Annotated in this window: 38 protein-coding genes (2 of these 38 only partly in view); 10 read left to right on the forward strand and 28 right to left on the reverse strand. The window is 67.5% G+C overall.

The features are described 5' to 3' along the window. The 3 genes from gatA to ABIB49_RS04785 all read right to left on the reverse strand — a co-directional run. Positions 1-9 carry the 5' end (the start) of an Asp-tRNA(Asn)/Glu-tRNA(Gln) amidotransferase subunit GatA gene (gatA, locus tag ABIB49_RS04775; protein ID WP_226774632.1) on the reverse strand. It extends 1,557 nt beyond the left edge of the window, so 9 of the gene's 1,566 nt are visible here — the first part of the coding sequence; it begins with the start codon at positions 7-9; its stop codon lies beyond the left edge, outside the window. 4 nt (positions 10-13) lie between these two features. Continuing rightward, entirely contained in the window at positions 14-310 is a 297-nt protein-coding gene (gene gatC / locus ABIB49_RS04780) for an Asp-tRNA(Asn)/Glu-tRNA(Gln) amidotransferase subunit GatC (protein ID WP_226774633.1), read from the reverse strand. A 222-nt stretch (positions 311-532) separates the two neighbouring features. Continuing rightward, positions 533-1,993 (reverse strand): CitMHS family transporter, encoded by a 1,461-nt coding sequence (locus ABIB49_RS04785; protein WP_354156769.1) that lies wholly within the window; start codon positions 1,991-1,993, stop codon positions 533-535. Between the two features lie 159 nt (positions 1,994-2,152). Between ABIB49_RS04785 and ABIB49_RS04790 the strand changes: the two genes are divergently transcribed. Further along, complete coding sequence (locus ABIB49_RS04790) at positions 2,153-3,874, forward strand: sensor histidine kinase (protein ID WP_354156770.1); 1,722 nt, start codon at positions 2,153-2,155, stop codon at positions 3,872-3,874. Beyond that, positions 3,867-4,538, forward strand: a complete 672-nt coding sequence (locus ABIB49_RS04795; protein ID WP_354156771.1) for a response regulator — start codon at positions 3,867-3,869, stop codon at positions 4,536-4,538. The genes ABIB49_RS04790 and ABIB49_RS04795 overlap by 8 nt, the downstream gene beginning before the upstream one ends. Here the strand turns inward: ABIB49_RS04795 and ABIB49_RS04800 are convergent. The 7 genes from ABIB49_RS04800 to ABIB49_RS04830 all read right to left on the reverse strand — a co-directional run bounded on the left by ABIB49_RS04800 (position 4,535) and on the right by ABIB49_RS04830 (position 11,293). Further along, on the reverse strand, positions 4,535-5,053 hold the full coding sequence (locus tag ABIB49_RS04800; RefSeq protein ID WP_283479881.1) for a hypothetical protein: 519 nt from the start codon (positions 5,051-5,053) through the stop codon (positions 4,535-4,537). The two genes, ABIB49_RS04795 and ABIB49_RS04800, sit on opposite strands and share 4 nt — an antisense overlap. Before the next feature lie 89 nt (positions 5,054-5,142). Then, positions 5,143-5,646, reverse strand: coding sequence for a GNAT family N-acetyltransferase (locus ABIB49_RS04805; protein WP_354156772.1), 504 nt, complete (start codon positions 5,644-5,646; stop codon positions 5,143-5,145). A gap of 107 nt (positions 5,647-5,753) precedes the next feature. Further along, complete coding sequence (locus ABIB49_RS04810; protein ID WP_283479877.1) at positions 5,754-6,590, reverse strand: inositol monophosphatase family protein; 837 nt, start codon at positions 6,588-6,590, stop codon at positions 5,754-5,756. Then, complete coding sequence (gene ligA, locus ABIB49_RS04815) at positions 6,587-8,920, reverse strand: NAD-dependent DNA ligase LigA (RefSeq protein ID WP_354156773.1); 2,334 nt, start codon at positions 8,918-8,920, stop codon at positions 6,587-6,589. The genes ABIB49_RS04810 and ligA overlap by 4 nt, the downstream gene beginning before the upstream one ends. Before the next feature lie 108 nt (positions 8,921-9,028). Next, a complete protein-coding gene (gene trxB, locus ABIB49_RS04820; RefSeq protein ID WP_354156774.1) occupies positions 9,029-10,003 on the reverse strand; it encodes a thioredoxin-disulfide reductase in 975 nt (324 codons plus the stop codon). 9 nt (positions 10,004-10,012) lie between these two features. Beyond that, positions 10,013-10,435: an arsenate reductase ArsC gene (locus tag ABIB49_RS04825; protein WP_282359254.1), complete on the reverse strand. Its 423-nt coding sequence runs from the start codon at positions 10,433-10,435 to the stop codon at positions 10,013-10,015. Between the two features lie 186 nt (positions 10,436-10,621). Continuing rightward, positions 10,622-11,293: a metalloregulator ArsR/SmtB family transcription factor gene (locus tag ABIB49_RS04830; RefSeq protein ID WP_226774643.1), complete on the reverse strand. Its 672-nt coding sequence runs from the start codon at positions 11,291-11,293 to the stop codon at positions 10,622-10,624. 45 nt (positions 11,294-11,338) lie between these two features. Here ABIB49_RS04830 and ABIB49_RS04835 point away from each other — a divergent pair, with 45 nt between their 5' ends. Next, positions 11,339-12,079, forward strand: a complete 741-nt coding sequence (locus ABIB49_RS04835) for an aquaporin (protein WP_226774644.1) — start codon at positions 11,339-11,341, stop codon at positions 12,077-12,079. A gap of 33 nt (positions 12,080-12,112) precedes the next feature. On the opposite strand, the gene arsA is transcribed toward ABIB49_RS04835, so the two are convergent. The 16 genes from arsA to ABIB49_RS04915 form a co-directional block, all read right to left on the reverse strand. Further along, positions 12,113-13,879: an arsenical pump-driving ATPase gene (gene arsA / locus ABIB49_RS04840; protein ID WP_354156775.1), complete on the reverse strand. Its 1,767-nt coding sequence runs from the start codon at positions 13,877-13,879 to the stop codon at positions 12,113-12,115. A 223-nt stretch (positions 13,880-14,102) separates the two neighbouring features. Further along, positions 14,103-18,548, reverse strand: a complete 4,446-nt coding sequence (locus ABIB49_RS04845; RefSeq protein ID WP_354156776.1) for a type VII secretion EssC family protein — start codon at positions 18,546-18,548, stop codon at positions 14,103-14,105. Then, on the reverse strand, positions 18,545-19,276 hold the full coding sequence (locus ABIB49_RS04850) for a hypothetical protein (protein ID WP_226774649.1): 732 nt from the start codon (positions 19,274-19,276) through the stop codon (positions 18,545-18,547). The genes ABIB49_RS04845 and ABIB49_RS04850 overlap by 4 nt, the downstream gene beginning before the upstream one ends. A 29-nt stretch (positions 19,277-19,305) precedes the next feature. Continuing rightward, a complete protein-coding gene (locus ABIB49_RS04855; protein ID WP_226774647.1) occupies positions 19,306-20,937 on the reverse strand; it encodes a serine/threonine-protein kinase in 1,632 nt (543 codons plus the stop codon). Next, positions 20,934-22,649 (reverse strand): FHA domain-containing protein, encoded by a 1,716-nt coding sequence (locus ABIB49_RS04860; RefSeq protein ID WP_354156777.1) that lies wholly within the window; start codon positions 22,647-22,649, stop codon positions 20,934-20,936. The genes ABIB49_RS04855 and ABIB49_RS04860 overlap by 4 nt, the downstream gene beginning before the upstream one ends. Next, complete coding sequence (locus tag ABIB49_RS04865) at positions 22,636-23,616, reverse strand: PP2C family protein-serine/threonine phosphatase (RefSeq protein WP_354156778.1); 981 nt, start codon at positions 23,614-23,616, stop codon at positions 22,636-22,638. Before ABIB49_RS04865 ends, ABIB49_RS04860 begins: the two co-directional genes overlap by 14 nt. Then, entirely contained in the window at positions 23,613-25,061 is a 1,449-nt protein-coding gene (locus tag ABIB49_RS04870; RefSeq protein WP_354156779.1) for an RDD family protein, read from the reverse strand. Before ABIB49_RS04870 ends, ABIB49_RS04865 begins: the two co-directional genes overlap by 4 nt. Next, a complete protein-coding gene (locus ABIB49_RS04875) occupies positions 25,058-27,616 on the reverse strand; it encodes a transglutaminase-like domain-containing protein (RefSeq protein WP_226773095.1) in 2,559 nt (852 codons plus the stop codon). Before ABIB49_RS04875 ends, ABIB49_RS04870 begins: the two co-directional genes overlap by 4 nt. Then, entirely contained in the window at positions 27,613-28,944 is a 1,332-nt protein-coding gene (locus ABIB49_RS04880) for a DUF58 domain-containing protein (RefSeq protein WP_226773094.1), read from the reverse strand. The genes ABIB49_RS04875 and ABIB49_RS04880 overlap by 4 nt, the downstream gene beginning before the upstream one ends. Positions 28,945-28,993: 49 nt before the next feature. Then, positions 28,994-29,968 (reverse strand): AAA family ATPase, encoded by a 975-nt coding sequence (locus ABIB49_RS04885; protein WP_226773093.1) that lies wholly within the window; start codon positions 29,966-29,968, stop codon positions 28,994-28,996. A gap of 91 nt (positions 29,969-30,059) precedes the next feature. Beyond that, positions 30,060-36,173, reverse strand: a complete 6,114-nt coding sequence (locus tag ABIB49_RS04890; RefSeq protein WP_502913758.1) for an Ig-like domain-containing protein — start codon at positions 36,171-36,173, stop codon at positions 30,060-30,062. 178 nt (positions 36,174-36,351) lie between these two features. Beyond that, the gene (locus tag ABIB49_RS04895) at positions 36,352-42,453 is read right to left on the reverse strand and encodes an Ig-like domain-containing protein (RefSeq protein ID WP_282468161.1); all 6,102 of its coding nucleotides are present in this window, start codon (positions 42,451-42,453) and stop codon (positions 36,352-36,354) included. A gap of 255 nt (positions 42,454-42,708) precedes the next feature. After that, positions 42,709-43,833, reverse strand: coding sequence for an adenylate/guanylate cyclase domain-containing protein (locus ABIB49_RS04900; protein ID WP_226773625.1), 1,125 nt, complete (start codon positions 43,831-43,833; stop codon positions 42,709-42,711). Next, entirely contained in the window at positions 43,823-44,428 is a 606-nt protein-coding gene (locus ABIB49_RS04905; RefSeq protein ID WP_226773626.1) for a PH domain-containing protein, read from the reverse strand. Before ABIB49_RS04905 ends, ABIB49_RS04900 begins: the two co-directional genes overlap by 11 nt. Next, entirely contained in the window at positions 44,421-45,350 is a 930-nt protein-coding gene (locus ABIB49_RS04910; protein ID WP_226773627.1) for a biotin--[acetyl-CoA-carboxylase] ligase, read from the reverse strand. Before ABIB49_RS04910 ends, ABIB49_RS04905 begins: the two co-directional genes overlap by 8 nt. 73 nt (positions 45,351-45,423) lie before the next feature. Next, positions 45,424-46,314, reverse strand: coding sequence for an SDR family oxidoreductase (locus ABIB49_RS04915; protein WP_226773628.1), 891 nt, complete (start codon positions 46,312-46,314; stop codon positions 45,424-45,426). Between the two features lie 292 nt (positions 46,315-46,606). Between ABIB49_RS04915 and ABIB49_RS04920 the strand changes: the two genes are divergently transcribed. From ABIB49_RS04920 to ABIB49_RS04935, 4 genes are all read left to right on the forward strand, one after another. Continuing rightward, positions 46,607-48,190, forward strand: a complete 1,584-nt coding sequence (locus ABIB49_RS04920; RefSeq protein ID WP_226773629.1) for an acyl-CoA carboxylase subunit beta — start codon at positions 46,607-46,609, stop codon at positions 48,188-48,190. Continuing rightward, entirely contained in the window at positions 48,187-48,423 is a 237-nt protein-coding gene (locus ABIB49_RS04925; protein WP_226773630.1) for an acyl-CoA carboxylase subunit epsilon, read from the forward strand. The genes ABIB49_RS04920 and ABIB49_RS04925 overlap by 4 nt, the downstream gene beginning before the upstream one ends. 93 nt (positions 48,424-48,516) lie before the next feature. After that, positions 48,517-50,226: a DUF885 domain-containing protein gene (locus ABIB49_RS04930; RefSeq protein WP_226773631.1), complete on the forward strand. Its 1,710-nt coding sequence runs from the start codon at positions 48,517-48,519 to the stop codon at positions 50,224-50,226. Between the two features lie 209 nt (positions 50,227-50,435). Further along, positions 50,436-51,884 carry a dicarboxylate/amino acid:cation symporter gene (locus tag ABIB49_RS04935; RefSeq protein WP_226773632.1) on the forward strand — a complete coding sequence of 483 codons (1,449 nt, stop codon included), beginning with the start codon at positions 50,436-50,438 and terminating at the stop codon, positions 51,882-51,884. A gap of 92 nt (positions 51,885-51,976) precedes the next feature. On the opposite strand, the gene ABIB49_RS04940 is transcribed toward ABIB49_RS04935, so the two are convergent. Next, positions 51,977-52,552: a hypothetical protein gene (locus ABIB49_RS04940; protein ID WP_226773633.1), complete on the reverse strand. Its 576-nt coding sequence runs from the start codon at positions 52,550-52,552 to the stop codon at positions 51,977-51,979. A gap of 213 nt (positions 52,553-52,765) precedes the next feature. Here ABIB49_RS04940 and ABIB49_RS04945 point away from each other — a divergent pair, with 213 nt between their 5' ends. From ABIB49_RS04945 to ABIB49_RS04955, 3 genes are read left to right on the forward strand one after another with little or no spacing between them, the layout of a single operon-like run. Next, entirely contained in the window at positions 52,766-53,158 is a 393-nt protein-coding gene (locus tag ABIB49_RS04945) for a YbjQ family protein (protein WP_226773634.1), read from the forward strand. 27 nt (positions 53,159-53,185) lie between these two features. After that, complete coding sequence (locus tag ABIB49_RS04950) at positions 53,186-53,920, forward strand: TetR/AcrR family transcriptional regulator (RefSeq protein ID WP_502913756.1); 735 nt, start codon at positions 53,186-53,188, stop codon at positions 53,918-53,920. A gap of 1 nt (position 53,921) precedes the next feature. Then, complete coding sequence (locus ABIB49_RS04955; RefSeq protein WP_226773635.1) at positions 53,922-56,462, forward strand: MMPL family transporter; 2,541 nt, start codon at positions 53,922-53,924, stop codon at positions 56,460-56,462. Positions 56,463-56,564: 102 nt separating this feature from the next. Here ABIB49_RS04955 and ABIB49_RS04960 read toward each other — a convergent pair whose 3' ends face one another. Continuing rightward, positions 56,565-57,671, reverse strand: partial view of an HNH endonuclease gene (locus tag ABIB49_RS04960; protein WP_354156781.1) — the 3' portion only. Its footprint extends 405 nt past the window's final position; only the last 1,107 of its 1,512 coding nucleotides appear in the window; the start codon falls outside the window, past its right edge; it ends in the stop codon at positions 56,565-56,567.

Consider the following 57,671-nt stretch of genomic DNA (forward strand, 5'->3'; position numbering starts at 1 on the left):
CTCAGTCATGTTCTTAGCCCTCATCCAGGATTGCGGGGACCTTGAAGCGGCCTTCGTACGCATCGGGAGCGCCGGAGAGTGCCTGTTCGGCCGTGAAAGTGTGGCCTACTACGTCCTCGCGGAAAACATTCGTCAGCGGGATCGGGTGGGACGTGGCCGGGACGTCATCACCGGCGGCTTCACTTACGGACTTCACTGAATCGACGATGACGGCGAGTTCGCCTGCCATCGTGTCCAGCTCTTCAGCACTCATCTCGATGTGCGCGAGACGCGCGAGATGCGCGACGTCGTCGCGGTTGATCGCAGCCATGGATCTCCCCTGCAAGTTCGGATTATTTTCCGTCCCAGTCTACGTGGCCCTAAGCCCTTCCGCCGTCGGCGGCGGGCCGGACGATCCTCCGCGTGCTCGCTCGTTCCTCGCTTAGACGCACGCTTCCGGATGTCCGTCCCGTCGCCGATGTGCTGCGCTCACCGAACGAGACTGCCGAGTCCGGAAAATTTCCGAACTCGACAGTCTCACAGTTTTGTTTTGTCAGCCGATGCCGATGGCTCCGGTGAGTACTCCGGTGGCCAGCATGACCAGGGAGATAACTGCCGTGCGCCAGAGGACCTTCTTGTGGTGGTCGCCCAGGTCCACCTTGGCGAGGGAGACCAGCAGCAGGATCGCAGGTACCAGCGGGCTCTGCAGGTGGAAGGGCTGGCCGGTAATGGAGGCCCGGGCCATGTCCGCGGCGCTGATGCCGTAGTGGCCAGCCGTTTCACTGAGCACCGGCAGGACGCCGAAGTAGAAGGCATCGTTGCTCATAAAAAACGTCATGGGGATGCTGAGCACGCCGGTGATGACGGCCATAAACGGGCCCAGGTCGGCGGGAATGATGGCCACGAGCCACTGGGACATGGCCTTGACCATTCCGGTCCCGTTCAGCACTCCGGTCAGGACCGCTGCGGCCATCACCATGCTGACGACGGCGACAATCGAAGGTGCGTGCGCGATCAGCTGCGCGCCCTGCTCCTTGAGCCGGGGAAAGTTCACCAGCAGCGCGATGGCGGAGCCGACCATAAAAACAAAGGGCAGCGGCACGAGGTCCGCGACCAGCAGCACCATAATGGCAACCGTCAAGCCCAGGTTGAACCACTGCAGCTTCGGCCGAAGCGTGGACCGGTTGGGATCCAGCGCGGTATCCGCCATGGCCGAATCGCGTTCGTCGGCGAGGTCCCCGGCGTGTTCCAGGACCGCCACGGCCGACCCTGCCGCGGCGGGGCTTCCGCCGGGACCGGACGGCTTTCGGCCGAAGCCGAGGCGGCCGAAGCGGCCGAAGCCGGTGCCGGCGTAGCTGTCGCCGGGGGTATCCGCAGAACCCCAGATCTCGGGGGCGACGGTGCGCAGGCGGGTGCGCTCCTGCAGGCCCAGCAGCCAGGCGAAGACGAACACAACGACCAGGCCCGCGATCAGCGAGGGGATCATTGGGACGAACACCTCCGAGACACTGATCTTCAGTGCGGAGGCGGCGCGGGCGGTGGGGCCGCCCCACGGCAGGATGTTCATGGTGCCGTTGGCCAGGCCGGCTACGCAGGTAAGGATCACGGGACTCATCTTCAGGCGCAGGTACACCGGCAGCATCGCAGCGGTGGTCAGGATGAAGGTGGTGGATCCGTCACCGTCGAGCGAGACCGCCGCGGCGAGGACGGCGGTGCCGAGGACCACCTTGGCGGGGTCGTTGCCCAGCCGGCGCAGGATGAACCGGACCAGCGGGTCGAAGAGCCCGACGTCGATCATCAGGCCAAAGTAGATGATCGCGAACATCAGCAGGGCCGCAGTGGAGGTCATCGACTTCATGGAATCAAGCACCATGTCGCCGATGCCAAGTCCGGCGCCGGCGAAAAGCCCGAAAACGGTGGGAACAATAATGAGCGCCAGCACGGGCGTCAGTTTTTTCGTCATGATCAGCACCATAAAAACCGTGATCATGGCGAAACCTAGTAATACCAGCACAGCCGGCTCCTTCTGCAGTGAAGTGCACCACCCCGGTGTGATGCGCACTACAGACGCTAGGGTGGCGCGCGTCACGGCCGGGTCTTTGCCGCATTTGATTGGCATACTGCTTGTTGGACGCATTGTGCGCATTGTGCTCACACCCGAAGGAGGGTCAACGTGCCACGCATAACCGGCAGCACGCCGCTGCGGTTCGCTACCCAGACCCTGCTGCTCCAGCTGGCGGTGGTGGCCCTGGTGGTGCTCCTGACGAGCGCCGTGCACGGCTGGCTCACCTATGACCGGCTGGGCCGCGAGGCCGAAAACCAGGCCCTTACACTGGCCCGGACCGTCGCTTCCGATCCGCAGGTGCGGGCCGCGGTGCAGCAGATCAGCGCGCAGCCAGGCACTCCCCCGCCGGCCGAACTGCTGGCCGGGCCGCTGATGGCAGCAGCCGAGGGCGCCCGCACCCGCACCGGAGCACTTTTTGTGGTCATCACCGACGAGACCGGACTGCGGCTGGCGCACCCCGAGGCTGAGCGGCTGGGCGAGCGCGTGAGCACTGACCCGTCCGAGGCGCTCGCCGGCAAGGAAGTCACCACCCGGAACACCGGAACCCTGGGCCCCTCGGCCGGGGCCAAGGTCCCGGTGTTCGCCCCGGAATCGGACACCGTGGTGGGCGAAGTGAGTGTGGGCTACTCTACCGAAAGCGTCAGCCAGAGCCTGGGCCGGGACATCGTTCCGATCGCCCTGACCGCGGCCGGCGCCCTGCTGGTCGGCGTTCTCGCCTCGTTCCTGCTCCGGCGCCGGCTCCAGCGGCTGACGCTGGGCCTGGAACCGGAGGAAATCAGCACCCTGGTCCACGACCAGGTGGCGGTGCTGCAAGGGGTCGACGACGGCGTGATCGGCGTCGCCGCGGACGGCCGGATCAGCGTGTTCAACTCCGCCGCCCGGCGCCTGCTGGGCCAGCCTGATCTCACCGGCACGCCGTGGGCCGATGCTCCGGTGCCGGCCCGGCTGCTGGCGCTGACCAGGTCCGACGCCGCTGAAGGGGACGCCGTGGAACTTGTTGTCGGCGGGCGGGTGCTGGTGGCCAGCGCCCGCAAGGCCCTGCACGGCCGGGAGGACCTGGGCTGGGTGCTGATGCTGCGGGACCGGACCGAACTTCAGCAGTTGACCCGCCAGCTCGACGCCGTGGGAACCATGTCCACCGCGCTCCGGGCCCAGCGGCACGAGTTCGCCAACCAGCTGCACACCATCGCCGGGTTCATAAGCATCGGCGAGCATCAGCAGGCCCGTGATTACCTGGCCCGGCTGGCTGCCACCGGGCCGCTGAAATTTCCCGTGGACCAGGCCGAACTGCTCCAGGACCCCTATCTGCAGGCCTTCCTCGGCGCCAAAGGGGTGGAATCGGACGAGCGGGGCGTGAGCCTGCGGCTCGGACCGGAAACCCTGGTCCGGGGACAGGTCACCGAGCCGCAGGACGTCACCACCGTGCTCGGCAACCTGATCGACAACGCGGTGAACGCCGCCGTCGCGGGCCCGTCACCGGACCGCTGGGTCGAGGTGGAAGTGCTTGACGAGCCCGGCACCGGAGGCAACGGCGGCACGCTGTTGATCGTCGTCGGGGATTCCGGCGACGGGCTGCCTGCCGCTGCGGCCGGCGGTGCTGATGACGTGTTCGAGGACGGATTCACCACCGCCGGCCGTCCGGCGCGGGCGGGCGCCGGCCAGGGCCTGGGCCTCGCGCTGGCCCGCCAGCTGGCGCGACGGCGCGGCGGCGACGTGCGCGTACTTGACCCGGGTTCCGCCGGCGGCCCCGGCGCGGTTTTTTTGGCGACCCTGCCGGGGACCATTGTGCCCACTGAGACGAAGCCTAACGAAAGGGACAACGATGCCTGAGGACATCAGGGTGTTGATTGTGGACGACGATTTCCACGTCGCCAAGCTGCACGCGGCCTACGTGGACTCGGTGGCGGGATTCCTGGCCCTGCCCGCGGCGGGCTCCACGTCGCAGGCGCTGCAGGCCATCCACAGCCTGCGCCCGGATCTGGTGCTGCTGGACGTGTACCTGCCGGACGCTTCCGGCCTGGACCTGCTCCACCAGCTGGACGTGGACACCATGATCCTCAGCGCCGCCGCGGACGCGGTCTCGCTCCGGCTCGCGTTCCGGCGCGGGGCGCTGGCGTATCTGCTCAAGCCATTTACTGCCGAGTCGTTGTCGCAGCAGCTGCGCTCGTACGCGCGCTACCGGCGGATCCTGGCCCAGCCCGGGAACGTCACCCAGGACACTGTGGAACGGGCCAAGCGGGCGCTCATCCCGGGCGATGTGATGTCCTCCGTCAAGCCCAGGTCCGCCACCGAGGCAGCGGTGCTGGAATCGTTGGCACCGGGTGAGCAGTACTCCGCGGCCGAGGTCGCCACCCGGGTAGGCGTTTCCCGGGCCACCGCACAGCGGTATCTGTCAGCGCTCGCCGACGACGGCGCCGTCGACATCCAGTTGCGGTACGGCAGCACCGGGCGCCCGGAGCACCGCTACGGGCTGGCGGCCGGCGCCGCCGGCTAGCCCAGGTCCCCGTGCAGGTGGAAGGCGTTGCTGCGGGCGTACTCGTGCACGCGGGTGAGAGCCTCGATCTGGTTGCGGGCGTCGTCGGCCAGCGCGGCCAACGTAACAGGGTCGACTCCGAGGTCCGGCGCCAGCTCCGCCAGGACCTGCCAGCCGCCAAGCTTTCCCAGGATTGCGGAGCGCATCAGTTCAGCCTCCAGCACCATGGTCATCGGGGAACGGCTGACGATGCGGCCGTTGAGTTTGAGCCGGCCGGCGTGCTCGCCCAGCCAGGCGGCGGCTTGACGGTGACGGCGCGGCCGCAACCCAAGATCCTTGATGATGCCGCGGAGCACCTCGCGTTCGCTGCTGATCTCCTGGCTGATCCGGGAGAGCTCGCCCGCCACCGGGGTGTCGGCGTAGGCCTCAGCCATGCGTCGGATCCGGGAGACTCCGGCGGTGGAGCCGGTCAGGTGGTCCGAGAGATACAGGCCGAGGAGCTTTGCATCGATTGAGGCGGGGATGCGCGCTGCCATGGGTCCTCCAGAGTGCCTAAGCGTTTCGATTGACACTAACCTACCCCAGGGTGAGCGCCGCAAGGAGGAGTCCTGCCCGTCCGGCCGGGCTACAACTCCTGGCGGTAGACCAGCAGCTTGATGTCGGTGTCCGGCACAACCCAATCGCGTTCGGGGGCCCGCTGGAAACCGGTCTTGAGGTAGAGCCCGTGAGCGCTTTCCCAGGTCAGGCCCGTGGTCAGCGCCACGGCATTGATCCCGGCCAACAGCCGGGCATGTTCGAGGATGGCCTGGACCATGGCCCTGCCTGCACCGCTGCGCTGGACTTCAGGGTCCACCACAAGCATCCGGAATTCCAGCTCGTCGCTTTGGGCGATGTCCGCATAGGGTTCACCGGCGACGGCCAGGGTCACGGAGCCTACGATCTGTCCGGCACGCTCCGCGACCCAGATGGTCGCGTGCGCGGCCCGCCGGGAGACGTCCTGGATTTGCCGCATGTAAGGGTGGTCGGCGCTCTGGAAATAGCCTGCCGCGAGGTAGGCGTCCCGGGTAATGCGCGCGATGGCGTTGTAGTCGGCCGGAACTGCGGGACGGATAAGGATCTGGGGATGCACTTATCCATGCTAAGCGCGCCCGGGCCGCTCTGGCACCGGAACGGCGTTTTCCGTGACTGAACTATCAGAACGGCCGGAAATCAGAACGGCCGGGCACGCACCGGGGGCTAGAGCGGGAATTTTCCGGACAGCTCCAACGTCCCGGCGCAGGTCCAGGCGGCGAGTCGTTCGTCGTCGGAGGGGCCTCCGGCGAGCGGGCTGGTCAGCCGCGGGCGACGCACCCAGCAGCCGGCCTCTTCGGCGATGAGGGCTCCGGCGGCGAAGTCGTGCTCATTGAGTCCCCGTTCCCCGTAGGCGTCGTGCGTGCCGTCCGCGACGAGGCAAAGGTCCAAGGCGGCGGAGCCGAGGCGGCGGACGTCGGCGAAGCCGTCCATAATACTGCCCAGCCCGGATGCCTGCTCGGCCCGGACGGCAGGGTCGTAGCTGAAGCCGGTGGCCAGGATCTGTCCGCTGCGGCCCGGCAGCGGCCCGGCAAGTGGTGTCAGCCGGCCTCCTTCCTCGAGCCAGGCTCCGTGCCCGCGGAGCGCGTAGTAGCGCCGGCCCAGGGCAGGGGCATCGACCACGCCGGCCAGCCAGACTCCGTGCGGGTCCGCGACGGCCACCGATGTGCCGTAGTAGACGATGTTGCGGATGAAGTTGGCGGTCCCGTCGAGCGGGTCGATCGACCAGCGGTAGCCGCTGGGCGAGGGCGGCAGTACTGTGCCACCCTCCTCTCCGGTGATGGTATCGAACGGCCTGGCCCTGCTGATCACTTCGCGGACGGCTCTTTCCGCGGCGAGGTCAAAAGCTGTCACCCAGTCACCGGCGTCGCCCTTGTTGCTGATGTCCAGTTCGGCAGCGTTCCGGCCGGCCAGAACGGCGGCACCGGCAGCTGCCGCCCGCCGGGCGAGCTCCAGCAGCGCGGCCGGCAGCCCGGTGGACGGGTCTGGGTTTTCGGCGCTCATTCGGTCATCACATCCTGGTGGTTTTCTTCGGAGTCTTCGCTGCGGCCACCGCGGTCATTGCTGCCACCGCCGTCGTGCTCGCCGCCGCTGTCATTGCCGCCGCCGCCGGATCCGTCAGCGGGCGCGGGGCCGGGTTTCGCGGCCGGCGACGGCTCCGGCCCGTTGGCCAGCAGGGCGCGGAAGCCATCCTCGTCCAGGACCGGCACGCCGAGCTGTTCGGCCTTGTCCAGTTTGGTGCCCGCGTTCTCCCCGGCCACGACGTAATCCGTCTTTTTCGAGACGGAGCCGGATGCCTTGCCGCCACGGATCAGGATGGCTTCCTTCGCTTCGTCCCGGCTGAAGCCCGCCAGGCTGCCGGTCACCACGATTGTCAGTCCTGCCAGGGTCCGGGGCATGGATTCGTCGCGCTCGTCAATCATCCGGACCCCGTCGGCCGCCCAGGTGTCCACGATCCCTCGGTGCCAGTCTTCGGTGAACCATTCGGTCAGGGCGGCAGCGATGACCGGCCCGACGCCGTCGACGTTGGCGAGCTCTTCCTCGGAGGCCTGCCGGATCGCGTCCATGCTGCCGAACGCCGTCGCGAGCGCGCGGGAGGCCCGCGGACCGACGTGCCGGATGGAGAGCGCCACGAGGACGCGCCAGAGCGGCTGGGCCTTGGCCTTTTCCAGTTCGCGGAACAGCTTCTCGGTGGTGGCCGTGGGCTTGGACGGGGTCTTGGCGGTGCCCTTGCTGTAGAAGTACGGCACCAGCTCGAACTCACCGGTGCCGACACCCTTGGCCCGCTTTTCCCGCCGGATCCGCACCTCCGCGAGGTCAGCGTGGGTGAGCCGGAACAGGTTCGCCTCGCTGGTCAGCGGCGCAGTTTCCGGTTCCGCGGGCTGGGTCAGGGCAATCGCGGCTTCCCAGCCGAGGGCTTCGATGTCGAATGCGCCGCGGCCGGCAAGGTGGAACACACGTTCGCGCAGCTGCGCTGGGCAGGAGCGGGAGTTGGGGCACCGGATGTCCACGTCCCCTTCCTTGGCCGGCGCCAGCGGGGTGCCGCAGGCGGGACATTCGGTGGGCATCACAAAGTCCCGGACCGGCGGGTCCTGCTGCCCGCGCAAGGCCAGGACGGGGCCGACGATCTCCGGGATAACGTCCCCGGCCTTGCGCAGCACCACGATGTCGCCGATTTTGACGCCTTTGGCCTTAACGACTTCCTGGTTGTGCAGCGTGGCCATCTCAACTTTGGAGCCGGCCACCTTGACCGGTTCCATCACGCCATAGGGAGTGACGCGGCCGGTGCGGCCCACGTTGACCTGGATGTCCAGGAGTTTGGTGTTGACTTCCTCGGGCGGGTATTTGTAGGCAACGGCCCAGCGCGGCACCCGGGAGGTGTAGCCGAGCGCACGCTGGGTGGCGAAGGCGTCGACCTTGATAACTATGCCGTCGATCTCGTGGGCGAGGCTGTGGCGCTTGTCCCCGTAGCGGGTGATAAATTCCAGCACTTCCGTGAGCCCGGGCAGCACCTCGAGGTACGGACTGGTGGGCAGCCCCCATTCGGCGAGCTGCCGGTAGGTGTCCGACTGGCTGGCGGTTTCGAGTCCCTCGCGCGCGCCAATGCCATGGACGCACATCCGCAGCGGGCGTTTGGCGGTTTCCGCCGGGTCCTTTTGGCGCAGCGAACCGGCCGCGGCGTTGCGGGGGTTGGCCAGCGGCGCTTTGCCTGCCGCGATCAGCGCCTCGTTGAATTCAGCGAACGCCTTGGACGGGATAAAGACTTCTCCGCGCACCTCCATTTCGGCAGGGAAGCCGGTGCCGGTGAGCTGCTGCGGGATTTCCTTGATGGTCCGGACGTTGTGGGTGATGTCCTCCCCCGTGCTCCCGTCCCCACGCGTTGCGGCACGGATCAGCACCCCGTCACGATAGAGCAGGTTGACGGCCAGGCCATCGATCTTGAGCTCGGTGAGCCAGGCCGGCATCCCGTTGCCCAGTTTGGCGATGTTGGCTTCGGCCTTGGCGATCCACGCCTCCAGCTCCCCGAGCGAGAAGACGTCCTCCAGGCTGTACATTCGCTGCAGGTGTTCGACAGCGGTAAAGGCGGCCGACACTTCGCCGCCAACCTCCTGGGTCGGCGAATCGTTGGCCACGAGTTCGGGGTGCATGGCCTCGATTGTTTCCAGCCGCCGGTAGAGCTCGTCGAACTCGGCATCGGAAATGATCGGCGCGTCGTCCTGGTAGTAGGCGAAGCGGTGCCTGCGGACCTCCTCGACGAGGACCTCGTACTCTTCGCGGACGGCCCCGGAGGGGTTTTGTGTGTCGGCTTCTGCTGCAGTGTTCCCTGTGCTCACAGACCTATCCTGCCTTAGATCACCGTCATTGTCCGGTCAGGATTACCCCGGAGCAGTCGCCCCGGGAGGGTGCCCGCGACGCGCGGCGGCGCGGGCCGCGGGGGGTGGTCAGGAGTGGGTGGGTTCCTCGACGAGCGCTGTGGCGATGCTTTCCGCGTCCTCGAGTGCGGCGAGGTAGCGTTCGGCGTCCAGGGCGGCCGCGCAGCCGGTGCCCGCGGCGGTGATGGCCTGGCGGTAGCGGTGGTCCACCGCGTCCCCGCAGGCGAAGACGCCGGAGAGGTTGGTGACCGTGGTGGGTGCATCGACCCTGATGTAGCCCTCGGCGTCCAGCCCTACCTGGCCGGTGAGCAGCTCGGTGCGCGGGACGTGGCCGATCGCGACGAAGATCCCGGTGGCAGCCTGTTCCCGGGTTTCGCCCGTGCCGGTGTCGGTCAGGGTGACGCCGGTGACCTTCGCGTCGCCGTGGATCGCGGTGACGGCGGAATTCCAAGCGAAGCTGATCTTGGGGTTGTCCTTGGCCCGCTGGGCCATGATCCGCGAGGCGCGCAGCTCGCCCTTGCGGACCACAACTGTCACGGACTTTCCGAACCGGGTCAGGAAAGTCGCTTCCTCCATGGCCGAGTCGCCGCCGCCGACGACGACGATGTCCTGGTCGCGGAAGAAGAACCCGTCGCAGGTAGCGCACCAGGAGAGCCCGTGCCCGCTGAACTTCTTTTCTTCAGGCAGGCCGAGTTCCTTGTAGGCCGAGCCGGTGGCGAGGATGACGGCGGTGGCTTCGTGGGTCTCCCCGGCCCCGGTGACCACACGCTTGAGGTGCCCGGTGAGCGTCACCTCGGTGACGTCGTCGAACACTACCCGCGCGCCGAACTTTTCGGCCTGCTGCTGGAGCCCGTCCATCAGCTCCGGGCCCTGGACGCCGGCGGGGAAGCCGGGGAAGTTCTCCACCTCGGTGGTGTTCATCAGCGCACCTCCCGCGGTGACTGCTCCGGCGATGACCAGCGGCGCCAGCCCGGCCCGTGCGGCGTAGATCGCGGCGGTGTAGCCGGCAGGGCCGGACCCGATAATGATCAGCTGTTCAGTCATGGCTGCCTGCTACTTTCCGGCGGGAAGGAGTTCGGAAATCAGGGCCTCGATGCGGGCCTTGATGTCGTCGCGGATGGGACGGACGGCGGCCACGCCCTGGCCGGCCGGGTCCTCGAGCTCCCAGTCCTCGTAGCGTTTGCCCGGGAAGATCGGGCAGGTATCGCCGCAGCCCATGGTGATCACAACGTCGGATTCCTGCACGGCCTCGGTGGTGAGGACCTTGGGGATCTCGGCGGACATGTCGATGCCGAGTTCGGCCATCGCCTCGACGGCGGCCGGGTTGACCTGGTCCGCCGGGGCGGAACCGGCGGAGCGGACTTCGATCCCGCCCTTGGAGAGCGTGCTGAGGAAGGCTGCGGCCATCTGGGAGCGGCCGGCATTGTGGACGCAAACGAACAGAACGGAAGGCTTTTTGGCGGTTTCGTAGCTCACGGGTTTCTCCTGGAATCAGCTGTGGGACGGGTGCTTCGCGGTCCGTTTGAGGTCCTGCGCCCGGCAAGTGTGGCGCTCGGCGGAACATTGATAAGAATCGATGTAGAAAGTATTGGACTTTAGATTGATGAATGTCAATTTCTTGCTTATGTCGGCTTGGCCGTCCCGCCTGGTGTCGCGGCCCGGTTAGGCTGCGAGCACGCGCGGCGCGAGGCCATTGACCCGGTGGGCGATGTCATCGAAAGCCTTCTCGAAGGCATCCTCGGTGCCCAGGCGAAGCGGGTCCGGCACCGACCAGTGCACACCACCCAGGCCGGTCAGTTCCTCATGGGCGTTGTCGCACACGGTCACCAGCAAGTCACCTTCTCCCGCCACCTGCTGCAGGCTGCGTGGACGACAGTCTGCCAGGTCCACGCCGTGCCGGCTGGCGACGTCGATAGCGCCTTGTGCGATGCGGTCCGCGGGGTGCGTCCCCGCCGACGTCGAGGGAATTTCGCTGGCCTGCTGCCAGAGGGCGGCGGCCAGCTGGGACCTGGCACTGTTTCGTGTGCAGACGAACACAACGCGGCGTGCCCCGTGCCCGGCTCCCGGCACCAGGCCCGCCAGGGCTCCGGCTGCAAGCCGGATATAGCTGCGCCGCCCGTCGGCTTCGGAGCGGCGGCGGGCGGCCAGCCCGGCCTCTTCCAGCGCGCGCAGGTGGTGGGAGAGCAGATTTGACGGCATTCCCAATTCTGCCTGCAGCTCCGTCGGGGAAAAGTCGCCCAGGGTCAGCAGATCCACGATGCGCAGCCGCGCAGGATCGGCCAGGGCCGCATGCTTGGCCACCCGGGCCCTAAAGCCTACTGTCTCAATATTCATTGGTTCAATTTTGACTGAGTTAATTCTTTGGGTCAAGCTGTTGCCATGACTTTCAACCAGCCGCCGCTGTGGCGCCGTGCCGTGGCCGAATTCCTCGGCACCAGTTTGCTCGTAGCCATAGTGGTCGGCTCCGGCATCGCCGCGCAGCAGCTCTCCCCCAACGACGTTGGCCTGCAGCTGCTGCAGAACAGCACAGCGACGGTGTTGGGCCTGACGGTGCTGATTCTGATGCTCGGGCCCGTGAGCGGCGCACATTTTAATCCCGTGGTCTCCCTTGCCGACTGGATCCTGGGCCGGCGCAGCGGTACCGGGCTGAGCCTGCCGGAGCTTGGCACCTACGTCTTTGCCCAGGTCCTGGGCGCGGTCGGTGGCAGTGTGGTCGCTAACGCCATGTTTGAGGTGGGCACCTCCATCTCCGCCAAGGAGCGCGCAACCCCGGGGCATCTGCTGGGTGAGGTCGTAGCTACCGCCGGTCTCATCCTGCTGATCTTCGCCCTCGCAGCCACCAAACGCGGTGTCCTCGCCGCGCCGGCCGTGGGCGCCTACATCGGCGCCGCGTACTGGTTCACGTCCTCAACGTCGTTCGCGAACCCGGCAGTGACCGCCGGCCGCGTCTTCAGTGACACCTTCGCCGGAATCGCCCCGGCATCCGTTCCGGGATTTGTCCTGGCGCAGCTTGTCGGCGCGGCAGTCGGCCTTGGCCTGATCCTGGTCCTGTTCCCTTCCGCAGCCCGCACCGCGGACGCCGTCGTCCTCCCCCACAGTTCCGAACCGACCAGTTCCTAGCCTTCGCCGGCTCCGGGCGGGGCATCGCCCCCGCTACACGGCGGGTGGGGAGCTGAGGGCGGTCAGGGCCGACAACTTCTCTTCACCAATGGGTTCTTCGGGCAGCAACGGAATGAGGGCGAACCGGTCCGTCAGGGTATGCACCTTCGTGATCTGTTCGATTTCGCTCGCGGCGCGGGCCCGCAGGAACGGCGTCTGCGGGTGTGCTGCGGCGATCGAGTTGTTGATGACCCAGGCCCACGGGTGGATTCCCGCCCTTTCCAGGTCTTTCTGCAGCTCTTCGGCTTCCAGGACCGGTGTGGTTTCGGCCAGCGTAACGAGGACAACCTTGGTCTGGGCCGGGTCCTGCAGCCGCATAAGCGGTGTTACGAATCCCATGGTGTCGCCAACCTGGCGGGCGATCTCCCGGTGGTACGAACCGGTGGCGTCCAGCAGCAGCAGGGTGTGGCCGGTCGGTGCCGTGTCGATCACCACAAAGTGCCGGCGGGACTCCTGGACCACCCTGGAGAACTGCCGGAACACCGCAACTTCGTCCGTGCACGGGGACATCAGGTCCTCGGCCAGGGCCGCGCGTCCGTCATCGTCCAGGCTCCTGCCCTTGGTCGCCATCACGTGTTCGCGGTACTCCTGGATGGCTGCCTCCGGATCGATGCGCGAAACCGTCAGGCCCGGAATGGAGCCATGGAGGGTTTCGGTCAGGTGCGCTGCCGGATCGGTCGTGGTGAGGTGGACCGGATGCCCGCGCCTGGCCAGGGCAACCGCAATGGCCGCAGCGACGGTGGTCTTCCCGACGCCGCCCTTTCCCATGCACATCACGAGGCCGTGGCCGTCGAGCTCCACGTCGTCCACCAGGGCAGCCAGCGGGGCGTCCGCAATCTCGGGGAGCAGCGCGGCATCACCAGTGATCGCGGCGCCGGAAGTGGGCGCGAACAGGGATTCAAGCGCCGCAATGCCGACCATGTTCCCCGGCTTCAGATCCAGGACATCGCGTGGCAGGCCGGCGACCGCCTCGGGAATGGCAGCGAGGGCCGCGGCTTCCCGGGCGCGCAGGGCCTGTGCGAGCTGCTCCGCACCGGCGGCAGGCGGCAGGACGCCGTTGACAACGACGTAACCTCCCCCGATTCCGATCTGGTTCAGTTCCCGATAGGTCCGCTCGATCTCGGTCAGCGACGAGGTCTGCGCCCGGCTGACCAGGACAAGCCGGGTCCTCGCCGGGTCAGTGAGTGCCTGGACCGCCTTGGCGTAGACCTGCTTGTGCTTTTCCAGCCCTGAGAGGGGTCCGAGGCAGGACGGATCGCCTTTGCCGGCCTCGAGGAAATCGGTCCACGAGCCGGGCAGCTGCAGCAGCCGGATCGTGTGACCCGTCGGGGCGGTATCGAAGATGATGTGGTCGTAGTCCCCGTAGGCCGTGTCGTCGGCGAGCAGGCTGGTGAACTCATCGAAGGAGGCAATCTCCGTGGTGCAGGAACCGGACAGGCTCTCGGCGATGCCGGCCAGTTCGGTCTCGGGAAGGAGGCCGCGGACGGGGGCAATGATCCGCTCGCGGTAGGCCTCGGCCGCCTGCTCCGGGTCAATTTCCAAGGCGGAGAGTCCCGGCACGGCCGGGATGGGAGTGACACTGTTCCCGATTCTTATGCCGAAGACCTGGCCAACATTGGAGGCGGGGTCGGTGCTGACCAGCATGACTGCCTTGCCGGCCCTGGCCAGGGTGAGCGCTGTTGCGCATGCTACGGAGGTCTTGCCCACGCCGCCCTTGCCGGTAAAGAACAAAAAACGGGGCGTGTTCTCAAGAAACTTCACGCCGGCAACTCCCCCGTGGGTTCGCTGGCCAGGTTGTGGCGCGCAATGCCGGCGCCCGGGCCCCGGAGATGCGGCACCGGGCCGCAGGCACCCGGGCCGCAGCAGGAGGTGGATTCGCAGGTTCGGATAGCAGGCATGTGGTTCTCCCTAGACGGTAACTCCCCCTAGCGTATCGACAATCATCGATAACCTTAAGCAGGACCGGCACGCCGTTGGCAGCGGCCTAGTTCCGGTTCTCCGGCGGCAGCGCGAGCTGGAGTTTGCGGACCTTGCCGCGGCCCACGATGTAGCCGCGGCCGGGGACGAAGTCGGTGCTGATCCGGCCCAGCGAGGTGCTGAGCAGGCTGTCGCCGTCGATGTCGCCCGGGTTCAGCAGCAGGCCCCGGCGGCCGGACTTGAACGGTTGCGCGAGGGACCAGGCCGAGGACCAGGTGGAGGTTTCGGACTCGCCCACCACCCACTGTTCGGCCTTGATCGAGGCCGTGACGAGCCGTTCGATCCCGGATTCCGCCCCTGTGTCGGTGAAGTCGGTCAGCCCCTCGATGAAGATTGCGAGCTTGCCCGGGGTGCCGGTGGAGTAGTCCACCAGTTCGTCAAGTGCCTCCTCGACGTCGTCGGCGCCCACCACGGAACGGTCCCAGAGCTTCAGGGACGCTGCCGCCGAGCGGCGGGAACCGATGTAGAAGAGCTCGACGCCGGGGTTTGACCGGCGCAGCGCGTAGGCAAGGGTCACCAGTGCCACGGTGCGGCCGGCACCGGGAGGGCCGGCGAGGAGCAGCGGGCCCTTGGCCAGGATCTCGGCGGGCTGGAGCGTTTCGTCGTCGACGCCGATGACCGGCAGGTCAGGGCTGCCGGCGGGCAGGATGTCGAGGTCGATGTGGTCCGGCAGGCGTTCAATCTGCGGGGCCGGTTCGACGCCTTGGCGCAGCATGGCCTGGCTGAGTTTGTTGACCTCGCGGGCCTGCACGGCCAGGTTGGAGTTGCCGCCAAGCACGGCGAGCTGCACTTCGAGGTTGCCCAGCAGGCCGCGCCCCGGAGGCGAGGCCTGGCCCAGGACGTCCTTGGGCACATCCATCGAGAGGTAGTCGTCCTCGGAGGACAGCCGCAGCACCAGCCGGCGCTGGATCGAGGCCAGCAGCGACGCCGGCACCGAGTTGGGCCGGTCCCCGCTGATGACAAGGTGGATGCCGAGCGGACGGCCGTCGGTGGCGAGCTGCAGGAAGATGTCCCATAACGCGGAGAGCTTGCTGTATTCGTAGGCTTCCCGGAAGGCGGACATACCGTCCACCAGCACAAAGATCCGCTTTTCCGCCGGCTGCTCCGCCAGGGTCCGGTACTCCACGATGGTCGACGCCCGGACCTCCGAGTAGCGGGCCGCCCGGTCGTCGGCCAGGTCCCGGAGCCAGCGCAGCAGCCGGCCGACCCGCTCGACGTCGTCGCCGTTGATGATTTCGCCGACGTGCGGCAGTCCGTCGAGCATCTTCAGCCCCGAGGAGCCGCAATCGATGCCATAGATGTTTACCGGGCCGCCGCGCGGGGTGACAGCGGCGGCGATCGCGATGCCGCGCAGGGCAGCGGACTTGCCGGATCCGCCGGTGCCGTAGATGGCCATGTTGCCGTCCCGGTCCGGCTCGTAGAACACCGTGGGCTGGTCCTGGTGCGCCGGGTCGTCCGCGACGCCCAAGAGCAGCCGTTCGTCAGTGCGGGGGTTGGGCAGCCGGGAGAAGTCATAGGTCGTGGCGAGTTCGTCGAGCCAGGGTTTGCGGGGAGGCTCGATGGAGAGTACGTCGGCGGCTTTGATGATGTTCGCCGTCATCCTGGCGATGTCGTTCAGACCCGCCGCTTCTTCCTGCACCGGGTTCTCGGGTACCGGCGCGGCCCAGGCCGGACCTGAGCCGAAGGCCATCTCGACGATCTCGATCTGCGGCCGCTGCGGCTTCTCGGTGGTCCAGCCGCCGGCGTAACCGGTCTGGAAGCCCTGGATCCGGCCGGGACCGGTCTTGGCGGCGCCGCGTCCGGGAATGGAGGGGTCGAAGTACGCAGCCGTCGGCACGCCGAGGATGTCGATCGCGTCATCCTCATCGGCCATCCGCAGCGCCACCCGCAGGTTGGTGTTGGCGCGCAGGCTTTCCTTGATCACCCCGGCCGGGCGCTGGGTGGCCAGGATCAGGTGCAGGCCCAGGGAGCGGCCGCGGGCGGCGACGTCCACCACGCCGTCGACAAACTCCGGGACTTCGGTGGCCAACGCCGCGAACTCGTCCACAATGATGATCAGGTACGGCGGCGCGTCCGGGTCCGCTTCGCGCTGGAGCTCCAGCAGGTCCTTGGCCTTTTTCCGGTTCAACAGCCGTTCGCGGTAGTGCAGTTCGGCCCGCAGGGAGGTCAAGGCACGGCGGACAAGGTGCTGGGACAGGTCGGTGACCAAGCCCACGGTGTGCGGCAGCTGCAGGCAGTCCGCGAACGCGGCGCCGCCCTTGTAGTCAACGAAAAGGAAACTTACCCGGTCCGGGCTGTACGCTGCGGCCATTCCCATCACCCAGGACTGCAGGAACTCGGATTTTCCGGCGCCGGTGGTGCCGCCAACAAGTGCGTGCGGTCCCTCGTTTTTGAGGTCGAGGTAGAGCGGTTCGATGCCTTTGGAGCCGACCAGTGCCCGGAGCGTGCCGTTGTCCTTGCGGTTGGGCACCGCGGAGGCCCGGACGGAGTTGTTCTCGGTCCAGCGTTCGGCCACGACGGCCGGGTTGTCCAGGAAATCCTTGCCGATCAAGGTGGCGTAGGAAACTGCCCGGGGCAGGTCGGATTCGTCCTCGAGCGGCTTGCCGACGTCCACAACGGGGGTGAGCATCCGCGCCAGTTGGGCTGCCAGGCCGGCATCGAGGCTTTCGCAGCTCACCGGGAAGGTGTGCCGGCCGAGCCGGACCTGGCCGGTGGTGGTTCCGTGCTCGCCGTCGATGGCCATAAAGTCCCGGCACGCGGCCGGCAGTTGCTGCACCGACGAAGCCACCCACATCACGTGTACCCCCGAGTCGGGGCCGCGTTCGAGCATCCGGGTGAGCCTGCCGCGGTCCACCGGGGCGTCGTCCTCGACGACCACCAGCACGGTGGGCAGCAGCGGCCCGGCAAGGTCGGTGCTGAGCGGGTCGACGCCGGGCCGCAGGACGGGGCGGGGCGTCTGGGATGCTGCCTCGCGCTGGTCGATCAGGTCTTCCAGCCTTGACAGCAGGGCCGAGCCGCCCCCCGGGCCGGCGGCAAGATGGTCGCCGCTGAGCGGGCTGTGGCCGGAGCCGACGTGCGGGAGCCACTGCAGCCACTCCCAGCGTTCCTTGGATTGCGCCGAGGTGATGGCGGCCAGCACCACTTCCGCTGGCGAATGCAGGCCCGCGAGCTGCAAGACCATCCCGCGGGCAACATCGTCGACCAGGCCGCGGGGACCGGCGAGGCCGAAGGAGCCGGCGGAGCGCAACTGCGAGACGATCGGCACACCTTCGATGTCCCGGAACTGTGCCAGGCACTGCTGGATTTCGGCCATGTACTCGGCTTCGGTATCGCTGCTGTTGGGCTCTTCGAACTGGATCCTTGAGGGCGCGGTGCCCAGGCCGAAGCGAAGTCCCAGGAATCCGGTGTGCTCGGGCCGGTGGGTCCAGAGCAGCGGGCCGAGCTTGTAGATCGAGTCCACGGTGTCACTGACCGAGGGTGTTTCCTGCAGCCGGACGGAGCGTTCCACGTTCTGCAGCCGCGTAGTTTCGGCCCGGAACGCCGCCATCGACTCGCGGAACTGCTTTAGCTGTTCCTTCCGTTCCCGTTTGGCCTGCAGCTTCTGGTCTACGTAATGGCCCACGATGAACAACGGCATCATCAGCATAAACACCACCGAGAGCACATTTTGGGTGACGGCAAACAGGATTCCGCCCATCATCAGCGGCGCCAGCAGCATGATGTACGGGAAGGCGTGGTGCTCCTGGCGCTTGGGTCCGGCCGGGAGCATCCGTTTTTGCAGTTCGAAGCGCGGCACCACCCGCGGGGAGCGGTTGAAGTCGATCAACGGGGAGCTTGGCGCGGAGCTGTGCCCGGTGCCAAGGGAGACCACGGAGACGGTTGTGTCGCCCAGGGCCACCGTGTCCGAGGAGTTAAGCGTCGCGCGGGTGACCGGCAGCCCGTCCATCAACAGCCCGTTGGCCGAATTTGTGTCCACGATCTCGACTGTCTCGCCGACAGTGATGCGGGCGTGCCGCTTGGAAGTCAGGGGGTCCGTGAGCCGGACGTCGGCGTCGCGGCCGCGGCCGAGGTAGCTGGTGCCCGAGGGCAGCGAGAATTCGCGTCCGACGTCGGGTCCGGAGAGCACACGCAGCGTTGCCGCCGCCGGACCGCGGCTCGCCCCGGGCGTCCCGAACTGCTCGCTGAGCCGGGCGAGCGAGACAATGGAGCCCGGCCGCAGCCCGGATTCGAGCAGGTTGTCCCCGCGGTCCAGGACGCTGCCCTTCATGCCGCCGGCGGCGAAGGCTTCCTCGATGCTCAAGGACAGGTTTGGCGGCGGCGCAGTGCCCCGCCGGGAGGGGTCGGCCGCCCAAAGCTGGGTGGCGATGTCAGCCACGGTGGCTAGCCCGTCAACGGTGACGGCAAGGTCTTTCGCTTCGGCCGGGTCGCGGCGCAGCGTCAGTCGGATTCTCACGCTTCCTCAACTCCGTTCAGGTCATGAGCGGGCTGGCCCAGGCCGGGCCCGCCCAGCAGGTGCAGGTCCGCCGCCGTCACCAGGTGTGAGGTGATGGCATGTTCAACGAGCCGTGCGCGGCGGTTGCTCGCAAGTTTTCCGCCGCCTCCACGCAGGCCGGCGACCCCCGCTTTGTCGAGCTTGTCGCACACATTGTCCAGCTTTCTGTTGAACCGGGTCAGGGCCCAGCCCAGCGACCTGGCGGCCTCTGCCGAGGACGGGATGGCGCTGAAGCCGGTCCCGTCGCGGCGCAGCATGGGTTCGGCGAGGGCCACGATCAGGGCCTTCTGCGAGTCGGTAAAAAGCACCGGGCCGATAGTGGTGTCTCCGCTGCTGTCCGCGTCGCGGGATTCCTGCCGAAACGCAGGAGTCCGCAGGTGGACGGCAAACTCGTAGGTGGTGGGGCCTGCGGTGAAGATGACGTTGGTCAGGCTAAAGACCAGTGGAATCCGTGCGCCCGGCGAGAGCCAGGCCTGCATCCCGCCGGAGGCGTCAGCGATGGTGGCCGAGAGCCTGCTGCCGACATTGTTCAGCCACCAGATGCCGTCGTAGCGGGCGATCTGCAGGAACTGCCGGTGCAGGTACGGATTGTCATCCACCTCAAGGTCGCCTTCGCGGCCGATGCTGAAGATGTCATCGTCCGCGGGCTCATGCCACTCGCCGCAGAAATCTATCGCCAGATCCCCCATATGCCATGCCTTTCTGGACATTGTTGCTGCTATTTGCTGACGCAGGCGATCGAATCCGGACCCAGCGGCGAAGACGCCCCGTCGGTGCGGACGATCATCACCTGAATGCAGCTGGGTTCGGCCGGATTCGCGGCAATTTCAGCGGCCGGCCCGGCGGACGACTGGTAGTCCCCGTCACCCTTGAGAGTGTGGACCCGCCACTTGTAGCTGTCGCCGGGTTTCGGCTGCGGGTTGGTCCAAGTGAAGCTGACCTTCCCGGCCGCCCCGGCCACCCCGGCCAGCGCGGTGACGTCGGGCACTGTGCCGTTGTCCAGGGCGTCGGCGGGCGGTTTGCTGACCTGGTCGGTGGCTTTCGGAGCCGGCTCGGACCCGGTGGTTGACGCAACTATTCCGAGCACGGCGGCGGCCACCAGGACGGTGCCGCCGACAATCGAGAGCAGCAGCGTGCGTCGGCCGTGGCCGGCCGGGTGGGCCTCCGCGCCGTCGTTTGGGCTGGCCGCGGGGGCCGTGCTGGAGCGGTTGACCGTGGCCGCAAGGTCATCTTCGGGGGCCGCAGCTCCTTCGGCGGCTCCGGTTACGGGGGCCTCGAAGGCCGGCAGCGCCGGCGGGCGGTGGATGGTTGCGTTGTTGAACGTTGTTGCGTTGTCCACTGTGGAACTGGTGTCAGCGCCGCCGAACCGGGCCGGGAAGGTCGGTGTGTTGCCGGTGGCGTCCGGGTCGATCGCGGCGACGCTGCGGACCCTGGTTTCTTCGAAGCCGTCGTCCGGATGGTTTTCCTCCGCGCGCGGTTCCTCCAGGACCTCGAACGGTGTCACGGAGAGGTTCAGCTCGGCCTGGATCCGCTGCAGGGCCAGTGCGAAAGCGTGCGCCGAGGAGTATCGGGATGGTGCGGCCTTGGCCATCGCCGTCGCGAGCGCCAGTTCCAGGGATTCCGGGACATCGGCGCGGCCCAGCTTGGGCACCGGCAAGTTGGTGATCCGTGAGATCAGCTCCCGCTGGGAGTTGTCCGCCCCCGGCAGCACAAACGGGGACCGGCCGGCCAGCAGGGTGTACAGCGTGGCGCCGAGCGCCCAGACGTCCACCAGGACCCCGTCGACATGGTGGCCGGTGAACTGCTCGGGCGGCGACCACGGGATGGACATGCCGGCGTCCTCGTCCGAGTCGCCGGCGAGGGTTCCGGAGATCCCGAAGTCAGTCAGGGCCGGCCGGTTGTAGTCGGTGACGAGGATGTTCGCCGGCTTGATGTCGCGGTGCGCTATCCCGGCCCGGTGGGCGGTCTCGACGGCGGACGCCACCTGGATGCCGACTGCGAGCACCTCGTCCACGCTGAAGGGCTGCCGACGGTAGCGGACGTCCAGGCTGGGCCGCGAGCAGTACTCCATCGCGAGGTAGGAATGCCCGGCGTCGGTGATTTCGGCTTCGAAGATCGTCACGATGTAAGGGTGCGAGGACAACTGCGCCATCAAGTTTGCTTCGGATTCGAAGCGGCGGCGGGCACCCTCGGTCTTCAGGTCCGAAAGCAGTACCTTGACGGCGACATTGCGGCGCGGCCGCTCCTGCCCGTAGAGATAGACGTCGGAGAATCCGCCGGAGCCGAGCAGGCTGATGTAATTGAAGCCCGGAATCACCGGCGGCGGGGCTACCGGCCGTTTGGAGCTCACGGGATCTCCTCAAAACGCAGCGAGATGCCGTCGCCGACCTCGGCGATGTCACCGTCCAGCACGATTGCCATTTCGCCCTGGGCGAGCCGGCGCGGGGGTTGTCCTTCGCGGACCAGTACCGTGCCGTTGGTCGCCTTCAAATCACACAGCATCACGTGCCAGCCTTCTAGCCGGACCTCCACATGCGAGCGGGAGATGTCTCCGCTGGGGCTCGCTACTTGGATCAGCTTGGGCATCACGGCGCCCTGGACGCGGGACACCGAAGGCTGGCGTCCCACGATGAGGGACTGGGTCAGGTCGATCAGCTCACCGGTGGACAGGCGCATCTGGCCGAGGCGGGGCCGCCTGACCTGGACGCCGTCACCGGGCAGGTGCTGGCCGCAGCGGCCGCACTGGGCGCACGTGGAAGGGTTGGCGTGGCCCTGCGGGCAGACCCGGGCAAGCACCATCGGTCCGGTAGCCTGTTCCGCCGGCGCGCGCTGGGTGCTGGGCGGCTGCGGGCCGGCACCGGCGAGGTCGCCCTTGATGATGGTCTGGCCGTCGTGGTCGGCGTCCGTTTCGGTGCGGGCGGCCGGGAGCATCGGAACGTGCTGCTGTGCCGCCGTCGGCAGGGGGACCGCCGGCAGTGGCGCAAGCGCGGGTGCCGGCGCGGGCGCAGCCGGCGAGGAACGGTCCCCGCCGGTGTGCCAGGGGACGGAATCGATCAGTCCGGTGGACACCGGGTGCGGGGCCGCGGGTGGATCCGGGGCAGGGGCGGGAGCGGCTGCTGGTTCCGCCACCGCCACCGCCGCGGCCGGCTCAGGCGTCGGCCCTGGGGGCGTTTCGGCAAAGTCACCAGAGAGTTCCGAGTCGGCGTCCGGGTCCTCGCGGACGGCTGCGTCTTCGATATTCCGCATCACCGTTTGTTCCCAAAGGTGATCGTAGCTGCCTGTCGGCTCCTGTTCGGCGGGCTCCGGCGCGGCGGGTTTTTGCGCTCCGGAGGCTTCCTGATCCTGTTCCGGACCGGCGGGTTCCCGGCCCGCGGCCGCCGGTGCCGGTTCCGGTTCAGTTGCCGGTTCCGGTTCGGTCTCCGGTTCCGGTTCGGCCGGCGCTGCGGCCGCCGGTTCCGGTTCCGGTTCCGGTTCCCCGTGCAGCGTCCGCTCCAGCTCCAGGTCCTCGACGGGATATGCCAGCACGGCCTCTGCCGACGCACCGTCGGCGCCCGCCCCGGCGGCCGTCAGTGCACCCGGCAGGGCAGCCGCACGAAGGTCCATCCGCAGGCCCTTGAGCAGAACTACCCCGTCTGCAAGCGGCAGCTCCGCGGCGGCGCGGGGCGCACCTGCGGCCTCCGCACCGGGAATTCTCAGGCTGAATCCGTCGGCGGTTTCGAACCGCCGTTCGGTCCACGTGGTCACGTCCCGGCCGCTCAGTTCCACCGGGCCGCCGGGCAGCTCCACTGTCAAATCGATCCCGCCGCGCAGGAACAACTGGAGAGAGCCGGTGCCGGCCACTATCGCAAACCACGGCAGCCGGGCAAGTGACCCGCCCGAGGCCGCGGACAAGGTATCGAGGACTTCGGGCGCTTCCGGCCCGGTGCCCAGAAGTTCCCACAGCGACTCAACGAGGGCCGGTGTGCTGTCCGGGTGCAGCAGCACCACGGTTCCCGAGCGCACCACCCCGAGCCAGCTGCCCGGTGTGTAGCGCACTGCAGCGGTGGCGTTAGTGCTTGGCATCGTTGGGGTCCTTGCCCGGTCCACCAACAGCCGGTCCATCAACAGCCGGTCCATCAACAGCTTGCCCCTCAACAGCAGGTTCGCGCGCATCGGTCCTGGGCAGGGTGTCCTCGTCTTCCGCTGCGGACGCACTGCGCGGGGCTGTCCGCACGACGCCGTCGTCGTTGCTGACATCGGTGGCGTCCAGCACGATGCAGGTGACGTTGTCCCTGCCGCCGCTGCGCAGGGCCGCCTGGATGAGCTCATCCACGGCTGCCTGCGGGTCCGCCCGGGATCGCAGGATACTGCCGATGTGCTCGTCGTCGAGTTCGCCGTTGAGCCCGTCGGAACAGACCAGGATGCGGTCGCCTTCCTCAATCGGCAGCAGCCAGTAGTCGGCTTCGATTTCGTCGCCGGTGCCCAAGGCCCGGGTGACAACGTGCCGGCGCGGATGCACGGCGGCCTGCGCCGGGCTGATCTGCCCGGCATCAACAAGTTCCTGGACTTCGGAATGGTCCACGCTGACCTGGCTTAGTTGGCCTTGACTGAGCCGGTAGGTCCGGGAGTCACCGATGTTCAGGACCAGCCAGTAAGGCACGCCCGTCTGCTCCACCACCACAACCCCGGAAAGTGTGGTTCCGGCGCGGGAACCGGTGGCTTCCCGGATACTTTCGTCGGCCAGCAGCAGGTATTCCTGCACAACGCCGGCGGTGGCATCACGCCCGCCGCTCGCCAGCTGCGGGATCCGGGCAAGGGTGCGGACGCAGATGCCGCTGGCGATTTCGCCGGCCTCGTGCCCGCCCATGCCGTCCGCGACGGCGAAGACGGGATCGGCGGCGATGTAGGAATCTTCGTTCATCTCGCGCCGCAGGCCCCGGTCCGTGCCGTAGCCGCAGCTCAGCCGGAGTCCGGAGGGACCGCTGGGGGGCCCGCCGGGGGCGGCGCCTGGGGTGGCTGGGGAGGGAACGGCGGCCGGCTGGGGAATCATGCCTGTCCTAGGTAGAAGGAGCGGTCACCGAAGTGCACGGTGGAACCTGGGCGGACGTGGGTGGGTACCCCCGCCGCGAGAACGGCATGGGTACCGTCCGGGGTGCTGACGGCGCTGCCGTTGGTGGAGTTGCGGTCCGTCACCCAGACGCCCCCGTTTCCGGCGTGCAGATGGAGGTGGGTCTTGGAAATGGAACGCCCGGGATCGGCGACCGGGATAAGCTGCACCGGCCCCTCGCCGGGGTGCCCGGCGGGGTTCCGGCCGACCAGCACCGTACGGTCCAGCTCAATCTCACGGCCGTCATCAAGCCGGATCCGGAGCATCGCCACGGTGATCGGTGCCTGTGTGTCGCGGACCTGGGTACGGTCATGGTCCTCGTCGGGGTGCCCGGCCGGCAGGACGCTTGCGACGGCGCCCTCCTGGGCTGGGCCGGGCTGGTGGGCTGGGCCGGGCTGCGGCCCGAGCACCGGCGGCTGCCATTGGCCGTCGGCGGGCGCCGCGGCTGCGGCCGGGGCGGACGCGGGCGCCGCGGCTGCGGCCGGGGCGGGCCGGGCGGACGCGGGCGGCGCGGCGGCCATGGCTCCGGCCAACGGCGAAGCGACCTGCCGGACCGCTGGAAGGTCAAGGGGCGCGAAGCTGTAAGGGCCTTGGATCCCACCGGTCGTGATCGGGTTGCGTCCGGCCTTTACATCGAAGACCAAGGTCTTCGCGGCAGCGTCGTGCCAGCCGCGGAGCTTCCCGTTCCGATCCCACGAGCTGGACAGGACCACCAGGACAGCCCAGGCAGCGCCGAGGAACACGAGGGGCCCCAGCACCACCAAGGCCACACCAAACCACTGGAAAATCACCACGGCAGCCGCAGCGATCACGGCGAGCAGCAGACCGGCCCCGGTGATAAGGCCACGCAGGAACACCGCTCCCCCGCCCGGCGCGAAACCATCGGCGTCCGAGCTGCGGATGCCCATCAGGCTGTTGCCGGCCGTCACGCCGGAACGGCCCTCAAGCACGGCAAGAACCACTGTGTAGATCAGGGTGACGCCTGCACCAATGCCGCCGAACAGCACCAGGGACGAGGTGTTGTACACGATAAAGCCGCCGCTCTGGCTCCGGGTAATACCGGCCAGCCCGATGGCCAGCAGCACAGTCAGGATGGTCACCGGCGCCAGCCAGTCCAGCACTGCCGCACCCAGCCGTTTCCCGGCAGCCGCGGGTACCAGCTCCAGCTTGTGTGGCACCGAAGGACCTCCCCCTTGTCCGCGGGCCGGGGCGGGGCCCTGCGTTACGGGGATCCTACCGGGGATCCCGTGCGCATGCGAAGGCTCCCGCACGTTGTGGGCGTTCCGCGCGGAACGGTTGCTCAGCGGCGTCCCGCAGGAGGTACAAAAGGCAGCCCCCGGCCGGAGCGGCTGTTGGCAGCGCGGGCAGCGTTCGACGTCGTCGGTCATGGCTCGTTGTGGTTCTTCCTGGCGGTCTGGCTGGCGTCGGCTGCAGAGTCGGCGGCAGCAGCAACGGAGGCTGCCTGCACCGGGCCGGACTCCACTGTACCTGCCGGTGTTGCCGGAGCTGCCTGCCGGCCGCGTTTTGTGCCCGGAACGCGGGGTTTGAGGCCCCGCAGGGTGAGCGCCGCCCGGCCGTCAGCCAGCAGGGAGCGCGGCGAGAACCGGGCCCGCTGCCGTCCCCAAAACCCGAGCGCTCCGGTCATCTCCTGCAGCGAGCCGTCCACGATTTCCCAGTACTGCCGCACCTGGTCCTCACTGGGCTGGCCGGCGCCGAAGATTGCGGCATCGGCCCGGTTGGCGAGCAGGATGGTGGTCCCCCGGGCGGACGGAAACGCCTCGGCAAGCACAACGGCGGACTCCCGGCGGGTCGCGCGGCTGTCCACTTCGGCGCCGAGGTCGGCCGCGAGGCTCACCACTTCGCGCCAGCCACCGCCGACACGCTGCGCAGCCGGTCCGTCACTGAAGCGCGCCTTCCGGCGCCGCGACTTCAGCAGCGCGATCAGCAGCAACGGCAGCGCGAGGATCCCCACCGGGATCAGCGCGAACCCGATCGCCGTCAGGAGCGGTCCCCAGAACAGCCAGGGGTTGTTTTTCTTCTCATCCGCGTCCAGCGCATCCGGTGAAGAGTCCGGCGGAAGGTCCGCGGGTTCCTGCGGCGGGGGCGGCGGCTGCAGCACCTGCGGCTTGGGTTTGGACTTGTTTTCCGGGTCCGGCGGGATCGGCACATTGTCCTTCGGCGGCGTCGGGTCGAAGGACACCCAGCCCACACGGTCGAAGGCGACCTCAACCCAGGCGTGAACGTCCTTGCCGGTGATCTTCACCTCGCCGGCACCGTTTTCCGGGCTTTTCGGGTCCGGGTAGAACCCCATCACTACCCGGGACGGGATGCCGAGGTGCCGGAGCATCAGGGACATCGCGACGGCGTACTGTTCGTCGTCGCCGAGCATCTGTTTGGCGGTGAGCAGGCTCCGGATCCGGTTCGCGCTGTGACCGGAGACGCTGGGCAGCTGGCCGTCGGCGATCAGGCCGTTGCTGAAGGCGCCCTTCTTCTGGAAGTGAGCCTCGACCTGGCGCACCCGGTCAATGGCCGTAGGGGCGTCGGCCGCCAGCTCGTTGGCCTGGGACCCGACAACCGGCGGTACCTCGGCGGCATCCGGCAGGGCTATCTTGGCGAAGTCGTACTGCGTCAGCTGGCCGTGTTCCAAGGTGGCGGGATCTGCTACCTGGACCCGGTAGGAGTCGCCCTTGGCAAGCCCCTTGGTCGTCACAGCGGTGTCCGTGCCGGCATTAAAGTACAGGCCGGACGCCGCGCCGGAGCCGTCGCGGACAAAGCTGATCCCGGTGGTTTTGCGGCCGCCGGGCAAGAAGTAGCCCTGGTAGTCCCCGATCGTGATGTCCAGGGCGTAATTGTTGCTCGGGACGATCCCGCCGGCGTCGGCCAGGGTGTTGATGGACTTGGCGTCGCCGACCTTGCTGAAGCTGCCGGAGCCGTTGGGATCCATGTTGTAGTTGGTGCCGTTGAAGGAGTCGAGGGCGGCGAGCCGGACCCGGGCGTCCTTGGGCAGGCCCTTGACGACAAAGAGGTTGTCGTCCTTTTTGTCCTTGACGAAGTTCCGAAAGCTCGCCAGCGGGGTGACGTAGTCCTTGGGGTCGAACGGCGGAACGATTGTGTTGCGCAGCACCCGGCGGTCCTCGCCCGCGGTGACCAGCGGGGACGCGACGGCGGTGACCCCGACGGCGACGGCGATCACGGCCGCGGCGGTGCCCAGCCGGCGAAGGGTGGCGGAGCGGGCGTTGGCCGGGTCCGTCTCCAGCCGGTTCACGGAGACCTTGCGGGTGTCGCTGCGGCGCAGCGCGTCGCGGCGAAAGGTGGCCCAGGCGATAGCGACAACCGTGAGTGAGATACCGCGTTCGACCGTGAGGAAACTGGCGTTTGTGCTGAACGCAATGCCCGTGATGAACAGCACCAGCACCGGCAACAGCGGCCAGTACGGGCTTTTCAGCCGCCAAATCAGCAGCCCGGCGGCCAGCGCGGTGAGGAGCGAGCTCAGGAACGGCACAATCAACGTTCCACCGGCGGTGCCGACCGGAACGCCGACGGTGAGCATATCCTTCCAGGCGAACACAACGCCCAGCAGCAGGGTGCGCAGCGAGGCGAGGGTGGGCAGGACGCCGGCGAACGAGGCCTCCGGGACCGCCAGTGCCGTGCCGAAAACGAGGTATACAGTAAGTGTCAGGGCGGCGGTAATCAGGAGCCCGAGCCGGTAGTGCACTGTGGCCGCGGCCAGGGCGAGGCCCAGCAGGATGCCGCCGAAGCCCGCGACCAGGTAGTACGGGTCGCCGCCGAAGCTGAGGCCGAAGCCCAGCACGCCGAGGCCCAGCAGCACGGTGAGGGCACCGGCGTCGAGCGCGAGATGCCATAGCGGCTGGCCGCCGGCGAATCCGGAACGTTTCGGCGCGGCGGCGTTGCTGCGCCGCCGGGCCGTTGTGGCGGTGCTCATGCTGCCGCCTTCCGCAGCACTGCGGCCAGGTCTGAGAGGTCTCCGAGGGTCAGCACGGTCAGGTCCCCGATGTTGGCCCTGGCCGGCGCGGCTCCGGACTGGAGCCGGACCGCGAGGCTGCGGACACCCAGCGGCACCGAGGCCGAGGCGGAGCGCAGCTGGGTGGGGGTGACGTTGCTGCCGACGAGCAGGAACACAACGGAGGCATTGGGGACGGTGTCCGCCAGGCTGCGGGCCAGGTCGACGGCGGTTTTGCGCTGGGGTGCGCCGACGATCCGGGTCATGTCATCGAGCATGTTGCGGCCCGTTTCGCAGCGCAGCGGTCCTTTTTGGGTCAAAACGTCGAGGTCGCGTTGTTCGCGGATGGCCTGCCGTCCGATCGAGGCCGCCGCTGAGACGGCGAGCTCGAATTCCTCCTCGGAGGCGTATTCGTTTGTGTTGATGGACAGCGAGATGGCGAGGTGGGCTCGGCGGGTTTCCTCGAACTGCCGGACCATCAGCTTGTTGGTGCGGGCTGTGGTTTTCCAGTGGATGTGCCTCCGGTCATCGCCGGGCACATAGTCGCGCAGGGCATGGAAGGAGACGTCGGCGCTGGAAAGGTCAGTGGTGGGCATACCCTCGAGGTCTCGGATGAAACCGGCAGCCGAGCCGGCCAGTGCCACGGTTTTCGGGTGCACAAACAAGTCCTCTGGTTCCGTCCACAGCACCTGGCGGCGCAGCAGGTGCAGCGGATCGGCGCGGACCGACCGGACCGGGCCCACAACAATCACGGCGCGGCGTGCGGTGGGGATGGTGAACAGGTCCTCATGGGTCTGCTGCGGTTTCATCCGGGGCAAGTGGAAAACGGCGGTGGCGGCACCGACCGGAAGTTCCAGGTCCGCCGGCAGCAGGGGCCGGACGGAGGTGTTGGAGACCGAGATGCTGCCGACGGCGCTGTCGCCGACTGCCACCCTGCTCCGGGCCAGGTCCAGCACGACGCCGTAGGACGAGCGGCCCAGGACGAAGCCGACAGCAAGCACAAACAGGACAAACGCGGCGATCGCGGCCGCCTTGGCTTCCTGCCAGCCAAAGGCCTGCCCGACGGTCCACAGCAGGGCCGCGGCAGCCAGCACGAACCAGCCCAGCACGCTCACCAGGGAGAGCACCGGCCACGCGTAGCGCAGCCAGAGCGCCCGCAGGCTGCGGCGGGCCGGGGCCAGGGCAAGGCCCGCGGTGCTCCCGGCCTCGGCCCAGAGGGAGGCCGGGTGCAGCCGGGTCGGCCTGCCGTCCCGGTGGAAGGGCCGTTGCAGGCGTTCAGCAAGCCGGGCCAGCGGAGTGCTGGAGGACATATGGGTGCCTTTGTTCGTTCGGGGTGACGGGGAGCGCTACTCGGTGCCGCTACAGCGCGGCGGCGCGTTGCTGCGGTGCGGCAACTTCGCCCAGTACCCGGGCCAGGACGGCCTCGGGGCTGGCGCCGGAGAATTCGGCTTCCGGGTCCATGACCAGGCGGTGGGTCCAGACGACGGCGGCCAGGTCCTTGACGTCGTCCGGGAGCACGAAGTTCCGGCCCTGGCTGGCGGCCCAGACTTTTGCGGCACGGACCATGGCGAGGGCACCGCGGACGGAAACGCCGAGGCGGGTTTCCGGGGCGTTGCGGGTTTCCTCGCAGAGCCGGGAGATGTACTCCAGCACGGCGGTGTCCACGTGGGTGGTGGCGGCGAGGTCCGCCATGTCCGCGATCGCCTGGGTGGTGATGATTGCGGTCATTCCCTTGGACCGGTCCTTCAGGTTGGCGCCGCCGAGCAACTGCACCGTGGAGGCGTGGTCCGGGTAGCCGATGGAGGTCTTGATCAGGAAGCGGTCCAGCTGGGCCTCCGGCAGCCGGTAGGTGCCGGCTTGTTCGATCGGGTTCTGGGTGGCCATCACCATAAACGGCCGTCCCGCCTCGTAGGTGGTGCCGTCCACCGTGACACGGGATTCTTCCATCACCTCAAGCAGCGCCGACTGCGTCTTGGGCGAGGCCCGGTTGATTTCATCGGCCAGCACGATGTTGTTGAAGATCGGTCCCTTGTGGAACTCGAACTTCTGCGTCTTCTGGTCATAGATGGTCACGCCTGTGACGTCCGAGGGCAGCAGGTCGGGGGTGAACTGGATGCGGTTGTTGGAGCCCTGCACGGTGGCCGCGAGGGCGCGTGCAAGCGAGGTTTTGCCGGTCCCCGGGGCGTCTTCGAAGAGGACATGCCCCTCGGCCAGCATCGCGGTAAAAGTCAACCGGATGACGTGGGCCTTGCCCAGGACGGCCTGGCCGACGTTGGCGACGAGTTTTTCGAAGGTGCCGGAAAACCATTCGGCCTGTTCGGTGGTCATGGTCATGGGGTGGTCCTGTTCTGTTCTGGGTGGAATTGCGTGGGGTGCCGGCGGCGGGGAGCCCCGCGGGGGGCGGCGTTGGGGACAGTGGCAGGCATCAGCAGCCGCCGGGCCGGGGTCCGTACAGATCCACTGTGGTGGACTTGACGAACCAATTTGGGTGGCTGCCCTGGGTCACACGGAACCAGGGTGTGCCGTTGCCGTAAATGTCCTTGGTGCAGTTGATGGTGAGCTTGCCCTCGGCCCGATCCACCCAACCGACACCGCAGCTCGAGGGGGAACCGGGGACGAAGGAATCAGGCTTTCCCGGCTGGCCCGGGCACGTCCGGACGCTTGAGGCATCGACCTGGATCTGCGAGGCAGGCGGCGGCGGTGTGGGATCGTTCCCGGACGTGGCCGATGCCTGTCCCGCCCCGCCGTAGGCCACTGTGAAGGCCCTCACCTGCAGGGTCCTGGTCTTGTCCCAGCCGCCCCCGGCAGCATCGAACCTGTTGGCCGTGCCAACGGATGTCCAGCCGCCGCCGTCGAGGTTCACTTCATACCGGGCCAGGGGCCGGCCGTTGGTGCTGGGGTTGTTCCACGTCCAGTGGACCTGGCCATCCCCGGCACCTGACTTGCCGCCGTTGACGTTGGGGGCGTTCGGCGGGGCGTATGGATTGCCCGTACCGATCGCGTTCGCGTCCCCGGCGACATTGTTTTTGGTGGAGGCGGCGATGATGTTGACGGTGACGTTCTGGCCGTTCGGCTGGCCGCCGATGGTGCCGCCGCCGGCGTTGATCGGGCCGGAGCCACTGGCGGTGGACCAGCGGTAGGTGATCTCCGTGGCCTGGGAGCCGTTGCGCTGGGCCTGCGTGAGCGGCGTGAACGTCACGGCCAACTGGCCGCTGGTGCCGGTCTCCTTTACGGTCCCGCTGCTGACCGTGCCGGGCTTGCCTGCGGCCCGGATCCGGGCTGACTGCGGACTCACTCCGGAGGTCCCGGCCTTGTTGGTTGCCGAAACAGTAAAGGTGTAATCCGCTTCCGAATTCGCCACCGTGACGTTTTGCGAGGTGCCGGCGACCTGTTGGGTCGATACCGGCGCGCCGCCGTTCAGGGTAATCAGCGTATAGGCCGAGACCGCGTCGCCGTTGTTGTTCGGCGCCGCCCAGGAAATCTTAAGCTGGCTCTGGTTCCCCACGGAACCGGCCTGGCTGGCGCTCGGTGCCGCCGGGGTCACCGGGACCCCTGCCGGAGTCTCGGCGGCCGAATAGGCGCTCCACTCGGAGGGCTCCTTCGCATCGTTCCGGGCCAGGACGCGGACCTTGTAGGCGACACCGTTTTTGAGGCCCTTCCAGAGGTAGCTCACCGAGGTGAGGTTCTGGATCTGGGCGTTCTGGCCTGCCGGCGCCGGCGAGATTTCCAGGTCGTAGGACTTGACCGGCGAGCCCTTGGACGCGGGGGCCGTCCAGGCCACGGCGAGCTGGGTGTCGCCGAACTTCAGGGCCGGCGCGGCCGGGGTGTCCGGCTTAACGTCGGGGCGTACCTCGGCCGATGCCGGGGACCGCTCCGAGGTGCCCAGGGCGTTGGTGGCCGTGACCTGGAAATGGTATTTGGTGTTGTTGGTCAGTCCGGTCAGCGTGCAGGAGTTGGCCGGGCAGTCCTGGCTGTAGCCGCCCTCCCCAAACACCGTGTATTTGGTGATGGCCGAGCCGCGGTCCGCTGGCGCGGCCCAGTTCAGCAACGCAGTGCTGTCCCCCACGCTCGCGGCCTGCGGCGTGGTCGGCGCCAGCGGCTTGTCCTTGACCGTCAGCCGGATCCGGGCCGTGGCGTAGCGCGAGGACTCGCCGGTCTTATCCGCCACCGTGTAGGCCACGATCATGGTTCCCGAGAACCCGTCGGCAGGGGTCACCGTGACGGTGTCGCCGGTGGCGGCGGCGGTGCCCTGGCCCGTCTCGGTCACTGCCGAGACAATCTTCAGCGCGGTCTCCGGAAACGGGTTGGCATCGTTGTCGAGCACCCTGACGGTGACGGGCTTCCCGGCGGCGGCGTTGGTTTCGACGTCGTCGTTGGCGACCGGTTTGGGCCTGTTGGAGGCGGTCACGGTGAGCTGGTAGGTGGCCGTCGCCTCGAGTCCCCGGGGGTCCTTGGCCTTGACCTGGACGGCGCCCGCGGTCCCGGCATTGGTGCCGTCCTTGGCGGCGGCTCTTAGGGTCTTGCCGTCGATGCTGGCATCGAAGCCGGCCGGCACGCTGCCGACGAGCTCGTATTTCATCGTGTCGACGTCGCCGTCATCCGGATCGGTGGTCAACTTGGCCAGGTCGGTCGTGGCGGAGTCAGCCTTGGGCACGTCCACCTGGCTGCCCAGCAGCACTGGCGGGTTGTTGCGGTTGGGGTCCGGCAGCACCCTGGTGCGGATGCTGAGGGTTGCTTTCAGGCCGGCGGGGTCGTCCGGGCCGGAGCCGTCGGTGACCTCGAAGCTGAGGGAACCGGGACCCGCATAGTCCTTGCCCGCACTGTATTTCAGGGCAGTGCCGTTGCCGGCCACGGGGTCGGAGCCGTCGGCGCCAATAAGTTTGATCCGGTCCGTCTGGGTCAGGCGCGGCGTGCGGCCCTCGCGGACCTTGACCCACTCCTTGAGGTCCACTGGCACGGACTGCCCGGCGATAACCTCGATGACCTCGTCCTTGGCCAGGGTGGGTACCTGCTGGCCCAGCCCCGGGACCCAGATGATGGCGGTGGACTGCCTGCCGTCCACGTCTTCGACGGTGTAGGGGATCAGCTGCGGCTGCTCCGTCAGCTCCACGATCATGTTGCCGTCGGTGCCGGGCTTCGCCGTGGGCACCTCAGAGGCGATCTTGAGGTTCTCGCCCACGCCGTCAGGGTCCTCGTCGTTCTTCAGGACGGGGACGTCGACGGCCGTTTTCCCGAGCGTCTGGGCAGAGGTCACCCGGTCATCCCGGGCAACCGGAGCCAGCAGCGGGACGTTCTTGTCGACCTTGACGGAAATGGCCGCCTGGGCCGTCGCGCCGCGGTCGTCCGCCACCGAGTAGCGCACGTTAACGGTGCCTTCCCCGCCTGGTGCAAGCAGGATGATGCGGGAGCTCTGCTTGCTGACTGTCGCCTGCAGCTCCGGGGCGGCCTCGATGCCGTCGCCGGCGATCCGGATGGGGTCGCCGTCGGGATCGGTATCGTTGCGCATGGCGTCCACCGCGATCTGCCGCCCGGGCCGGACCTTGACCTCGTCATCGACAGGGGTCGGCTTTTGGTTGGTGTCACCGCGCGGGGCGATCCCGACGGTCACGGTGCCGGTGTTGATGGCTCCCTGCCGGTCCACGACTTTGTAGCGGAAACTGTCCGTTCCGGCGCCGTCCCCGGCTGCCGTGAAGTCAATGAAGTTGCTGCCCGCTGTGGCTGTGCCCATGGCGGGGGTGCTGTCGATGCCGGTCAGCTGGACCGAGTCGCCGTCGGGGTCGATCCCGTCGAGTTCCACCGGGATCCGCACGGACCCGGTCGCCACGACGCGGGCGGTGAGGTTTTTCGGCTGCGGCCGGGTGTTTTGGGCGCCGTCGAGCGGCAGGATGTGGATGGTGACGGCAGCGGCGCTCTTTTGGCCCTGCGGGTCCACGGCGTTATAGATGGCGCGGACCGTCTTGGGCTCGGCGCCGGCGATGAAGCGCAGCGTGTTTTCGGAGATAAAACTCTTGCCGTCGGCCGACGGGACGGGCTGCGGGAGCACCGGGTCCACGCTCAGCTTTTCGCCCTGCGGGTGCGTGTCGTTGGCCAGCACCGGGATGGTGACAACGTCGTTGACCCGCACGTTCACTTCGTCCGGTTTGGGCTGGGGGGCCTCGACGACGGCGGGGGCCGGGACCGGGACCACGGCGACGCTGCCCGTGGCCGACCTGGTGCCGTTGGACATGGTGTAACTGAAGGTAAAGGGTTCCTTGGTGCCCACAACGTCAGTGATCCGCAGCATGCTGTGATCGATCACGCTGACAGAGGCTGTTGTGTTCTCCGGCAGCTGGACGGACTGCAGCACCAGCACTCCCCCGGACGGGTCCGAGTCATTGGCCAGCGGGTCCAGGAGCACACTGCCGCCGACCGGCAGCAGCGCGACGTCGTGGACGGCCACCGGCTTGCCGGAGTCCTTGCCGGATTCAACGTCTACACGAATCAGGCCCTGGCTGCTCTGCGGGCCGTTGCTGGCAATGTACGTCAGGTAAACCGGTCCGGGGGTGTCGCTGCGGAAGGTGAAAGTGCCACCGTCCGTCACGGGTCCCAGCTGGGCGGTTCCGGCGCCTTCCACCTGGGCGAGGCGCAGGGCGCCGCCGTTGGGGTCGACGTCGTTTTTCAGCGGCGCGATCAGGAGGTCCTGGCCGACGACGGCGGTGACGTGGTCCGCGTTGACCACCGGCTGCAGGGCGCCGGGGGGCTGGACGTTGACGATGACTTTGGCAGTGGTGGTGGCGCGCCCGTCCCAGATGGACACCGTAACGGATTTTTTACCGGGCGCGGCGCCGGAGTCCTGGTACGTGAGCAGGCCGTCGCGGCGGACCTTGACCTGGTCCTGTTCGTTGTCCGCCTTGGCGTCCATCAGCACCAGGTCATCGCCGTCGGGATCAGTCCAGTCGGTGAGGATGTTCTGGCTGACGGTTTTGCCCTGCTCCACCAGCATGGTGGTGGGGTCTCCGCGTTTGAACAAGGGCGGCCTGTTCTCGTCCGGGCCCACGACGCTGAGGGTGATGCTGCCGGCGGCGGAGAGACCGCGGCCGTCTGCGGCGCTGTAGCCGAACGTTTCGGTGCCCGGTTTCGCGTCGGCCGGCACTGTGACCTGGAAAGCTGTGCCGCCGTAGATGTTCTCGAGGCCGCCGGAGGCGGGGCCTTTGTCGCCCACGGAGGCCGTGAGGACGTCGCCGTCGGGGTCGGAATCGTTATCGAGTACGGACAGGACTGTGGTGCGGCCCGGACGGACGCCGACGGCGTCCGGTTTGGTTTCCGGCGGCCGGTTGGGTTTGGTGCGGTCCGGCAGGATATTGATGGTGTTGTTGTCCGCCGACTCCTGGTCCTGGTCATCGGACTGGTTCTTGGGCGGGATAACGTCGTCCCAGTTGTTGACCAGCTGCATGTTCTGGTTCACCAGCCACACATTGCCCGAATTCACATCGTTCAGGACCACCAAATCCCGGTTCACCCGGAACACATACGACGGCGAAGCACTCGCCTTCGGCACATCCACGCTCTTGTCATCAGCATCATTAACACACTCACGGACATACTTATTCGCCCCCGACCACGCCGCATGAATGCACCCCGCAAGCTGCACCGGCGCCGCCGGCACACCCTGCCCGCCAAAGCTGACAGTCTTCGCCGTCGACCCGTCCAGCGGCTGTTTCAACAACGCCTTCGGCGTGGCAACGGCGACCGAGTCCGCAGCCGGACCCGAAAGCTGCAACTTCGCATCCCGCGCCTGCTCCAACGCCAACTCACGCCCGCCCGGCAGGAACAACTTTCCCCGCCCCGCATCCAGGACCACCGGCGCATCCCCCACCACGCTCAGTTGCAAATCCCCCGCACCCTTCAGCCCGTCCCAGACGCTGACGCTCGAGCGCTCCACCTTGCCCTCAGCATCCACCGAGGTCACAGTCACCTGACCGGTCTTCGGATCCGCACTGTAAATCCGGTCATCGGAACCCACCGCAGAGACCGTCCCGGCCGAACCAGCCAGCACCGGCTCGGACTCCTCAGCATCAAAACCATTCACCGTCGAGGGCGAGAGCGCCCACACCGTACCCTTCGCCGGATCCGTCACCGCAATAACCGCCGAACCAAAACTCACCGCCGCCGAACCCGGCAACTTCTTATCCCCACCCAACCGCATCTGCGCCGCCGACACCTGATTCAACGTCGAACCCGCACTATCATCAACAAACACAGTCCCGGCATCCTGCAACACATCAAAAGTCGAACTCGCCGGCGTCACCGCACCATCCAAAACCCGGGACGGATAATTCAACCGACCCACCGCATTCTTCGACTTCGACACCACCCACACCCCGCCATCGTTCAACTGAACCTCAGCGGTCTTAAACCCCGGATAAATGATGGCAGCAGCAACCAGGACGGCCGCAGCAGACACAATAGCGGCACCAGCAATAAGCTTCTTGCGCCGTGCGTTGGACCCAGGATGGCCGGATCGCGGCTTCGTTGATCCGGGTTTCTTGGATCCCGGCATTTTGGATTCCAGCGTGGCGAGCAGACGTGTCACAGCTCAGATTCCTTCAAGATTGCGTTGTGGTTCCCCGGCAGACCCGAGACAGGGCCGCGCACTTCCCGCCACAGCCTACCCAATGATCCGGCGGCATGCGATGGGGAGGACTGCCCGTCGAGCGGTTCCCGGCCCGGGCCGGCGGCTATGGTGTTGCTCCGACCGGGAAGGTGCACAGCGGAACGCCGCTCTGCCCGGGTGGTCCGATAGTCGTGTGCCGCGAATCGATCCAGCGCGTCTGGTTCGGCGAACCGCGCACGATGTAGTACCACTCGCCGTTCCCGCTGTACGGGGTGCCGTGCGGCTTCCAGCACATGATGTCGAAGACGTCGGACGCTGCCATCCACGGCCGGTTGGTGCCGCCCTGGCCGTCGCAGGTGAAGTTCCCCGGCTGGCTGTTGTCGTACGACGTCGCGCCGGGCAGGTCGGTGCAGCTGCGGGTCATGCCCGTGTTGAGCCTGGTGGTCCAACGGGTCTTCTCGGTCCCGGACCGGGCCGAGGCCGACGCGATCGGACCGCCGGTACCGACTGAGTTGACGGTCTGGACCTGGATCTGGTGCGGTTCACTGAAGCCGCCGGTGTTGATGGTCCGGCTGCCCGAGGCGGCGACCCGTTCCCAGCCTCCGGTGTCGATCTTGATTTGCGTGTAGGCGACGTCGTTGCCCGTTGTGGACGGCGAGCTCCAGTTGAAGCTGAGGTTCTTCTGGTTCTCGGCGCCGTTCTGCCCGGACGCCGCGGGCGTTCCGGGTGCGCCGTACGGTGTGGCGGCGGCCCCGGTACTGGCGTCGGAGCTCGGCGCGACGGACGAGTTGGCCGTCACGGTAATGGTGCCGGCCTGGCCGTTGGTGAAGCCGCCGACCTTCTGGCCCGGCGTCACTGCCCCGGTCTTTCCGCTGGGGCTCGCGTAGTACGTGTAGCTGACCTCCCCGGGCTGGGAGCCGTTGCGCCCGGCCGCGTCGAGTTCGCGGAAGTTGATGACCACGGCCCGGCCCGCGCCGCCGGTGTCCGCCGGCGTCGCGCTCACGCCGGAGACCGGGCTGAGCTTGCCGGTGGCACGGCGCGGTGCCGAGGCCGCACTGACCGCGCCTTTACCCGCTTTGTTCTCGGCCTGGACCGTGAAGGTGTAGCCGGCCTCGGAGTTGTTCGCGGTGAAGTTCGCGGTCCGCACCGTTCCGGCGACCAGCTGGGTCTGGGTGGTGCCGCCGCCGCCGCTCATGGTGACGTAGTAGTTCTTGATGGCGTCGCCGTTGGTGTTCGGCTCGGTCCAGTTCACCTTCAGCTGGTTGGAGCTCCCGACGGCGGATGCCACAGCCGTCGTCGGGGCTGCCGGGGCGGCCGGCATGCCGGCGGGGTTGTCTTCGGCCGAGTAGAGGCCCCACTCAGAGGGGCCGAGTTCGTTGACGGCCTGGGCGCGGACCTTGTACCGCACGCCGTTGGTCAGCCCGGGCCAGGTGTAGCCGAGGCCGGCCACACCGTTTTTCACGGCGATTCCGCTGGCCGGCGGCGGGGAGATCTCCAGGTTGTAGCTCTTCACGGCCGAGCCTTCGGACTTGGCCGCGGGCCAGGCGATCACCATGTTCTTGTCCCCGGCTTTGACCGTGGGGGCCTCCGGCGGCGAGGGCTTCTCGTCCGGCCTGATCTCGTTGGAGGCCGGCGAGGGCACGGACTCCCCCACCTCGTTGGTGGCGGTTACGGTGAAGACGTACTTAACGTCGTTGGTCAGTCCGCTGAGTGTGCAGGTGGTGGTCGGGCACTCCTGGCTGAAGCCGTTGCTGGAGCGCACCGCGTATTTGCTGATGGTGGCACCATTGTCCGAGGGCGGCGCCCATTTGAGCACAGCTGTCCGGCTGCGCACGTCGGTGGCGGCCGGCGCCGAGGGGGCATCCGGCTTGTCCCGGACCGTGATCCGGACCCGGCCATCGGTCTGCCGGGACACGTCGTTGGTTTTGTCCATCACGGTGTAGCGCAGCACCAGCACGCCCTTGAAACCGGCGGCCGGGGTGAGCGTGATCGAGTCCCCGGCAACTACTGGCTGTCCGGCTGCGGAGCCGGTTTCCACGGTGGCGGCGACAATCTTCAGCGGGGTGTCGCTGAAGGGGTTGAAATCGTTGGCGAGCACATTGATGGTCTCGGTCTTGCCGGCGTTGGCTTTCTCGATGACGTCCTCGTTCGCGACCGGCAGCGGACGGTTGGAGGCCACGACGGTCGCCGTGATGCTTGCCTTGACCGGCTCGGAGCGGCCATCGGTGACCTTGACCGGGATGCTGCCCTTCCAGCCGGCGGCCTTGGCGGAGTCTGCGGTGACCTTCAGGGTCCCGCCATCCATGGATGCCTTGAAGCCTTCGGGCAGGGTGCCGTCGAGTTCGAACGTGAGCTTCTCCTGGTCCCCGGAGTCAACGTCCTTGGCCAGGTTGCCCAGCTCCAGGCTCGCGGACTCAGCCTTGGGCACCTCCAGGGTGGCTCCGCTGAAGCTCGGCTGGTGGTTCGCGTTCGGATCGGGAATCACAGTGGTGATGATACTGAGGGTGGATTTGAGGCCCTGCGGATCGTCCGGTCCGGTGCCGTCGGTGACTTCGAAGGTGACGGAGCCGGGGCCCACATAGTCCTTGAGCGCGGCGTAGCGCAGCGCGCTGCCGTTGCCTGCCACGACGTTCTGCGGGTCAGCGCCCTGCACACGGACGTTGTCCAGCTGGGTGATCCGGGGCGTGCGGCCCTCCCGGACCCGGACGTAGTCGTTCAGGTCCAGGTCGATTTGCTTGCCGGCCATCACTTCGACGACGTCGGTTTTGGCCAGCGTGGGGTGCTCTTCGCCCTGGCCGGGGACCCAAATGACCGCCGTCGCGCTTTGGCCGTCGACGTCGGTAACTGTGTAGGGGACCAGCTGGTCCGTCGGCGCGAGGGCCACCCGGACACTGCCGTCGCCCACCCGGGCGTTCGGGTTGCCGTCGGGCAGGCTGATCCTAAGGTCGGACCCGACGCCGTCGGGATCCGAGTCGTTCTTCAGGACGGGGACGTCGACGGCGGCCTTGCCAAGTGTTTCGGCGGGGGTCACCACGTCGTCCCTCGCGATGGGCAGTTTCAGGGCGGCGTCCGGGCTGACCCGGACCCGGATGACGGCGCTGCCCTGAGCTTTTTTGTCGTCCTGGATCTTGTAGCTGACGCTCTCGTTGCTGGCGGCGCCGGGGGCTGTAAGGAGCACCTTGCCACCCTCGGCCGCCTCGACCGCGAGTTCGCCGCGGGCCTCAAAGCCGTTGCCGACCAGGCTGATCGGGTCCCCGTCCGGGTCCGAATCGTTCTGGAGGGCCTCGACGGCGATCTTGCGGCCGGGCCTGACGTCCACCCCGTCATCGACGGCGATGGGCTTCTGGTTGTTTGCCTCCTGCGGCGCGATGCCGATGATGACCGTGCCGGTGTTTTCGGCGCCGATCCGGTCCCGGACGCGGTAGCTGAAGGTGTCTGTTCCGGCCGCCTTGCCGGCCGCGGTGAATTCGAGGTAGCCGTCCTTGACCAAGGCTGTTCCCATGGCGGGGGCCTTCTCCACGCCGGTCAGCTGGACGGAGTCGCCGTCGGCATCAACACCGTCTAGCGGCACGGGGATCCGGACGGTCATCCCTGCCACCACGCGGGCCGTGAGGTTCTTCGGCTCGGGGCGGGTGTTCCGCTCGTCGTCGCGGCCCCGGACCCGGATGGTGACCTGCTGGGAGTCCGACTGCCCGGAGGCGTTGGTGACCTTGTAGATCGCGTAGACGGTCTTCGGAACTTCACCGGCAATGAAGCGCAGGGAGTTACCGGCGGTGAAGATGCGGCCGTCCGCGGCATCCGGTTGTTGCGCGAGCACCGGTTCCAGGGTGAGTTTTCCACCGTTGGGGTCGGTGTCGTTCGCCAGGACCGGGATGGTCACGACGTCCCCGGCCCGCACGGTCGCTTCGTCCGGTTTCGCCTGCGGGGCCTGGAGCTTGGTCGGGGCCGGGACCACCAGTACGGCGATCTCCCCGCTGGCGGAGGATTTGCCGTTGGAGATGGTGTAAGTGATGTTGAGCTGGCCCTGCGCGCGGATGTCGGTGATCCGGACAACGGAGTGGTCCAGCACGGCAACGTTCACGGGCAGGCCGTCTGCCGCGGTCACGGATTGCACCACCAGCACACCGCCCGAGGGATCGGAGTCGTTGCCGAGCACATCCACCAGGACGCTGCCGCCGCTGGGCAGCAGGGCGGTGTCGCGGACGGCCACGGGGGTGCCGTCCCCGCCGCCGGGGACCACATCGACGCGGACCAGCTGCTGGGCACTCGCCGGGCCGTTGGTCACGAGGTAGGTGACGTAGTGGGCGGACTGGGCGGTGGAGTTGAAGGTAAAGGTCTGCTGGTCCGCCCCCATCGTGGCCGTCGAGTTGCCGTCCGGGCTGACCTGGGCGAGGCGGAGCGCGCCGCCCTGGGGGTCCGAGTCGTTTTTCAGCGGAGCAATCAGGGTGTCCACACCGGCGACGGCGACCACGTGGTCCGCGTTGGCGATCGGCGGGAGGGCGCCGGCCGCACGGACGTCGACGGTGATCTTCCCTTCGGTACTGGACCGGCCGTCGGAGACCGTCACGGTGACGGTCTTGCGTCCCGGCTCAGCACCGGCGTCCTGGAAGCTCAGCAGGCCGTCCGGACGGGCCTTGACCTGGTCCCGGGGGTCGCTGCTGGTGGCGCTGACGACGTAGAGGTCATCGCCGTCGGGGTCGATCCAGTCGGGGAGGATGTTCTGGCTGACGATTTTGCCGGACTGGACCACCAGGGCAGTGTTGCGGTTGGTTTTCTGCCGCGGGGCGGAATTCTCCCCGGCGGGGATGACTGTGAGTGTAACGTCGGCCGCGGCGGAGAGCCCGCGGCCATCGTCTGCCGTGTATTTGAACGTTTCCGAGCCGGTCCGGTCTGCCGGCACGCTGACCTGGAATCCGGTCGATCCGTAGATCGGGGCCAGGAGCCCGGATCTGATCGGATCCGGCGCCCGGACGGTGAGGATGTCGCCGTCGGGGTCGGAATCGTTATCCAGTACCGGGAGGATGGTGGTCTTGCCGGCACGCACCCCAAAGCTGTCCGGTTTGGCCGCGGGGGCACTGTTGGGTTTGGTGCGGTCCGGGAGCACTGTCTGCTGGACTTCGTCGGCGGAGTCTTTGTCGGCGTCGTCGGAAGTCTGCTGCGGCGGGATGACGTCGTCCCAGTTGTTGACCAGCTGCATGTTCTGGTTCACCAGCCACACATTGCCCGAGTTCACATCGTTCAGGACCACCAAATCCCGGTTCACCCGGAACACATACGACGGCGAAGCACTCGCCTTCGGCACATCCACGCTCTTGTCATCAGCATCATTAACACACTCACGGACATACTTATTCGCCCCCGACCACGCCGCATGAATGCACCCCGCAAGCTGCACCGGCGCCGCCGGCACACCCTGCCCGCCAAAGCTGACAGTCTTCGCCGTCGACCCGTCCAGCGGCTGTTTCAACAACGCCTTCGGCGTGGCAACGGCGACCGAGTCCGCAGCCGGACCCGAAAGCTGCAACTTCGCATCCCGAGCCTGCTCCAACGCCAACTCACGCCCGCCCGGCAGGAACAACTTTCCCCGCCCCGCATCCAGGACCACCGGCGCATCCCCCACCACGCTCAGTTGCAAATCCCCCGCACCCTTGAGCCCGTCCCAGACGCTGACGCTCGAGTGCTCCACCTTGCCCTCAGCATCCACCGAGGTCACCGTCACCTGACCGGTCTTCGGATCCGCACTGTAAATCCGGTCATCGGAACCCACCGCAGAGACCGTCCCGGCCGAACCAGCCAGCACCGGCTCGGACTCCTCAGCATCAAAACCATTCACCGTCGAGGGCGAGAGCGCCCACACCGTACCCTTCGCCGGATCCGTCACCGCAATAACCGCCGAACCAAAACTCACCGCCGCCGAACCCGGCAACTTCTTATCCCCACCCAACCGCATCTGCGCCGCCGACACCTGATTCAACGTCGAACCCGCACTATCATCAACAAACACAGTCCCGGCATCCTGCAACACATCAAAAGTCGAACTCGCCGGCGTCACCGCACCATCCAAAACCCGGGACGGATAATTCAACCGACCCACCGCATTCTTCGACTTCGACACCACCCACACCCCGCCATCGTTCAACTGAACCTCAGCGGTCTTAAACCCCGGATAAATGATGGCCCCGGTAATCAGGACGGCGGAGGCAACAGCGAGGCCGGTGCCGGCCATAACCCGGCGCCGGGGGGCGGCGAAGGGGCCGGTCAGCGGGCGTGCGGCATCCGGCCGGCGGGTTTTTGGCCGCAAGGCGTCAAGGAAGGTCTTCATGTGTGCTTATGTCCCCCAGAAAGTCCCGGCCACGGCACAGGGCGCATTGCGCGTGTGGTTGCCAGATAGCGTCGACTATTCCATATCAACCATCGATTAGAGAAACACCTGCCGGTTCACGGCCGGACGGGACGGCATCGGCGCAGCCCGGCGGCTGCTTTAGTCCAGGACCAGTCCGCGGCCACTGCCGCGCTGCAACTGGACCGGGTGGATTTCGCCGAAGCCGCGGACGTCTTCGGCCGGCCGCGGCTGAAGGACGAAGCGGTCGTCCTGTTCCAGCGCGGCCGCGGTCATCGAGTCAACGAGCACAGTGCCCGGGTCCGCCAGCGCGGTGAGCCGGGCCGCCAGGTTCACCGTGGGTCCGTAGATGTCGCCGAGCCGGGACAGGATCCGGCCCCACACCATCGCCACCCGGGCCTGCGGCAGGATCTCATCGTCGGTGAAGGCCTGGCACAGGGCGAGGGAGATCTCGGCGCCGGCTGCGGGTGTTTCGGCAATGTAGAGGACTTCATCGCCCACCGTCTTGACGAGGCGGCCGCCGCCCACCGAAATAATCTCGGCGCACTTGTTCTCGAAACGCTGCACCAGCTGGGCAAGGGTCTTTTCGTTCATCCGGCGCGACAGGCTCGTGTACGAGACCAGGTCCGCGAAGCCGACCGCCCTGGCCAGCGGAAGCGGGGCGTCATCCTCGTCACCTTCGCGGCCTTCCTCACTGGAAGCCAGCCCGGCCTCGGCGCGGACAGCCAGGCGCTGGACGCCGGCGTTGAGCTGGCGGCGCCAGGAGTAAACCAGCATCTCCTCGAGCGCGTCCACGAGCGAAGGCAGTTGGCTGACCATGTTTTTGCGGGCGACAGGGTCTGAGACGCCCTGCTGGTCAACCATGTCCTCCACCAGCGCCTCGACCTGCCAGACAACCATCCGGTCCGTCATCTGGCCGATGGCGCGGGTGACGGAAATCGCGGCTTCCTCGGTGAGTTTGCCGGCGCGGACCAAATCCACGATGGTGTTCAGCGCGGCCTGGTCACGTTCGGTAAAGGCGACGTCCTCGTCGCCGATGTTGGGAAAACCCAGGGCACGCCAGAGTTTGCGGGCGGAAAGCAGCGAGAGGCCCGCGCCGGCGGCGACTTCACGGCGGCGGAGCTTGCGTTCCCCGCCGAGCAGCCGCTGCTCCAGGGCTTTCAACGCGATGCGTTCGGCGGACATGGTCCCGGTGGGAGGGGCGATGGCGTCCGGTTCTGCTGGTTCAGCCCGGGGCTGCTCCGGGGGAACGTTCTCAGCGCTCATTTCTTCCACCTTCTCTCGTCTCCCCCGGCCAGACCGGATCGGGGTTGTGCATCAGATCCACGGCGCCTGGAACCTCCCGCGGGAGTTCATTAATGGCGTCGAGGATGAAATTTCGGAACGTCGCGACTTCCGGGACGTCGGGAACCACCATGCCCGCGGGGTGCCCGGCTTCCAAGGATATATTCCCGGAGCGCAATACGCGTTGGAGCAACGACTGGTGGATCACCACATTACGGACTGCGGCCAGGAAAACCTGCTGATCCCGCCGCCTGAGCATGCCGTACCGGGCAATCAGGCGCTGGCTGGTCAGGATGTACTTTGTGGTCTGCCAGGTTATGGTCCGGGGCAGGCAATAGCCCAGCAGCACCGAGGCGGCGAGAACCACACAGCTCCCGATCAGCCAGGGCGTCGCGTTTGCCGCCTCATTTGCGAGGACCGGGGCGAGCTTGGCCGGGCCGCCCTTGACTATCCAGGCGCTGGCAAAGGCCGCGAGGGCAGGAACAAGGATAAACGCCAACGCCGGCCACAGCAGGGTCCGCGGCTGCGGCCGGGTGATCACAATGACCTGTTCGCCCGGGAGCAGCTCTTTACGCATAACCGCTTGGGGCACTTCCGGGGTTGGTTCCCTCGCCTGGCGGCGACCAGGGCCGCAGGTGCACAACGTCACCGGCCGTCACCACGTGCTCGTGCCCGCCGGCGTCCACCACCAGCAGGGAGCCGTAGTCATCCAGGCGGGTGGCGTGGCCGATGATTTCATGGTCCCCCGGGAGCTGCGCGCGGACCTGCTTACCCAGCGTCGTCAGCACATGCTCGACCCGCTTGTGCAGTGCGGGACCCCCTGCCAGCCCCGCGGCGGGATCGCCGTCGGCGTTGCAGAAACTGCGGTAAAGGGTGGCGAACCGGGACAGGTAGCTCTTCAGCAGTTCGGTCCGATCCACTGTGGTCGGGTGCTCCAGCAGGACGGACGTGGCGGTAGGCACCGGGAGTTCGGCCTGGGTGAGGGTAACGTTCAGCCCCGTCCCCAGCACCACGGGCGGCACGGCGCCGCCGTCCCTGGGGCCCAGCTGGGCCAGGATGCCGGCAATCTTCCGGCCACGGACCAGAACGTCGTTGGGCCATTTGAGTTCCGCGGGAATTCCGGCCGTTTCCAGCAGTGCCTCACGCAGGGCAAGGGCCGCCAGCAGCGAAAGCCAGGAGTAACTCTGGGTAGGCAACGGCCTTCCCCCGGCATTGACCGGGCGCAGCACCACCGAGACGGAGATTGAGCTTCCGGCAGGGGCCTCCCAGCGCCGGTCAAGGCGGCCGCGGGCGGCGCTCTGGTATTCGGCGGTGAGCACTGTGAGATCCGGGTACGAGCGGGGGTCTTCGGTGACACCGCGGAGCAGGTCCGCGTTGGTGGAACCGGTCGAGTCGACCACCGTCAGCTGCGGTATCCCGGCCGCGGCGAGGAACGCCTGATCGCTGAGGGCGTTGAGGTCAAAGGGCGGACGGTCCGGGGCTTCCTGCGCGGCTTCCATGCTTTGAATCCTACCGAGTCAGCGCCGGGGTGGCGCTTCCCGCTCCGCCGGCGGCACCGAAACCACAGTGAACTCAGAGGAAGATGTCAGGAATGAGCCGGTCTTCCGGTGCGCCAAGGCTGTAGCCGGTGAAGTCGGTGACCCCGGCGGCGGCCAGGACCTGCTCGTCGGTGTAGAAGTTCCCGCTCCAGCTGCCGGATTCCGGAATCGCATTGCTGCTGGTCAACACCGCATGGGCGGCGTCCGCCATGATTTCGGGGCCGCGGGCACCCTGGACGATCTTTTCGCCGCCCGGCATATTGCGGATTGCGGCGGTGTTGATCAGGGTGCAGGGCCAGAGCGAGTTCACGTTGATTCCGTCGATCTTCAGCTCCTCGGCGAGGCCCAGGGTGGTCAGGCTCATGCCGTACTTCGCCATTGTGTAGGCCAGGTGCAGGCCGGCCCACTTGGGGTCCAGGTTCAGCGGCGGGGAGAGCGTCAGGATCTGGCCGGCGTCGGATTCGCGCAACGCCGGCAGGGCGAGCTTGGAGAGCAGGAAGGTGCCGCGGACGTTAATGTCGTGCATCAGGTCGTAGCGCTTCATGTCGACTTTGTCGGTCTTGGAAAGATCGATGGCGGAGGCGTTGTTGATGACTATGTCGATCCCGCCGAAGCGTTCGACGGCGGCTGCGACGGCGCCGGCAACATCCGCGTCGTTGCGCACGTCACCGACCAGCGGCAGCGCCTGCCCGCCTGCCGCCTCGATCTGTTCGGCGGCGGAGTAGACAGTTCCCTCCAGCTTGGCGTGCGGCTGGCCGGTCTTGGCCATCAGCACGATGTTGGCGCCGTCGCGCGCGGCGCGGGTAGCGATGGCCAGCCCGATGCCGCGGCTTCCCCCGGAGATGAGGATGGTGCGGCCCTGGAGGGAACCGGCGGCCTGGTAGGGCCCTGCGGCGGCGCCCGAAGCATCAGTGCTCGAAGTCATAAGGACACTCTAGCCGACTCATGTTACCGACCAGTAACACTGATGCGGCGCCCGGCGATGCTCCGGTCCGGACAATTTCCGGGCCGGCCGGGGTGGTGGTGCCGGTGAGAGTCGGGGCGATTATTGTAGGTTTTCTACAGCGGCCTGGGCCAATAGCGTCACTAGACTTGCCAACAAGGACCGGTTTTTGTGGAGACCAGCTAAAGCGCCACACGGACGGGGCCACCGCACCGCGCACCATGAATACCACCACGATTCAGCAGAACATCAGCTACAGAGCCGGAGACACTTGATGAGCCACGATCTGACCACGACCGCGGGAAAGATTGCCGATTTCCGCGACCGCCAGGCCCGAGCTGTTCAGCCCTCCGGCCCGGAAGCGATCGAGAAGCAGCACGCCCGCGGCAAAAACACCGGCCGCGAGCGGATCGACCTGCTGCTCGACGCCGGCTCCTTCGTCGAGTTTGATGCCCTGGCCGTGCACCGCTCCACGGCCTTCGGCATGGAGAAGAAGAAGCCGCTCGGCGATGGCCTGGTTTCCGGCTACGGCACGGTGGACGGCCGGCCCGTAGCCGTGTACAGCCAGGACTTCTCCGTCTACGGCGGCTCCCTGAGCCAGGTCAACGGCGAGAAGATCGTTAAGGTCCAGGAATTCGCGCTGCGCAACGGCTGCCCTGTTGTTGGCATCCTCGACGGCGGCGGAGCACGGATCCAGGAGGGCGTTGCCTCGCTGGCGATGTTCGCGGACATCTTCCGAAACAACGTCCATGCCTCCGGCGTTGTCCCCCAGATTTCCCTCATCATGGGCCCCTCCGCCGGCGGCGCGGCCTACTCCCCCGCCCTGACCGACTTCGTGGTGATGGTGGACAAGACCTCCCACATGTTCATCACCGGCCCGGACGTGATCAAGACGGTCACTGGCGAAGACGTGGACATGGAAACCCTGGGCGGCGCCCGCCAGCACAACACCAACACGGGAACGTCCACCTATCTGGCCTCCGATGAGGCCGACGCGGTCGAGTTCGTCCGCGAACTCCTGGACTTCCTGCCCTCCAACAACCTCGCCGAGGCCCCGGTGCTGGAGCATTCCCAAGAGCTGGAACTCGACGACGAAGACTTCGCCCTGGACGCGCTGATCCCGGACTCGGCCAATCAGCCGTACGACATTCGCAAGGTCATTGAGCAGATCGTGGACGACGCACACTTCCTGGAGATGCAGTCGCTGTACGCACCGAACGTCATCATCGGCTACGGCCGGGTCGAAGGCCACACCGTGGGCATTGTGGCCAACCAGCCCATGCAGTTCGCGGGCACGCTGGACATCGCGGCCTCGGAGAAGGCTGCCCGCTTTGTCCGGCATTGCGACGCGTTCAACATTCCGATCATTACGCTCGTGGACGTGCCAGGCTTCCTGCCCGGCAAGGACCAGGAATTCCAGGGCATCATCCGCCGCGGCGCCAAGCTGCTCTACGCCTACGCCGAAGCGACAGTGCCGAAGCTGACGGTCATCACCCGCAAGGCCTACGGCGGAGCGTACATCGTGATGGGCTCCAAAAAGCTCGGCGCCGACCTCAACCTGGCGTGGCCGACCGCGCAGATCGGTGTGATGGGCGCCCAGGGCGCCGTCAACATCCTGTACCGCCGCGAACTCGCCGCAGTCGCGGAAGCCGGCGGCGACGTCGAAGCCAAGCGTGCCGAGGTCATCCGGCAGTACGAAGAGGAGCTGCTCAACCCCTACCAGGCAGCCCAGCTCGGCTATGTGGACGCAGTGATCGCCCCGTCCGAGACGAGGGTGCAGATCATCAAGGGCCTCCGTGCCCTGCGGGACAAGCGCGCCAGCCTGCCTGCGAAGAAGCACGGGAACATCCCGCTGTGACGTCGGCATTCGAGCCCGGGGATGCGCAGCCGGCGGAGCACCCACTGCTCGCCGTGGTCAAGGGCGAGCCGACACCCGAGGAACTCGCGGCCCTGACAGCAGTGGTGCTTTCCCTGGGCAGCAGCGAGCCGGCCGGCACGGACAAGCCAAGCGCCCGGCACTGGATCCGCCGGCAGCAGCTGCAGCTGGCACCCGGGCCCGGGCCTGGCTCGTGGAAGCGCAGCCGGGGCTGAGCCTCCCTCCCCAGGTTGGGTTCCGGCCGTCAGCCACCGGGGAAAGTGCAGCAACCCTTTCATAACGGCCCGGGCCCGGCTAGTGTCTGTCGGGTGAGTATAGAAACCCCTGACACCACAGCTGCCAACAACCCGGGTCCCGGGCGGGCGCACACCGCCATCGACGCCGTCGCCGACGCTTTTACGGAGACCCTGATCCGGCTCAACCCGAGCTTCGCCACCGAGCTTGGCCTTCCGGGCCACGAGACGGAATACCAGGATTACTCCCCCGCCGGGCACGAGGGTTTCGCCGCTGCCGCGCGCGAGGCCCTAACGGCGCTGGACGGCCTGGAACCGGCGGACGACGTCGACGCCGTCACCCTCGATGCCATGCGCGAGCGCCTGGGCCTGCAGCTGGAAATCCACGACTCCGGCTGGGGCCTGGCGGAGCTGAACAACATCGCTTCCCCGGCGCAGGAGATCCGCGCAATCTTCGACCTGATGCCGACGGACACCGCCGCGCAGTGGGACCACATTGCCGGCCGCGCGACCAACGTTCCCGACGCGCTGGACGGCTACATAGTGTCGCTGCGCGCCGCCAAGGAGGGCGGCAAGGTCGCCGCCGCCCGCCAGGTGGAGATTGTGATCGAGCAGACCACCAAGCACGCCGCAGAGGACGGTTTCTTCGCCAGGCTGGCCGCCAACGCCAAGACCACGGCGGGCCCGCTGCCCGAGGACGTGCAGTCCAAGCTCGACGCCGGGGCTGCCGCCGCGCGCGTCGCCTACTCCCGGCTGGCCGGCTTCCTCGAGTCCGAGTTGCTGCCCGTTGCCCCGGCGAAGGACGCAGTGGGCCGTGAGCGCTACGCGCTGGCCTCCCGCGCGTTCCTGGGCGCCACCGTGGACCTCGAGGAAACCTACGCCTGGGGTGTGCAGGAGCTCGACCGGCTGATCGCCGAACAGGAGCATGTGGCCGGGCAGATCCGTCCCGGCGCCACGATCGGGGAAGCCAAGGAGATCCTCAACAACGACCCCGCCCGGCAGCTTAAGGGCACCGATGCCCTGCAGGCCTGGATGCAGGAGCTTTCCGACAAGGCCGTGGCCGACCTCGCGGGAGTGCACTTCGACATCCCGGAGGTGATGAAGACCCTGGAGTGCAAGATTGCCCCGACTGATGAAGGCGGCATCTACTACACCGGACCCTCGGACGACTTCAGCCGTCCGGGCCGGATGTGGTGGTCCGTCCCGCCGGGTGAGGACACCTTCACCACCTGGGCCGAGACCACCACGGTCTACCACGAGGGCGTCCCCGGCCACCACCTGCAGGTGGCGACCGCAACCTACCGCCGGGAGCTGCTGAACAAGTGGCGCCGGAACGTCTGCTGGACCTCCGGTCACGGTGAAGGCTGGGCGCTCTACGCCGAGAAGCTGATGCAGGAGTTGGGCTACCTGACGGACCCTGGTGACCACATGGGCATGCTGGACATGCAGCGCATGCGTGCCGCCCGCGTGGTGTTCGACATTGGTGTCCACCTGGAGCTGGAGGTGCCCGAGCGTTGGGGGTCGGGCACCTGGACTCCGGAGCAAGGGTACGGCTTCCTCCAGCAGAACCTCGCCATCAGCGAAGGCCAGCTGAGCTTCGAATTCACCCGCTACCTCGGTTGGCCGGGCCAGGCGCCGTCGTACAAGGTGGGCCAGCGGCTGTGGGAGCAGATCCGCGCCGAGCTCGAATCCCGGCCGGGCTTTGACCTGAAGGCCTTCCACACCAAGGCGCTCAACCTGGGCTCCGTCGGACTGGACACCCTGAAGCGGGCGCTGCTGGGATAGGCCCGCAACGACCCTCCGTCCCGGAGATCGGCCATCCTCCTATCCCTGCTTCACGAGACAATCGCCACATTCGACCGGGGAATAACTTCACAAACGGGTAGTCTTCCGGCGGAAATCCCGTGATTCCGTGGCCGGGACCGAAAACCCCCCGCGTAACATTTCTCAACGTTCGTTCGCCGTGCTAAGTGCCGCAGTCCTAGCGTGTTCCAGTGAGCACTCAGACAAGCACCCCCGCATCCGCCGGAAAGACCGGCTTCCAGCTGCCCAAGTGGGCCGGCTCGTTCGGCTTCCAGATCATCGCCGCCCTGATCGTAGGCCTGGGTCTCGGCCTGCTGGCCAAGTACACGGGCAGCACCAAGGCGAACCCCAATGCCCTCGGCGCAACCCTGCAGACCATCGGCTCGAGCTACGTCTCGCTGCTGCAGACCGCCGTAGTGCCCCTTATCTTCACGGCAGTCGTGAGCTCCATCTCCAACCTGCGTGCCGTCTCCAACGCCGCCCGGCTGGCCTGGAACACACTGCTCTGGTTCGCCATCACCGCCTTGATCGCCGTGCTGATCGGCATCGGCCTGGGGGTGTTCCTGCAGCCCGGCGCCAATACCGGCATCACCCAGGAGGCCAAGTACAACGGCAAGTCCGGCGACTGGTGGGCCTTCCTGGTCGGCCTGTTCCCGAAGAACTTCCTGGGCCTCGGCGCCAGCACTACCGTGGCCGACGGCGTCGCCACCACTTCGGTGAGCTTCAACGTCCTGCAGATCCTGGTGATCGCGGTCGCCGTTGGCATCGCAGCCCTGAAGGTGGGCAAGGCCGCCGAGCCGTTCCTGAACCTCAACGCCGCAGCCCTGGCCGTGATCCAGAAGGTCCTCTGGTGGATCATCCGGGTCGCCCCGCTCGGCACCGTCGGCCTGATCGGCAACGCCGTGGCGATCTACGGCTGGGACACCATCGGTTCGCTGGGCAAGTTCACCTTCGCCATCTACGTGGGCCTGGCCCTGGTGCTGTTTGTGGTCTACCCGGTCCTCATCCGCAGCCACGGCCTGTCCGTCAAGCAGTACTACTCCGGCGTCTGGCCCGCCGTGCAGCTGGCCTTCGTCTCCCGCTCATCCGTGGGTACCCTGCCGCTGACCCAGCGCGTGACCGAACGCAGCCTGGGCGTACCCCGCGCCTATGCCTCCTTCGCCGTGCCGCTTGGCGCCACCACCAAGATGGACGGCTGCGCCGCAATCTACCCGGCCGTCTCGGCGATCTTCGTGGCCCAGTTCTTCGGCATCCAACTGGACTTCACGCAGTACCTGCTGATTGCCCTCGTCTCCGTGCTGGGCTCCGCCGCAACCGCCGGAACCACCGGCGCCGTCGTTATGCTGACCCTGACGCTCTCCACACTGGGACTGCCGCTGGCCGGCGTCGGACTCCTGCTGGCGATCGACCCGATCCTGGACATGGGCCGCACTGCGGTCAACGTGGCCGGGCAGGCTTTGATCCCCACCATCGTGGCCAAGCGCCAGGGCATCCTCGACGAGTCGCTCTACAACGCACCGCGCAACGGTGACCCGTTCGCGGACGACGACGAAACCGCCGCCGGCGCCGTCGACCCTTCCGCCGCAGCCGCTCCCGCAGCGTCCCCGGATGGCCGCGAGCTGGCCGCCGCCAAGGGATAACCCGGCCCCGGGCAGAACCAAAGGAAGTCCCCGGGAGGTTCCCGGGGACTTCATTGGTGTTGCCGGCTCAGGGACGGCGGCGACGCAGGATCCTAGTGTCCGCCCCGGCCTTCGCCCCCGCCGATAACTCCCGCTGCCACTGCCTTTGCCACGGCGTCCGCCTCGGCCTGGGTCAGGGTGCCATCGGTGACGGCCTTGTCCAGACGGGTCTTTAATACCGCAGCCCGGTCGGCCTGTGCAGCGGTGCGCAGCTCCTCCAGCGCCGTGGTGACCTTGGATTCATCGATTCCGAGGGAGGCAGCGAGTGACTTCGCCAGTGCCGCCTCCCTGGTGGCCCGGTCCGGCTTGGTGCCTTCGGCCGGCGGTGTGGCCGGCTTATTGGCTTCGCGGAACGCCTTCAGGGCCTCCGTTACCTTGGCCTCGTCCACGCCGAGCTTGGCAGCGAGTTCGGCAGCCTGGGCTGCGCCGCGATCGCCACCACCGTGTCCGTGTCCGCCCCGCATGCCCCCACCCTCGGTGGCGCCCGGCGTTGCCTCTGTCGAAGCGCTGGAGCTGGGGCTGGGGGTCGGCGTGGTGGCGGCTGAGGCCATCCCGGTGACCCCAAGCCCGGCTCCGAGGGCCAGGGCCCCGGCCGAAATCGCGAGTGTCATTCTCTTCGTTCGTGACATGCGCTGTCTCCTGTTCTGCAGCTTCGTGCCCGCTGCCATTGGTGATTGTCTCTTCCAAGACGTAGTTCCAGTCTCCGCCGGGCACTTCGGCAGAAGCTGTCCGGAACCTTTCATCTTCCTGTGAAGCCAGGCGGTCGCCGCCTGCCGGAACTTTGGCCGGTTTCCGCGCTGCGGTTCCGGTCCGGGGAGCTCCGGAGTCGGTAGGCTCGGTGCATGCTGATCGTGACCTCCAATGACATCCCCGGCCACCGGATTGACGCAGTATTCGGCGAGGTCATGGGCCTTACCGTCCGCGCCCGGGATATCGGCGGCCAGGTGATGGCCGGCTTCCGTTCCCTTGGCGGCGGGGAACTGCCCGAAATGACGCGCATGCTCTACGAGAGCAGGCAGCAGGTGATGGCGCGGATGGTCACAGAGGCGGAACAACGCGGGGCCAACGCCATAGTTGCCTTGCGTTTCGACAACTCCCAGCTGGGGACCACGTGGACCGAGGTCTGCGCCTACGGTACAGCGGTATTCATCGTGCCGATCCCGGCCGGCGAACCGGGGGCCACCGGCCAGTCGGCCTTCCTGAGCCAAGCTGCCGCGGACAGAAATTTGCCCTGAGTGCAAACATGCACGTAGTGTAAATACGTGCATCCATCCCTGCCCTCCCGAGCCGCGGTACCTCCTGCGGCCGAGACCCTGCCCGAGGCGCCGTCGCGCCGTGAGCTGAACAAGGCCGCCACCCGCCAGGCCATCATCGACTCAGCGCTGGCCTTGCTCCGATCCAATGGTCCGGGCAACTTCACGGTCGAGGACATCGCTGATGCTGCCGGAATCTCGCGCCGCACGTTCTTTAACTATTTCGGCAGCACCGAAGCCGCCATCGCCGCGGTCACCTTCGGCTTCCTGGACAAGGCCCTTCAGCAGTTCCGGCTGCGCCCGGCCGGAGAACCCTTCCTGGACTCCGCCCGTGCCGCGCTGGCGGAACTGGCCGATCCGATGACGGTGGCCCCGTTGGCCGAGCTGTACAGCCTCGGCCAGGCCTATCCGCAGCTGAGCCGCTCCGAGCTGGAAGCCTGGGACCACTGCACGGGCCAGATCATCACCGCAGCCCGCGAGCGTGTCAGTGGCGGCGGCGTCGAACTCGATGAGCTGTACCTCCGGGCACTGGCCGGCTCAGTAATCTCCTGTGGCAAAGCCGCCATGGATGTCTGGTTCGCCCGGTGCGGCGGATCACTCACACCGGAGTCCCTATCCGTCCTCCGGCAGCTCCTGATCGATTCCATGAGCCTGCTCGGCTCCGGATTTGCCCGCCCCGGGACCCTTCAGGCCGGCACTCCGGCCGCCAACTCCAACTCCACCCTTTTCGCAGATCGGCTCTGACATGGCACTTTTGCTCTACCGCCTCGGCAAGTTCTCCTACCGGCACCGCTGGCTTGTCATCTCCGTATGGCTCGCGGTGTTGGTGGCCGTCGGCGGCGCGGCAGCCGCTTTCCACGGCACCTTGTCCAACAACTTCCAGATCCCGGGAACCGAGACCCAGCAGATGGCGGACAAGCTCAAAAATGAGCTCCCCGCATCCTCCGGCGGCTCCGCGAGTGTGGTTTTCGAAGCGAACGATGCCCAGTTCAGCCAGGCCGGAAAGGAAGCCGTCACGGCTGCGCTGGCCAAGCTCAAGACGCTCCCCGACGTTCAGGGAACGGTTGATCCGTTCGCCACCCAGGCGCAGCTGGATAAGGCGGGCACGGATCTGGCAGCAGGCCAGGAGCAGTCCGCCGCCGGGAAAGCCCGGCTGGAGCAGTCCGCCGCAGAACTCGCGGCAGGAAAAGCCAAGCTGGACGCGGCCGAGCAGCAAATGACGGCGGCCGGTATGGCGCCCGCCGCGATCGAGGCACAGCTCGGCCAGCAGAAGGCGGCCCTCGCCGACGGTCAGGCAAAGCTGGACGCCGGCACCAAGGACCTCCAGGCAGGCGAAGCCAAGCTGGCCCTGGGAGCACGCCAGATGGAAGCCTCGAAGGGCCTCCGTTTCGTCTCCGAGGACGGCAAGGCCGCGATTGCACAGGTCCAGTTCAAGACCTCAATCAACGGGCTCAAGCCAGAGGTCCGCCAGGAAGTCCAGGACATCGCCAAGGAGGTTTCCGCCGCCAACGTCACTGCGCTGCCCAGCAAGGAAATCAGCGAAGACATCTCTGAGCTCTTTGGCACCGCCGAAATTCTCGGCATCGCCGTAGCCGCCCTGGTGCTGATCATTATGCTCGGGACCCTGATCGCCGCCGGACTTCCACTGCTGATGGCAATTGTCGGCGTCGCCGTCGGAGTGGGCGGCACCTTTGCCCTCAGCGGCACTATGGACATGAGCTCCATCTCGCCGATGCTGGCACTGATGCTTGGCCTTGCGGTCGGGATCGACTACTCCCTGTTCATCGTCAATCGGCACCGCGGCCAAATGCTCGCGGGCATGGACCCCGAGGAGTCAGTGGCGCTGGCAACCGGCACCTCCGGCAACGCCGTGCTCTTCGCCGGCCTCACCGTGATCATCGCCCTCGCAGCCCTGGTGGTCCCGGGTCTTCCGTTCCTCGCCGTGATGGGCCTCTCGGCCGCGGCGACGGTGGCCGTCGCCGTCGTCGTTGCCCTGACACTGACGCCGGCCGTCCTCTCCCTGGTGGGCCGAAAACTGATCTCTAAACGGGCCTGGGCCAAGGCGGAAAAGCACAATGCCGCGCCCGGCCACGAAACCGATGACCGTGCCAAGGACGAGTACCGCAGCAGCCACGGCTGGGGCGGTGTGGTAACCAACCACCCGTGGCTGGCCCTGCTCGCCGGAGTGGTCCTGCTCGGGGTTGTGGCGCTGCCGGCCAGCCAGCTCCGGCTCGCCCTGCCGGACGCCAGCTCCGAGCCGGTCGCCTCGCAGGCATTCAAGGCCTATGACGTCACCAAACGAAGCTTCGGTGAGGGCATGACCGGCCCGATCATTGTGGTGGGTGACTTCCCGGCGGGACTCAGCGTAGCCGAGGCCCAGGCCAAGCAGTTCGACGTCGCGGACATCCTGCGCGGAACCGACAATGTCAGCGCAGCCGTGCCGCTGGCCCTGAGCGAGGACCGCCGGACCGCCGTGTTCCAGGTCATTCCGAAGGAAGGCCCCGCCAGCGCCAGCACCGTCCGGGTGGTCTCCGAACTCCGCGCCGAGAAGGGCCAGATCAAGGACTCCACCGGCGTCAGCATCGGCCTCACCGGCCAGACCGCCGGCAACGTCGATGTGTCCACCAAGCTCGGTGACGCGCTGCCGCCCTACCTGATGATTGTGGTGGGCCTCTCGCTGGTCCTGCTCCTGCTGGTGTTCCGCTCCATTTGGGTTCCGCTGCTGGCGACCGGCGGTTTCCTGCTCTCGCTGGCCGCCGCCTTCGGAGCCGTCGTCGCGGTCTACCAGTGGGGCTGGCTCGGGGCTGTCTTTGGCGTCGAGAACCCCGGTGCAGTGCTGAGCTTCCTGCCCATCATCCTGATCGGTGTGCTGTTCGGCCTGGCGATGGACTACCAGGTGTTCATCGCCTCCGGCATGCGCGAGTCATATATGCACGGCGAATCGGCCAAACATGCGGTCCGCTCCGGCTTCAGCCATGCCGCTGCGGTGGTTACCGCCGCCGCGATCATTATGGTCAGTGTGTTCTCGGGCTTTATCTTCTCGCACCTGAACATGGTCCGGCCGCTCGGCTTTGCGATGGCCTTTGGTGTGCTGATTGACGCCTTTGTGGTCCGGATGACGATCGTTCCGGCCGTGATGTACCTGCTCGGCGAAAAGGCCTGGTGGCTGCCCCGCTGGCTGGACCGGATCCTGCCGGATGTGGACGTCGAAGGTGCCAAGCTGCGCAAGCCCAATGCCGACGCCGGGGATCCCGTCGCGGAAAGCGCCGGAACCGCTGCCCGGTAGCTCCACCGGCTGCCCCCAAGCACCAAACTGGCCGCCCGCTGATCACTCTGATCGGCGGGCGGCTCTGTTGTGGGCACGTTCGAGGGTGGCCTTACCGGTTACTCATTGGGCCCCTTGGCGGCTCTTCGCCCGGGCACGAAGGAGCGTCCTGGCCCGTTCGCGGCGTTCGCGGCGTTCGCGGCGTTCGCGGCGTTCGCGGCGGCGGTCGCGGCGGTCGCGGTTGCTGGCCACCGCTGGGTCCGGCTGCGGCGGGTCTGCACCTTTTCCCGCGCTTGCTTCTGCACCTGCACCCGCGCTTGCTCCTGCACCTGCACCCGCGCTTGTCCCCGCGCCTGCTTCTGCACCTGCACCCGCGCTTGTCCCCGCGCCTGCTTCTGCACCTGCACTTGCCCCCGGTAACGGAGGGGCGGTGGAGTGATAGCTGTGGCCGGTGGGGGTGGTGACTTCAAGGATGTGCCGTTGGCCCGGCAGTGGTCCAGGGCGTGGCCGTGAGCTCCAGCCGGGGGTTTCTTTGGTGTGGTTGCAGGCTTCACAGAGCCCGGCGCCGTTGCTGTGTCTGGTGGTGCCGTTGTGGTGCCAGGGGATGATGTGGTCGGCGTGCCGGATCGGGGCGTCGCAGTACGGTGTGCGGCAGGTCTGGTCCCGGATGGTGAGGAAGCGACGCAGCCCGGGCGGGAAGAGCCGGGCCTTCGACTCCACCGCTGTCAGCTCGCCCGGGCCGGGCGCGGTGAAGAGCCGGCGGAGCCAAACGTTCAAGGCCGTGTTTTCGCCGTTACCCGGGTTGGCAAGAACTTCGCGGGCCCAGCCGGCGGGGACGATGCCGTAGCCGGGGAAGCGGGCGGGTTCGCTGTCGGCCTGGAAGAGGGTGCGGTCGGTCATCACGAGTTGGATCTCGATGCCGCTGATACCCCCTGGGGTTCCAGTGGTGCGCTCCACAAGGGCATCCGCCATGAGCTGGCCACGGGTCCGGGGGTCCCCGCCGGCGCGAAGGCTGTCTGCATTCCTGCTCAGGGCTGCGTGGACAGCCACGCCCTCGGTGACAGGGAGCAGGGCGGTCAGATAACACATGGTGTCCGGGGCCGGGCGGAGGCTAACGTGGCGTTCGGCGGCGGCGTGGCTGGCACGGCCGGTGACGGAGCGGGGGTCGCGCCGGTAGGCCGCGGTGCGGGCCGCGGCGACGAGCGCACGGTCTCCGGCGCCGTCGAAGGT

This window comes from Arthrobacter sp. UYCu512 (genome assembly GCF_040547075.1).
Classification (GTDB): domain Bacteria; phylum Actinomycetota; class Actinomycetes; order Actinomycetales; family Micrococcaceae; genus Arthrobacter.

Excerpts from the sequence above, each read along its gene's own strand:
- gatC (WP_226774633.1), bottom strand. The coding sequence starts at position 310 with ATGGCTGCGATCAACCGCGACGACGTCGCGCATCTCGCGCGTCTCGCG.
- ABIB49_RS04795 (WP_354156771.1), top strand. The coding sequence starts at position 3,867 with ATGCCTGAGGACATCAGGGTGTTGATTGTGGACGACGATTTCCACGTC.
- ABIB49_RS04800 (WP_283479881.1), bottom strand. The coding sequence starts at position 5,053 with ATGGCAGCGCGCATCCCCGCCTCAATCGATGCAAAGCTCCTCGGCCTG.
- ABIB49_RS04810 (WP_283479877.1), bottom strand. The coding sequence starts at position 6,590 with ATGAGCGCCGAAAACCCAGACCCGTCCACCGGGCTGCCGGCCGCGCTG.
- trxB (WP_354156774.1), bottom strand. The coding sequence starts at position 10,003 with ATGACTGAACAGCTGATCATTATCGGGTCCGGCCCTGCCGGCTACACC.
- ABIB49_RS04830 (WP_226774643.1), bottom strand. The coding sequence starts at position 11,293 with ATGAATATTGAGACAGTAGGCTTTAGGGCCCGGGTGGCCAAGCATGCG.
- ABIB49_RS04835 (WP_226774644.1), top strand. The coding sequence starts at position 11,339 with ATGACTTTCAACCAGCCGCCGCTGTGGCGCCGTGCCGTGGCCGAATTC.
- ABIB49_RS04850 (WP_226774649.1), bottom strand. The coding sequence starts at position 19,276 with ATGGGGGATCTGGCGATAGATTTCTGCGGCGAGTGGCATGAGCCCGCG.
- ABIB49_RS04860 (WP_354156777.1), bottom strand. The coding sequence starts at position 22,649 with ATGCCAAGCACTAACGCCACCGCTGCAGTGCGCTACACACCGGGCAGC.
- ABIB49_RS04865 (WP_354156778.1), bottom strand. The coding sequence starts at position 23,616 with ATGATTCCCCAGCCGGCCGCCGTTCCCTCCCCAGCCACCCCAGGCGCC.
- ABIB49_RS04870 (WP_354156779.1), bottom strand. The coding sequence starts at position 25,061 with ATGACCGACGACGTCGAACGCTGCCCGCGCTGCCAACAGCCGCTCCGG.
- ABIB49_RS04875 (WP_226773095.1), bottom strand. The coding sequence starts at position 27,616 with ATGAGCACCGCCACAACGGCCCGGCGGCGCAGCAACGCCGCCGCGCCG.
- ABIB49_RS04880 (WP_226773094.1), bottom strand. The coding sequence starts at position 28,944 with ATGTCCTCCAGCACTCCGCTGGCCCGGCTTGCTGAACGCCTGCAACGG.
- ABIB49_RS04885 (WP_226773093.1), bottom strand. The coding sequence starts at position 29,968 with ATGACCATGACCACCGAACAGGCCGAATGGTTTTCCGGCACCTTCGAA.
- ABIB49_RS04890 (WP_502913758.1), bottom strand. The coding sequence starts at position 36,173 with ATGCCGGGATCCAAGAAACCCGGATCAACGAAGCCGCGATCCGGCCAT.
- ABIB49_RS04895 (WP_282468161.1), bottom strand. The coding sequence starts at position 42,453 with ATGGCCGGCACCGGCCTCGCTGTTGCCTCCGCCGTCCTGATTACCGGG.
- ABIB49_RS04900 (WP_226773625.1), bottom strand. The coding sequence starts at position 43,833 with ATGAGCGCTGAGAACGTTCCCCCGGAGCAGCCCCGGGCTGAACCAGCA.
- ABIB49_RS04905 (WP_226773626.1), bottom strand. The coding sequence starts at position 44,428 with ATGCGTAAAGAGCTGCTCCCGGGCGAACAGGTCATTGTGATCACCCGG.
- ABIB49_RS04910 (WP_226773627.1), bottom strand. The coding sequence starts at position 45,350 with ATGGAAGCCGCGCAGGAAGCCCCGGACCGTCCGCCCTTTGACCTCAAC.
- ABIB49_RS04915 (WP_226773628.1), bottom strand. The coding sequence starts at position 46,314 with ATGACTTCGAGCACTGATGCTTCGGGCGCCGCCGCAGGGCCCTACCAG.
- ABIB49_RS04920 (WP_226773629.1), top strand. The coding sequence starts at position 46,607 with ATGAGCCACGATCTGACCACGACCGCGGGAAAGATTGCCGATTTCCGC.
- ABIB49_RS04940 (WP_226773633.1), bottom strand. The coding sequence starts at position 52,552 with ATGTCACGAACGAAGAGAATGACACTCGCGATTTCGGCCGGGGCCCTG.
- ABIB49_RS04945 (WP_226773634.1), top strand. The coding sequence starts at position 52,766 with ATGCTGATCGTGACCTCCAATGACATCCCCGGCCACCGGATTGACGCA.
- ABIB49_RS04955 (WP_226773635.1), top strand. The coding sequence starts at position 53,922 with ATGGCACTTTTGCTCTACCGCCTCGGCAAGTTCTCCTACCGGCACCGC.